The sequence below is a fragment of the Rhodococcus artemisiae genome, from assembly GCF_036327795.1.
Taxonomy (GTDB): Bacteria; Actinomycetota; Actinomycetes; order Mycobacteriales; family Mycobacteriaceae; genus Rhodococcus; species Rhodococcus artemisiae.
Map to the genome: position 1 here is coordinate 170,756 of NZ_JAUTXY010000014.1, position 42,395 is coordinate 213,150.

The 42,395-nt window shown below is 66.9% G+C and carries 36 protein-coding genes and 1 riboswitch (1 of these 37 cut by a window edge); of the genes, 13 read left to right on the forward strand and 23 right to left on the reverse strand.

Features of this window, described 5'->3' with window-relative positions; translation table 11 throughout:
- Both Q7514_RS25200 and Q7514_RS25205 read right to left on the reverse strand, forming a co-directional pair.
- Nucleotides 1-618: the beginning of a sulfite reductase subunit alpha gene (locus Q7514_RS25200; protein WP_330135993.1), read on the reverse strand. The gene continues 1,140 nt to the left of window position 1, outside the view; the window shows 618 of its 1,758 coding nt (coding positions 1-618); its start codon is at nt 616-618; the stop codon falls past the left edge of the window.
- Complete coding sequence (locus tag Q7514_RS25205) at nt 615-6,104, reverse strand: glutamate synthase-related protein (protein ID WP_330135994.1); 5,490 nt, start codon at nt 6,102-6,104, stop codon at nt 615-617. The genes Q7514_RS25200 and Q7514_RS25205 overlap by 4 nt, the downstream gene beginning before the upstream one ends.
- A 341-nt stretch (nt 6,105-6,445) precedes the next feature.
- Here Q7514_RS25205 and Q7514_RS25210 point away from each other — a divergent pair, with 341 nt between their 5' ends.
- A complete protein-coding gene (locus Q7514_RS25210) occupies nt 6,446-7,870 on the forward strand; it encodes an aldehyde dehydrogenase family protein (RefSeq protein WP_330135995.1) in 1,425 nt (474 codons plus the stop codon).
- A 131-nt stretch (nt 7,871-8,001) separates the two neighbouring features.
- Complete coding sequence (locus tag Q7514_RS25215; protein ID WP_330135996.1) at nt 8,002-8,490, forward strand: hypothetical protein; 489 nt, start codon at nt 8,002-8,004, stop codon at nt 8,488-8,490.
- A gap of 88 nt (nt 8,491-8,578) precedes the next feature.
- Here Q7514_RS25215 and Q7514_RS25220 read toward each other — a convergent pair whose 3' ends face one another.
- Complete coding sequence (locus Q7514_RS25220; RefSeq protein ID WP_330135997.1) at nt 8,579-8,878, reverse strand: chorismate mutase; 300 nt, start codon at nt 8,876-8,878, stop codon at nt 8,579-8,581.
- A gap of 314 nt (nt 8,879-9,192) precedes the next feature.
- Here Q7514_RS25220 and Q7514_RS25225 point away from each other — a divergent pair, with 314 nt between their 5' ends.
- A complete protein-coding gene (locus tag Q7514_RS25225) occupies nt 9,193-10,071 on the forward strand; it encodes a hypothetical protein (RefSeq protein WP_330135998.1) in 879 nt (292 codons plus the stop codon).
- A 170-nt stretch (nt 10,072-10,241) separates the two neighbouring features.
- Nucleotides 10,242-11,426 carry a thiolase family protein gene (locus Q7514_RS25230; RefSeq protein ID WP_330135999.1) on the forward strand — a complete coding sequence of 395 codons (1,185 nt, stop codon included), beginning with the start codon at nt 10,242-10,244 and terminating at the stop codon, nt 11,424-11,426.
- A 55-nt stretch (nt 11,427-11,481) separates the two neighbouring features.
- Here the strand turns inward: Q7514_RS25230 and Q7514_RS25235 are convergent, their stop codons facing one another.
- From Q7514_RS25235 to Q7514_RS25255, 5 genes are read right to left on the reverse strand one after another with little or no spacing between them, the layout of a single operon-like run.
- Nucleotides 11,482-13,041 carry a long-chain-fatty-acid--CoA ligase gene (locus tag Q7514_RS25235; protein ID WP_330136000.1) on the reverse strand — a complete coding sequence of 520 codons (1,560 nt, stop codon included), beginning with the start codon at nt 13,039-13,041 and terminating at the stop codon, nt 11,482-11,484.
- Nucleotides 13,042-13,090: 49 nt separating this feature from the next.
- On the reverse strand, nt 13,091-13,585 hold the full coding sequence (locus Q7514_RS25240; protein ID WP_330136001.1) for an NUDIX domain-containing protein: 495 nt from the start codon (nt 13,583-13,585) through the stop codon (nt 13,091-13,093).
- A 29-nt stretch (nt 13,586-13,614) separates the two neighbouring features.
- Nucleotides 13,615-17,796: a TIGR02680 family protein gene (locus Q7514_RS25245; RefSeq protein ID WP_330136002.1), complete on the reverse strand. Its 4,182-nt coding sequence runs from the start codon at nt 17,794-17,796 to the stop codon at nt 13,615-13,617.
- A complete protein-coding gene (locus tag Q7514_RS25250; RefSeq protein WP_330136003.1) occupies nt 17,796-18,926 on the reverse strand; it encodes a TIGR02678 family protein in 1,131 nt (376 codons plus the stop codon). Before Q7514_RS25250 ends, Q7514_RS25245 begins: the two co-directional genes overlap by 1 nt.
- A complete protein-coding gene (locus tag Q7514_RS25255) occupies nt 18,923-20,401 on the reverse strand; it encodes a DUF2397 domain-containing protein (protein WP_330136004.1) in 1,479 nt (492 codons plus the stop codon). The genes Q7514_RS25250 and Q7514_RS25255 overlap by 4 nt, the downstream gene beginning before the upstream one ends.
- Nucleotides 20,402-20,502: 101 nt before the next feature.
- On the opposite strand from Q7514_RS25255, the gene Q7514_RS25260 reads away from it, so the two are divergent.
- Genes Q7514_RS25260 through Q7514_RS25270 form a run of 3 tightly spaced genes read left to right on the forward strand, consistent with a single transcriptional unit; the run spans nt 20,503 to nt 23,431 of the window.
- Nucleotides 20,503-21,090 carry a DinB family protein gene (locus tag Q7514_RS25260; protein ID WP_330136005.1) on the forward strand — a complete coding sequence of 196 codons (588 nt, stop codon included), beginning with the start codon at nt 20,503-20,505 and terminating at the stop codon, nt 21,088-21,090.
- 60 nt (nt 21,091-21,150) lie between these two features.
- Entirely contained in the window at nt 21,151-21,642 is a 492-nt protein-coding gene (locus Q7514_RS25265; protein WP_330136006.1) for a MarR family winged helix-turn-helix transcriptional regulator, read from the forward strand.
- Complete coding sequence (locus tag Q7514_RS25270; protein WP_330136007.1) at nt 21,635-23,431, forward strand: AMP-dependent synthetase/ligase; 1,797 nt, start codon at nt 21,635-21,637, stop codon at nt 23,429-23,431. The genes Q7514_RS25265 and Q7514_RS25270 overlap by 8 nt, the downstream gene beginning before the upstream one ends.
- Here Q7514_RS25270 and malQ read toward each other — a convergent pair.
- Nucleotides 23,416-25,554: a 4-alpha-glucanotransferase gene (gene malQ / locus Q7514_RS25275; protein ID WP_330136008.1), complete on the reverse strand. Its 2,139-nt coding sequence runs from the start codon at nt 25,552-25,554 to the stop codon at nt 23,416-23,418. The genes Q7514_RS25270 and malQ overlap by 16 nt on opposite strands.
- A gap of 76 nt (nt 25,555-25,630) precedes the next feature.
- Here malQ and Q7514_RS25280 point away from each other — a divergent pair, with 76 nt between their 5' ends.
- Nucleotides 25,631-26,146, forward strand: coding sequence for an O-acetyl-ADP-ribose deacetylase (locus tag Q7514_RS25280; RefSeq protein WP_330136009.1), 516 nt, complete (start codon nt 25,631-25,633; stop codon nt 26,144-26,146).
- On the opposite strand, the gene Q7514_RS25285 is transcribed toward Q7514_RS25280, so the two are convergent.
- The gene (locus tag Q7514_RS25285) at nt 26,143-27,555 is read right to left on the reverse strand and encodes a T3SS (YopN, CesT) and YbjN peptide-binding chaperone 1 (protein ID WP_330136010.1); all 1,413 of its coding nucleotides are present in this window, start codon (nt 27,553-27,555) and stop codon (nt 26,143-26,145) included. The genes Q7514_RS25280 and Q7514_RS25285 overlap by 4 nt on opposite strands.
- A 120-nt stretch (nt 27,556-27,675) precedes the next feature.
- Between Q7514_RS25285 and Q7514_RS25290 the strand changes: the two genes are divergently transcribed.
- Nucleotides 27,676-28,242 (forward strand): potassium channel family protein, encoded by a 567-nt coding sequence (locus tag Q7514_RS25290; protein ID WP_330136011.1) that lies wholly within the window; start codon nt 27,676-27,678, stop codon nt 28,240-28,242.
- Between the two features lie 106 nt (nt 28,243-28,348).
- Here the strand turns inward: Q7514_RS25290 and Q7514_RS25295 are convergent, their stop codons facing one another.
- The 6 genes from Q7514_RS25295 to Q7514_RS25320 form a co-directional block, all read right to left on the reverse strand.
- Entirely contained in the window at nt 28,349-28,918 is a 570-nt protein-coding gene (locus Q7514_RS25295) for a LysM peptidoglycan-binding domain-containing protein (protein ID WP_330136012.1), read from the reverse strand.
- A gap of 124 nt (nt 28,919-29,042) precedes the next feature.
- On the reverse strand, nt 29,043-30,035 hold the full coding sequence (locus Q7514_RS25300) for an alpha/beta hydrolase (protein WP_330136013.1): 993 nt from the start codon (nt 30,033-30,035) through the stop codon (nt 29,043-29,045).
- Between the two features lie 188 nt (nt 30,036-30,223).
- Nucleotides 30,224-30,973, reverse strand: coding sequence for an ABC transporter ATP-binding protein (locus Q7514_RS25305; protein WP_330136014.1), 750 nt, complete (start codon nt 30,971-30,973; stop codon nt 30,224-30,226).
- Nucleotides 30,970-31,755 carry an ABC transporter permease gene (locus Q7514_RS25310; protein WP_408016181.1) on the reverse strand — a complete coding sequence of 262 codons (786 nt, stop codon included), beginning with the start codon at nt 31,753-31,755 and terminating at the stop codon, nt 30,970-30,972. The genes Q7514_RS25305 and Q7514_RS25310 overlap by 4 nt, the downstream gene beginning before the upstream one ends.
- 58 nt (nt 31,756-31,813) lie before the next feature.
- On the reverse strand, nt 31,814-32,836 hold the full coding sequence (locus tag Q7514_RS25315; RefSeq protein WP_408016182.1) for an ABC transporter substrate-binding protein: 1,023 nt from the start codon (nt 32,834-32,836) through the stop codon (nt 31,814-31,816).
- On the reverse strand, nt 32,821-33,531 hold the full coding sequence (locus tag Q7514_RS25320) for a TenA family protein (protein ID WP_330136015.1): 711 nt from the start codon (nt 33,529-33,531) through the stop codon (nt 32,821-32,823). The genes Q7514_RS25315 and Q7514_RS25320 overlap by 16 nt, the downstream gene beginning before the upstream one ends.
- Nucleotides 33,524-33,620: riboswitch (TPP riboswitch) on the reverse strand. Its footprint overlaps the gene before it by 8 nt.
- A gap of 86 nt (nt 33,621-33,706) precedes the next feature.
- Here Q7514_RS25320 and Q7514_RS25325 point away from each other — a divergent pair.
- The 4 genes from Q7514_RS25325 to Q7514_RS25340 are packed head-to-tail and all read left to right on the forward strand — an operon-like array spanning nt 33,707 to nt 38,540.
- Nucleotides 33,707-35,248, forward strand: coding sequence for a carboxylesterase/lipase family protein (locus Q7514_RS25325; protein WP_330136016.1), 1,542 nt, complete (start codon nt 33,707-33,709; stop codon nt 35,246-35,248).
- Nucleotides 35,249-35,302: 54 nt separating this feature from the next.
- The gene (locus Q7514_RS25330) at nt 35,303-35,956 is read left to right on the forward strand and encodes a TetR/AcrR family transcriptional regulator (RefSeq protein WP_330136017.1); all 654 of its coding nucleotides are present in this window, start codon (nt 35,303-35,305) and stop codon (nt 35,954-35,956) included.
- A 20-nt stretch (nt 35,957-35,976) separates the two neighbouring features.
- On the forward strand, nt 35,977-36,903 hold the full coding sequence (locus Q7514_RS25335; RefSeq protein WP_330136018.1) for an ABC transporter ATP-binding protein: 927 nt from the start codon (nt 35,977-35,979) through the stop codon (nt 36,901-36,903).
- Nucleotides 36,900-38,540, forward strand: a complete 1,641-nt coding sequence (locus Q7514_RS25340; protein ID WP_330136019.1) for an ABC transporter permease — start codon at nt 36,900-36,902, stop codon at nt 38,538-38,540. Before Q7514_RS25335 ends, Q7514_RS25340 begins: the two co-directional genes overlap by 4 nt.
- A gap of 10 nt (nt 38,541-38,550) precedes the next feature.
- Here Q7514_RS25340 and Q7514_RS25345 read toward each other — a convergent pair whose 3' ends face one another.
- Genes Q7514_RS25345 through Q7514_RS25375 form a run of 7 tightly spaced genes read right to left on the reverse strand, consistent with a single transcriptional unit; the run spans nt 38,551 to nt 42,050 of the window.
- A complete protein-coding gene (locus Q7514_RS25345; protein ID WP_330136020.1) occupies nt 38,551-38,838 on the reverse strand; it encodes a GNAT family N-acetyltransferase in 288 nt (95 codons plus the stop codon).
- 10 nt (nt 38,839-38,848) lie between these two features.
- The gene (locus Q7514_RS25350; RefSeq protein ID WP_330136021.1) at nt 38,849-39,487 is read right to left on the reverse strand and encodes a Type 1 glutamine amidotransferase-like domain-containing protein; all 639 of its coding nucleotides are present in this window, start codon (nt 39,485-39,487) and stop codon (nt 38,849-38,851) included.
- Nucleotides 39,488-39,490: 3 nt separating this feature from the next.
- Nucleotides 39,491-40,294 (reverse strand): maleylpyruvate isomerase family mycothiol-dependent enzyme, encoded by an 804-nt coding sequence (locus tag Q7514_RS25355; RefSeq protein WP_330136041.1) that lies wholly within the window; start codon nt 40,292-40,294, stop codon nt 39,491-39,493.
- Between the two features lie 38 nt (nt 40,295-40,332).
- On the reverse strand, nt 40,333-40,773 hold the full coding sequence (locus Q7514_RS25360) for an HIT family protein (RefSeq protein ID WP_330136022.1): 441 nt from the start codon (nt 40,771-40,773) through the stop codon (nt 40,333-40,335).
- Between the two features lie 4 nt (nt 40,774-40,777).
- Complete coding sequence (locus tag Q7514_RS25365; protein ID WP_330136023.1) at nt 40,778-41,521, reverse strand: SIR2 family NAD-dependent protein deacylase; 744 nt, start codon at nt 41,519-41,521, stop codon at nt 40,778-40,780.
- 22 nt (nt 41,522-41,543) lie between these two features.
- The gene (locus Q7514_RS25370; RefSeq protein ID WP_330136024.1) at nt 41,544-41,678 is read right to left on the reverse strand and encodes a hypothetical protein; all 135 of its coding nucleotides are present in this window, start codon (nt 41,676-41,678) and stop codon (nt 41,544-41,546) included.
- Between the two features lie 9 nt (nt 41,679-41,687).
- Complete coding sequence (locus tag Q7514_RS25375) at nt 41,688-42,050, reverse strand: DUF488 domain-containing protein (RefSeq protein WP_330136025.1); 363 nt, start codon at nt 42,048-42,050, stop codon at nt 41,688-41,690.
- Nucleotides 42,051-42,395: the final 345 nt, after the last annotated feature.

Genomic DNA, 42,395 nt, shown 5'->3' on the forward strand with positions numbered 1-42,395 from the left:
TGAGGGAGGGGCAGCGACACCCTCGCCGTTGATGCCTTCGACGGCTGCGACCAGGGGCAGGGTCTCGGCGATCCATGCTGTGGCAACGTCCTCGAATTCGACGTCGCAGTCGACCCGCGGCACGATGCGCGTGGCTCCGAGTTGTTCGAGGCGCATGTCGATCAGCTTGCCGGCCTGGCAGAACCCGTCGTAGCCGGTGTCCCCGAGAGCGAGCACCGCGAAGTCCATTCCGTCGAGACGCGGTGCGGATTCGGCCGACAGCGCATCCCAGAACAATTCGGCGTTGTCGGGCATCTCGCCCTCACCGTAGGTGGACGTGACGATCAGGACCCGGCCGAGTGACGCGAAGGCCGCGGAATCGATGTCGTCGAGTGCAGAGACCGCAGGAGCGAACCCGTGCGTGCGTGCCGCTGCGGCGGCATCCTCGGCGACCGATTCGGCATTACCCGTCTGCGATCCGTACAGGATGTGCAGCGCTGGGGCCGAGCCGGTGGTCCCGACAGCGCTGGCGGGACCACCGGAGAACAGGCGGGTCTGCATGCCCGCGAGGAAGCCGGCCAGCCACGAGCGCTGGTCGGTGGTGAAGGGTGCGTCGGCGGGAATGAATGGCGCGGTCATGCGGGAACTCCCAGGGTCGGGGCGACGAGGCCGGGCACCGCGTGGCGGGCGAACAGTTCCTCGTAGCCGGGCAGATCACCGGCGATGTCGAGATTCTTGCGGCTCTGCCACAGGATCCACCCGTAGGTGCCGGGCGCATCCACCGAGCGAACGTTGCGTAGTGCGAGCGCCTGCTTGTAGTCGGTGAGCCGCTTGTCGGCGACGAGCGCCGCCAGCTGGGCGTCGGTATGGCCCGAGATCGCCTCGAGCGCATAGCGTTCGAGCTTGTTGATGAGGAAGAAGTCTTCGGTGAGCAGCAGGTTGCGCGCTGCCTTCTGGACCGCGGGGTCCTCTGTTCCGGTCGAGCCCGGCACCTTCTGCAACGCCATCTCCTGCGCGGCGGCGAGCACCGTGTAGTTGTTGAGCAGCGCGTACATCGCCTCGGTGTCGGTGCCGTTCGGAGTGACGCCGCCGGCGACTGGCGTCCCCGATCGGTAGTTCGCCTTGAACTTGCGCACTTGATGGGCGACAAGTGCTGCTGCGACCTCGCTCGCGAGTTCCTTGCGGGTCGAGGCGGCGAGGATCTCATCGAAGTCCTGGTACTGCAGCAGCGCGCGCGGCATGCCGTACGCGAAGTGATGCTGCTCGACCTGCCAGTGGTCGATCAGGAACCTGGCCCTCTCGGATCCGGTGGCCTCGACGTGCAGGTGCAGCAGCCGCAGCACGGTCGCGTTGTGGATCGTGGCCTGCAGGTCGTCGCCGGTGATCGAGCCGAGCACGATCGAATCGGCACTGGCCTTGTCATCGAGCAGGCCTTCGGGGTCGTACTGGTAGACGAACCCGCCCGACATGCCATTGCCGACGCCCTTGCCGAACCCGCCGATGTTGAGCACCGCGCCATTCGTCATGTACTCGCACGCGAAGTCGCCGACACCTTCGACGACGGCAGTCGCACCGGAGTTGCGGACGGCGAACCGGTCGCCTGCCTCGCCATGAACGAACAGGCGGCCGCCGGTGGCTCCGAACAGTGCGAAATTGCCGATCAGCACGTTGCCGCCGCGGCCGTTCGCGCCGCCGCCGGGGGAGGTGACGACGATCTGCCCGCCGCATTGGCCCTTGCCGACACCGTCGTTGGCAGTGCCGGTGTGGCGGAGCACCATGCCGTCGTTGCAGAACGCCCCGAACGACAGACCGGCCGAGCCGGTGGTGGTGATGGTGACGGTGCCGTCGCGCAGCCAGCGGCGTCCACGCTCGTCGGTGAGCGCGGACGGTATGTGGCCGAGCTGCTCGTGGTTGAGCATGCGCTCGATGTCGACAGCGAGCTGCGCGCCGACGCTCTTGTTGTTGTTCGTCAGGCGCACGCCCTCGCCGAGGAGAACGGCGAGCTCGTTCTTGTTGTCGAGGGCGCCGCGGAGCCGGCTGATCCACTCGTCGTCGAGGGAGTAGTCCTTCTCCAAGTACACCGGATCGTCGATGTGGACCTCGGGGACCACCGCGAGCATCGCCCTCAGATCCAGTTCACCGACGCTCGACGGATGGTCGAGCAGGTGCAGCAGGTCGGACCGGCCACGCGCGTCGCGGAGCGACTGCAAGCCCAAGCGCGCAAGCAACTCGCGGGTCTCGTGCGCGATATTGAGCAGGTACTGCGCCATCGCCCGCGGATCGCCGTTGAACATCTCGGGGTTGGTTGTCAGGCCGGCGGGGCACTTGACGTTGCAGTTCTTCGCCATGACACAGCCGAGCATCATCAGCGCGGTCGTTCCGAACTCGAAGCTGTCGCCGCCGAGCAATGCGGAGACGATGACATCGGATGCCGTCTGATGGGCACCGGAGCACCGCAGGATCACCTTGTCGCGCAATCCGTTCGCGCACAGTGCCTGGTGGACCTCGGCGACACCGATCTCCGCGGACCGGCCGGCGTACTTGAGCGAGGTGACCGACGCTGCGCCCGTGCCGCCGGTGTTACCTGCGACGTTGATGACGTCGGCGCCGGCTTTCGCGACGCCGACGGCGATCGTGCCGATGCCCTCCGACGAGACGAGCTTGACGATCACCCGCACGCGGGCTGCCTTCGCGTCGTGGATGAGCTGCGCGAGATCCTCGATCGAGTACGTGTCGTGGTGCGGGGGCGGGGAGACGAGCTCGACACCGGGAGTCGCGCCGCGTGCAGCGGCGATCTCGACCGTGACCTTCTTCGCGGGGAGCTGGCCGCCCTCGCCGGGCTTGGCGCCCTGTGCGATCTTGATCTCGATCTCCTCGAGCATCGGATCGGCCAGGTACCCCGCCCACACCCCGAAGCGACCCGACGCGAACTGCTTGATCCGCGAGCCGCGGATGGTGCCGTAGCGGGAGATGTGCTCGCCGCCCTCACCACAGTTCGACATGCCGCCGACCATGTTGGTGCCGTGCGCGACGGCCTCGTGGGCGTTGGAGTTGAGCGCGCCGTGACTCATCGCACCCGACGCGAGGGTGCGGGTGATCTCGTGGGCCGGCTGGATCCGGTCGAGACGCAGGCTCTGCGGCGCCTGCCGGATCTGTCCGAGGTAGTCGGCAGCCTGCCCCAGTGCCTGCACGGTGAGGGTGTCGCCGTAGCAGCGGTAGTCGACGATCGAGTCGCCGAACCGTGCAACGAGTGACTGCGCGAGCGCCTCGGGACGGGTGTGATCGTCGGCCAGCGGACCGGTCAGACGCAGCACGTACTCGTTGTCGCCGACGCGGGACGCGGAAAGCCCACGCACCAGCATGGAGTTGTTCCCGTACCGGGCGAACCGTCCCATTTCGCGCTGGAAGTCGTCAGCAGCCGTGATGTAAGTGATGTCGGCGGGCAACGCGAGTACGTCGCGCAGGGCGGCCGGGCGGTGCGTGCGCTCGTCGGCGATCGTGCGCACGAAGGCGCGGTAGCCGGGGGTGATGTCGAACGCGTCGATTTCATCCGGGGTGAGCGCGCGGAACCCGCCGTAGCGGTAGGCGGCGTCGTCGAGGCCGTGCGCATCGGACAGACGGTGCAGCGGAAGCAGGCGCAGCGCGTCGGTCAGATCGGCCTCGCCTGCCTGCTCGACCGGCAGCGTGACCGCTTCCTCGGTCATGTCGACGAACCCGCGCACTGCGGTGGTGCCGAACGAGTGGCCGGCACCGTCGGCGCGTTCCTTGAACAGGCCGAGCAACGGTACGTCGGTCTCGCCCCGCACGCTCAGGGCGTGCTTGTGCCAGTCGGCGACTGCCTGCGCGATGGTGGCGAATCCGACACCGCCGACCGGGGTGTCGACGTTCGGGAACCAGCGGCTCAGCACCTCGTCGTCGGTGTCGAGATAGCTCGGTTCGAAGAACTCGCCGCCGATGTAGGACTCGACGGTGCACAGACCCACGCGACCCATCGTCTTCATGAGCGACTTCTCGGCGGCCTTGCGGAACTTCAGGAACGCTGCGTCGGCGTCGTCACTGAACTTCTCCTCGGCGCGCATCTGCACCGTCAGGGGGTAGACGGAGGCGGCACCGAAGCCGAGGGTCGCGGCGATGTGGTGCGACGAGAACAGCTGACCGGATTCGACGATCACGGACACCCGAAGACGCACACCGTCGTCGATGAGTCGCTGGTTCACGGCCGCGACCGTGAGGATCATCGGCAGCGGCGCACGGTCGGCCGACACGTGACGGTCGGTCAGGACCGCGATACCGCCTGTGGTGCGCGCGAACTCGGTGATTCGGTCGGCGACACCGTCGATGGCGGCGGCGAGTGCTGCAGAATTGGCCTCGGTGTCGTCGAACACGGGGGAGTACAGCATCTCGAAACGCTGCACCGGCGTCTCGGACTGCTCGCGGATCCGGAGCATATCGAGGTGGGTGAGGATCGGGGTGGGCACCACGAGCTGGGCAGCAGACGGCGCACCGCTACCGGGACGTGCGCCGAGCGCGACCCGCAGCGTCATGCCGTCCGCTTCGCGAATGGAGTCGAGCGACGGGTTGGTGACCTGGGCGAATCGCTGGGAGAAGTACTTGGCGACACCACCCTCCTGATCGGAGAGCGCATTGATCGCGTTTCCGTAGCCCATCGCCGAGATCCGCTCCTGACCGGACGCGAGCATAGGGTCGAGCATGAACCGGAACGATTCCTGGTTGAGCGAGTACGACACGTAGCGTTGGTGGCGCTCGAGGTTGCCGTTGTAGCGCAGCGGCGAACCGGCCTTCTCGGCCGGGACCGGGGGCAGCGCATCGAGGTTACGGCGGGCCTCGTCGACCAGCGTCGCGTAATCATGCTGGGCCGCAAGGATCTCGACTGCCTCGTCGGTTCCGTACGACCTGCCGGTGCGGTGGTCGAAGTACAGCATTCCGCCGGCTTCGATGCGACCGCGGCGGATCACTGCTTCGGGTGCGAAGTCGAACTGGCCGGCCTCGGAGGTGACGGCGAGATACTCGTCGGTCTCCACGGTCCGCAAGGGACGCAGGCCGAGTCGGTCGAGGCGTGCGCCCACCACGGTCCCGTTGCCGAAGATCAGGGCTGCGGGGCCATCGTTCTTCTCCTCGTAGAGCGAGAAGTACTCGAGCATTGCGCGTACCTGCGGCGACACGGTCGTATCGTTCTCCCACGCGGGCGGCACCATCTGCACGACAGCGGTGACAAGATCCAGGTCGCCGGATGCGATGCGTGCCGCAAGCGTCTGGTCGAAGCGGCAACTGTCGGACTGCCCGGGCGGGCGGATGATGTCGCGTCCGGCGGCTCGCGCCTGGGCACCCTCGAACAGGCGGTTCTTCCGGTCGGTGTTGAGCTCACCGTTGTGGGCCATCAGCCGGAACGGCTGAGCCATCGTCGGATGCGGGTCGGTGTTGGTGGAGAAGCGGGTGTGGAAGAACAGGGTGTGCACCTCGTGCCGCGGGTCGACGAGGTCGCGGAAGTAGGGGATGACCTCGTGAGAGTTCAAGCGACCCTTGAGAACCTGGGTGCGTGCACTGAGCGACAGAGGGTAGAGCCCGGCGAGGGCGGGTTCGGTGTAAGCGCGGGCCTCCACCGTGAGTAGCACGTCGTGCAGGAGCCGGTCGAATTCGTCTGCTGACGTGCAGTTCTCGGGACGGCCGAAGATCCACTGACGGATCGGAAGCTGACGCGCCACGGCGGCCGGGCGGAGCACTGAGTCGTCGACGGGGACCTCACGGATGCCGACCACCTCGATTCCGGCCCCGGCAAGTGCGTCGGTGACCAGAGCCTCCGCGTTGTCGTGTGAGGACCCATCGATAGGCATGAAGAAGTTTCCGACACCGAATTCCTGTGCACGCAAGGCTTTTCCGGTGAGCGCGGAGAAGAAGCTGACGGACAGGTCGACGTTGACGCCGGCGCCGTCGCCCACACCCTCGGCAGACATGCCGCCGCGGTGAGGAACCACGCACAGGGCTTCGTGCCCGCGGGTGAGGACCTCGTGCGTCTGCACACCGTCCTTGCGGGTGATGAACCCGACTCCGCAGCTGCTCTTGTCGAGCGAGCTGTCGTGCAACCCGGTGTCGGCGTGATGCGTCAACGGACAATCCTCCTCGGCGATTCGAAGTCGACCGACGGTGGCAGCGGGCGCTTGTGTGCAGAGGTGTTGCACAGAGGGCGCGGAAGAGAGACCGGTGCCGACGACGGTGATCAAAGATAAGAAACAGACGTCTTTGTCCGAATGCGCCGAGCGTTGCGACGGTGGAGCGCGCGAGCAGCGTTGTCGATTGTAGCGCACAGGTTACGGCTGTGGGTCCGCGTCGTACGTCACAGGCAGGGTGGCCGACTCGCGAGTGCCGCAGGTCACAGCAGGGTCGGATACGCTGCGATCGTCGGCCGATCCGTACGTACAGGTAGCGAAGAAGAGCAGGGGTGTTGCAGATGAGTGAAGTTCTCGACCGCACCAGGATCTACATCGGTGGGCAGTGGGTCGATTCCGACGGCGACGGCAGCATCGAGGTCGTCGATCCCGCCACCGAACAGGTCATCGCGACTGTTGCGGAGGGTGTCGTCTCCGACGTCGATCGTGCGGTGGCCGCGGCCCGCGAGGCCTTCCCGGCGTGGTCGGCCCTGAGTGGTGCGGAACGCGCCGCTTATCTGGGGAAGATCTCGTCGCTCGCCAACTCGCGTGTCGACGAACTCACCGCGACCGTCTCGCAGGACATGGGTATGCCGCTGAGCCTGGCGAAGCCGGTACAGATAGGTATGCCGCTGAAGAACATCGCCGCATACGCGGCACTGGCCGGCACCTACGATTTCGACGACCAGGAGATCGGCAACGCCCTCGTGGTGCGCGAGCCGATCGGTGTCGTGGGGGCGATCACCCCGTGGAACTACCCGCTGCATCAGGTGGTCCTCAAGGTGTTCGCGGCACTTGCGGCCGGATGCACGGTGGTCCTCAAGCCCACCGAAGTGGCGCCGCTGATCACCTACGCGCTCGTCGACATCGTCGACGAAGCGGGTCTGCCGCCGGGAGTTCTCAACGTCGTCAGCGGCTACGGCCCCATCGTGGGTGAGGCCATCGCCGCGCATCCCGACGTCGACATGGTGTCGTTCACCGGGTCGACACGTGCGGGCAAGCGTGTCGCCGTGGTTGCCGCGGAGACGGTGAAGAAGGTGGCGCTCGAACTCGGCGGTAAGTCGGCGAACCTCATTCTCGACGACGCCGATCTCGCTGCTGCCGTCACCGAGGGCGTCGGCAAGTGCTTCCTCAACTCCGGCCAGACCTGCACGGCACTGACCCGCATGCTCGTGCCCGCGGAACGACTTCCCGAGGCCGCCTCCATCGCTGCCGAGGTGGCGAAGGCCTACACAGTCGGGCTCCCGTCCGAGCCGGGTTCGAAGCTCGGTCCGCTAGTGAGCGGAACGCAACAGAAGCGGGTGGTCTCCTATATCGAGAAGGGTGTCGCCGAAGGCGCCGAACTGACGCTCGACGGACGCGAGCACGGTTTCACCACGGGATACTTCGTCGGCCCCACAGTGTTCAGCAATGTCACCGAGGACATGACGATTGCCCGGGAAGAGATCTTCGGACCCGTCCTGTCGATCATCGGCTACCAGGACGAGGACGACGCCGTGCGCATCGCCAACAACAGCGAGTACGGCCTGTCGGGTGGCGTGTGGTCGGGAGACCCCGCGCGCGCGGAGGCAGTCGCGCGCCGCATCCGCACCGGGCAGGTGTTCGTCAACGGCGGTGCATTCAACACCGACGCACCGTTCGGTGGTTACAAGCAGTCGGGTATCGGGCGTGAGGCCGGTGTGTTCGGACTCGAGGAATTCCTGGAGATCAAGACGATCCTGCGCTGAGTTGGCACTGCGTGCCGTGCGCCGCGACACGCCACTTCGACGGTGTGTGACGTCCGACACTTTTCGGACGATAGTCGAAGTAGGCGATGAATCGCGGCCCACGGCACAACGGCACAGGAAGAAGCGCGGCTATGTATTGGTCGGCGAATGCGGGTGACGGTGGCCCCGGCGGGGTCGGACTCGGTGGTGGTCCGGGCGGGGGGCCACCACCCGGTGGTCGCGCCGAGCACTTGCGCAGCATCCTCGAAGCCAAGCTTCCGGATCTCGCCCCCTGCGCGAGACTTCTGGCCGGCAGGCATGACGTGGATACCGCACTGCTGGATCGTGCGGTCGCTCGCGCCGCGGCGACCTGGCGTGAGCCTGTAGGGCCGGAGCTGGGCGCCTATGTTCTGTACTGGTTCGGGTATCTGCTGCAGATGCAGCGGCCTCGGCTCGGCCCTCCGCATCCGGATCTCGGCGTCGACGACACCGTGCTCTTCGGGGCTCTGTCGCCGCTCGAACAGGTCACGATCGTGCTGAGTGCGTACGACGGCCTGCCCTCGTCCCGGGTCGCGGCATTGGCCGGACGGGCGCTGGCCGAGTTCGAACTGGACGAGTCGGCTCGCGCCGTCGTCGGATAGGAGCGCCTCCGGTTCGTAGCGATGGACCTCGTAGCGACGGACGAAGCCCCCGCACCGATGGTGCGGGGGCTTCGTCGAAGCGGGGCGGTCAGGACCGGCGCGTACGTCCCAGACGCAGCAGGGTCATGGCCAGGGTCTTACCGTCGTTACCGAGTTCGGCGAACCGGTCGAGCACGCCCATCTCGTTGGCCTGTGCTTCGCGGGTCTCACCCGATTCTCTCGCTGCGGCGCCGATCTGCTGGGACAATTCGGAGCGCCGCTTGACCGCCTCGAGGATATGAGCATCGAGGTCGCGGATCTGGTCGAAGAGGCTACCCAGGTCCGTGTCGTTGGCCGACGATGCTGCTTCGGCGCGCTCGATGCCAGGCGAATCAAGCTGGATGGTCATGCAGATTCCTCCGGTCTCGTCTGAATCGTCACAGATTGTGTCGCGTTCACCGGCGAGGGTGTTACTCATCCGTACACGAAAATTCTCGGACGCTGCAGCCATGACCGATCCGACCCCCCATAAACCCGGTGTGAACAGGATATATACCCCACCTGACCGGTGAGTATGGTAATCGTCACACTGGCGTGTGCCAAGGCTTTGTGCTGGGCGTCCGATGGGGCGCTCGGTGGTGGGGGTCGGGTGCGGTAGCGTCGGGCCGCAACCGGCATTCACCGGAGGCGTCGGGGCCTCCGGTGCTCCGGAAGGGAGTACCTATGCAACGGCCGATTCTTCGGAAGGGGCAGGGCCCGGAAGAACGTCAGGGGCATGCGGATGGCCTGGTGCGTCCGGTGGAGTGGGGACGTCCGAGATGGAATATGAGAGCCGCGCTCTCGATCGTCCTGGCCGCCGTGGTCAGTGTCGTCGCGTTCGTCGGCGGATTCTCGTCCGACGACCCCGGCTTCGGGCCGGAATCCCGCTTCTTCTTGATCCTCTCCGTGCTGATGTTGCTCACTGCGGCGTTCGGATGTGTGTTCTGGTGGCCGCGTCGCGGTAGGCCGGGTGTGCGGACCCTTCGTCGGGGTGGTCTCGGCGCGGCCACCGAGGTCCGTTCACGGCTGTCGGTCTTCGTTGCTCTCGTCGCGATGGTGGGCTGCGCGGCAGCGCTCGCGGTGGGGGCCGCCGTCGAGGTGTTCCTGTTCAACAACGGCATCCCTTGGGTGAGCCTCGTTCTGGCGCTGCTGGGTGTGCCGTGTGTGGCGTTCGTCGTCGAAGTCGCGCTCGGTCGCCTGGCGGTGGGGGCGCTCGTGCTCAGTCCCGACGGAATCCGGCAGCGAGGATGGTCGTTCGAGTCGTACCTGCCGTGGATGTCGGTCGCCGGGGTTCGGGCCCTGGATTACGGCTACCCGGAGACGTGGGTCGAGGGGACGACGACTGCGGCCTGGGCGCGTCGCCGCACGAGTACGGTGTTCCGGCTGGATCGGTTCCCGGAGGCGCCGCGGATAGAGATCGACTCGCGGCGTTACGCGCTCGACCCGGTGCTGCTGCACAGGATCCTCGAGTTCTATACCTGCAACCCTTCGGCGCGGAGCGAACTCGGCACTCCGCGTGCGGTCGAGAGGTTCCGGCGAGCGGACCTCGGCGTTGCGGGCTGACCCGGTCGCTCGGAAGTTGGATTCTCTGATTGTGAGAGTGGCACTTCCCTAACGTTCCGGGTGAGAGTAGATTGTTTTCTGGAATCTGCGGCACTGAGTGCCGTAGCCTGCGTCTGGGTGCACAGCACACGGCCCGACACAATAGTGTTCGACCAGATTGGATTGCAGATATGACCACTCCGGACCCGATCGTCATCGTCGACGGCGCGCGTACCCCCGTGGGAAGCTTCGGCGGCGCGTTCAAGGATGTACCCGCCCACGAGCTCGGAGCGGTTGCCGTACGCGCAGCACTCGAGCGGTCCGGTGTCGCCGGCGACGACATCGACGAGGTGGTCATGGGTTGCATCGGTCAGGTCGGTGGCGACGCATACAACGCGCGCCGTGTCGCCCTCGCCGCGGACCTGCCGATCTCGACCCCCGCGTTCACCGTCAACCGCCTGTGTGGTTCCGGGCTGCAGGCCATCTGGTCGGCGGCTCAGGAGATGCGGTGGGGTGGCGCCGACATCACTGTCGCCGGTGGCGACGAGAACATGTCGCGGATGCCGTTCTACGATTTCGGTGCCCGCAGCGGCTACAAGCTCGGCAACCGCGAGCTCGTCGACGGCACCACCGGAATGCTCACCGACCCGTTCAGCGGCAAGCACATGGGCGTCACGGCCGAGAACGTCGCTCGTGAATACAACGTGACCCGCGAGCAGCAGGACGAGTTCGCCCTGGAGTCGCAGCGGCGTGCCGACACCGCAGCAGCCAAGGCCGCTTTCGCCGAAGAGATCACCCCCGTCGAGGTCGGTGGCCGCAAGCCGTTCACCGTCACCACCGACGAACATCCCAAGCCCGAGACCACCCTCGAAGGGCTCGGCAAGCTGCGGTCGGCATTCATCAAGGACGGCACTGTCACTGCCGGTAACGCATCGGGCATCAATGACGGTGCCGGCGCGGTCGTGCTGGCCAAGCAGTCCGTCGCACGCGAGCGGGGCCTTGCGGGCTCCGTGGTGATCGACTCCGTCGCCGTCGCTGCGATGGACCCGTCCCTGATGGGATACGCCCCCACGCATGCGCTCGCGAAGCTGTTCGAACAGACCGGCACGACGCCGTCCGACATCGACACGATCGAACTGAACGAGGCCTTCGCCTCGCAGGCGATCGCCGTGATCCGCGACGCGAAGCTCGATCCCGACAAGACCAACCCGTACGGCGGCGCGATCGCGCTCGGTCACCCCGTCGGCGCCACCGGCGCGATCCTGACCGTCCGTGTCGCCAAGGACCTGGTGCGCCGCGACCTCGAGCTGGGCATCGTCACGATGTGCATCGGCGGTGGCCAGGCCCTGGCTGCGCTGCTGCGCCGGGTGCGCTGACAGAATCGGAATGACAAGGTGGGGGCCGGATGACCGGCCCCCACCTTGTCATGCCTCAGATGCTTCGTTCGCGTCCGTCCCAGTAGGGTTCGCGCAGCGAGCGCTTGAGGATCTTCCCCGTGGGATTGCGGGGCAGGTCACCGACGATATCGATGCTGTTCGGGCATTTGAACTTCGCGAGGCGCGTCCGGGTGTAGTCGATCAGTTCGTCTTCGTCGGCCTTCTCGTCGGCGGCGAGCACCACGACGGCCTTGACCGTCTCCCCCCACTTCTCGTCGGGCACCCCGATGACAGCGACCTCCGCAACCGCGGGATGCTCGACGAGCACGCGCTCGACCTCCGGGCAATAGACGTTCTCGCCGCCGGTGATGATCATGTCCTTGAGCCGGTCCTCGATGAACACGAATCCGCCTTCGTCGGCGCGTCCCATGTCGCCGCTGCGGAGCCAGCCACCTTCGACGATGGTCTCGGCGGTCGCGTCGGGCCGACCCAGATACCCGGGTGTCGTCTGGGCTGACCGCCACCACAACTCGCCGACGGATCCCACCGGAACATCGGTGTTGCCGACCGGATCGACGATGCGCATCTCGACCCCAGGTATGGGAGTGCCCGCCGACGCCATCCGATGTTCCTGCGACGGGTCGCGGTGCACATCGGGCATCAGCGCGGTGATCACCCCGGCGAGTTCGGTCATGCCGTACACCTGTACGAATTCGGAGTCCGGCCACGCGGCGAGCGCTGCACGTAACAGCGGCAGCGGCATCGGCGCGGCGCCGTAGGTGATGCGCTTCAGCCGGGACAATGCGGCGATCGCCTTGTCGCCCGCGGCGAGGACGCCCGAGATCACGGGCGGCACGAGGAACGCGACGTTCGCGCCGGCTGTGATCCCACCGAACAGTGACGGCGCGTCCGCTTCACGAGTGAAGATGCACCGTCGGCCGTCATGGATTCCGATGATCGCGTAGCAGGTACCGCCGACGTGGAACAGCGGCATCGCAACCAACAGGCAGTCCTGATCGCGAAAGGGAAGAATCGACAGCATCGCCTCGGCGTGCGCCGACAGATTGCGGTGGGTCAGCTGTACGCCCTTCGGGCGCCCCGTGGTCCCGGAGCTGTACAGCAGGAGCGCGGTCGTATCGGGTGAGACGTCCGGCAGAGGATGCCTCGGGTCGCCGGAGGCGAGGAACGCTTCGAACTCGTCGTTGTCGCCCCCGACGACGATCACCTTCGTCACCGTTCCGAGGTGTTCACGGATCGATGCGATCACGTCGGTGAATTCAGCGCCGACGAACAGGATCTTCGCGTTCGAGTCGCGGAGGATGAAGGCCAGTTCGTCTCCCGCCAACCGGAAGTTGGGGATCGCATCGGCGGCACCCAGCGCGGACGCGGCGTATGTCACCTCGACGCACGCGAGGTTGTTCTTGTCGATGAACGCAACGGTGTCGCCTGCGCCGATCCCGGCCGAGGCAAGCGCCCCCGCGAGACGCCGGACCCGATCGTGCCATTCACTCCAGGTGTGCGCCCGATCCAGATACTGGACGGCGGGGGAGTCTGGGACGGTCTTCGCCCAGTGTTCGAGGCGGCTGACGAGCGTGGGCGAGTGCGGCGCGGACATTCGAACTCCTCTGTGTGGTGTGTGTCACAGAGGATAGCGGTCGTGTGGCCTAGCGAGGCGGGGACAGATCGACGGGGCGCTCGGGGACGGGGCCATCGAGCAGTCGCGGGAAATCGATGGCGAGCGAACGCGGACCCAGTAGGTCGGGACCCTTGTAGGAGACGAGTTCCGGCAGTGACCACCAACGGAACGAAGAGAGGTTTTCCAATGCGAGTTCGGCGGCGGTCAGTGTGGGGCGCGGGACGAACGGGGTGGTGCGGATCAGGTAGTAGTCGTTGACGGTCCCGTCGAAGCCCGGCACGTGATGGGGCGAGACGATCGTCGAGTGCCAGACGTGCGGAGGCTCGGTGTCGAGCCGGAAACCGACCTCCTCCATGAGTTCACGCGTCAACGCCTCGAACTGCGTCTCTCCGACCTCGATGCCGCCGCCGGGGGTGATCCACACGGTGAAACCGTCTGGTGTGCGCGCGCGGCACAACAGGAGCCGGTTGTCTGGGTCGACGAGAAGGGCGCGGACCGAGTGGCGGAGATTCGGGAATGTCACGGCAGTGAGAGTAGGCGGTATCCGACGAATCAGGAGCCGGTGCGTATGTGCCGGCTGCGTCCGTCCCAGTGGACGCGGGTCGTGACTGCGGAACTGTCGCCCAGACGCCGGACCTCGTAGATGTCGAGGGCCGGTACCTGCGGAACACACCCCCACAGTGCGTGCCCGGTCATGACGAAATCGATGTCCTGGCGCACCAGCAGGCCCATGAGCTCACCGATCGTGGGCTCGTCGATCTTGGCGAACGCGTCGTCGAGCAGCACCATCCGCAGCGCGAGGTCGGTGTCGGGCAACCCCGACAGATATCCGTCCGCCGCCGCGAACAGTGCGACGTACGACACGAACCGTGTCTCTCCCTGGGAGATCTTGGCCCGCTTCGAGATGCGACGCTCCTGATCGGGCTCCGGGCCGATGATGGTGACGTCGACCGTGTGCCATGTCCGGTAGTCCAGAGCCCGCGACAGGTGCGCCGCGTATCCGGCCGACGGGTCACCGTCGTGCGAGACCTCGACGCGGTGACGAAGCAGTTCGATCAGGTCGTCGCTGTCGCCGATCGACCGGGCGCTATCGGTGAGGAGCTCGATGATGCGTGCCGCGTCGGCATCCTCGCGGACCGGGTGCCACCCGATCCGGACCCCGATACCGTGGCTGGTCCTGCTGTCGGCGAGGCTCTCGTTCATCGCCGCGATCAGGTTCTCGGCCTGCGTGATCCGCCTGCGGAGTTCATCTGCGACGCCTCCGAGTACGAAACCGGTGAACACATCGTGTTCACGCTGGGACAGCGCGGCCCGGCCCTCTTCTGCACGGACCGTGAGATGGGCGAGCACCCCCGTCGGGGTGGTGTCGGCACCCGCGCCGGACAGGCGTACCACATGGGCGCCCGAGTCCACTGTGTGCTCGATGTCGAGCTGATCGGAGATCTCTCGGTCGAATCGCTGCAGCGCTGCAAGGACCCGGTTCTCACCGGTGTCCGTCGCCCGGGGCAGTGCCGTCAGCACGTTCTCGGCGGCCTCGCGTACATGCTGCGCGTCGTCGACGTGCGCGATCGGGCCGCACTCGACATCGGCAGCCGCCGACAGAGCGGGTACAGCCAGCTGCGCCTGCAGCGCGCCCGCCGCTGTCTCGAGCTCCTCGCGGTGGCGGGTGAGGCGTTCCTGCGCCGCTGAAGCCTGTTGCATCGCCGCTGCCACCGCCTTGCCGAGCTGCTCGCGGTGAGCAAGTGTGCGCCGGCACTTCTCGTCGGTGCGGGCTCGCTCCGTCTCCGACTTCTGCAATTCCTCCGCGAGGTCGGCAACCTCGATGTCGACAGCCTGAGTCTGTGCGGCCACCACCGCTGCCCGGTCGTGCCACTCGTGCCAGCGGGACTCGGCCTCTTCCTCGGCACGTATACGGCGCTCGACCGCCTGGGCGACCGCACGTGCAGACCTGCCGAACCGGTCGTATTCGGCGAGGACATCGCGGATATCGCGGGCAAGGCCCGTGCACGCGGCGTCGGCTTCGGCGCACGCCACGACGGTCGCGTCGAGTTCGGCGACACCCGTCGGCAACCCGAAATGGGCGCAGGCGGTCCGGTGGGACCCGAGGTCGGCAGCCCATTGGGAACGCAGCGCGCCGGCCCGCTCGCGAGCCTGGGCGGCGGTTTCTGTGCGTCGGGTCGCGTGTTCGGCGAGCGCCTGGGACCGGGCGTATGCCCGGTGCAGAGTGTGCGCGGTGGGCGCGGTCGCCAGATGTGTGGTGCGCGTGGTCGCGATGTGCGCGTCGAGTTCGTCGCTTCCGAGCGGCGCGGCGCGGCGTTCGACAGCGTGGTGCTGCTCGGCGAGGTCCAACCGGGCCAGTTCACCGGTGATCTCGTCGAGCCGGGATCGACGCGCGGCCTCGGTTCTGCTGCGGGCGGCCTCACCGATGAAGCCGGGTGCCTCCGCGGTGTGCCGCCCACGTAGGACGCCGTTGTGCCAGCGACCGTCGCGGGACACGGAGGCGAATGCCGAGGCATCCTCGAACCCGACCGAGGAGAGCACCGAGGCGACGGCCTCGACCGGCACGTCGGATGTCGGATCGGGCTGTAGAACCGTGGAAAGCGGCTGACGCGGAGGTTCGCCGCGTGGCGAGACGAGGATCTGTCCCGAAGAAGCACGCAGCCGACCTTCCCCGTCTACGGTCGCGGTGAGGAAACCCGCTGCCAGCAGGGCGGATTCGATACCGGCCCGGTCGTCGTCGCCGAGGGTGTCGACGAAATCGACGGCCCGCCACAGCGGAACACCGCTCTGCGGGCTGCGCCACGGTGCCATCGCCGGGCCGGCTTCCTCGGCTTCGAGGCGACGTTGTTCCTCGAGCAGAGCCGACCTCAACGCGGTGTGGGTCGTGCTGGGGGGCTCGTCTGTGCCGGTCTCGGCTGCGCGGCCGAGGTTGCCGGGTGCTGCGCTTCGGGTGAGAGCGACCAGTTCGTCGAGGACCGTGTCCGTCGCCGCAGGGTCGGGGTCTTCGCCGGAGAGCGCCTCCACGGCGTCCATCAGGCGTTGCATCAATGCCGCGCCGTGCTGGGTGATGTGGGGCAGCAACGTGGTGGTGCGCTCCGAGGTGAGCCACGCACGCCATCGATGCCCGAGGTCGAGGGCCGCGTCGTCGAGTGCACGGGCGGCGGCATCGCGTTCGAGGGCCTCGCGTTCGGCGTCGTATGCGGCGCGCTCGGCCTCGGCTTCGGCTTCGTGCACTCCGCGCTCGGCGAGTTCGAGACGCTGGGCCTCGGCGAGTCGCCTGGACGCCTGATCCCGCCTGCGTCGTGCGGCCGTGGCCGCGTGGTCGGCAGCAACGCGCGCATCGTCGCAGGCCTCCGGAAATAGCCGCACTTGTGCGACGGCGGACCTGGTGATCGCCTCGGGGACCGATTCGCTCCGCGTGCGGACCGGTTCCGAATGCTCCTGGGGTCGCGCGATGTCGAGACGGATTCGCTCCGGGAGGATATCGGCCGCTACGGCCGCGGTGGCGAGCCGAAGTCTCGCGGCTGCGAGCATCTCGGATGCCCCGGTGACCGTGTCGTTCAGGGCGGTCAGGTGTGCATCGGCGCGGTCGGCTTCGAGGGACTCGTGTTCTCTCGCCTGGGCGGCGTGATGCAGGGCCTGGTCCGCGGCGCGGCCGAGGGCGTCGACGGCGAGGGTGCGCTGAGCCAGATCGTCCGCGTGACGGAACAGTGCGTGCGACTCGAGGCCTCGGATCGCGCGATCGAGCTCGGCGAGCTGGTCGCGTCGTTCGCCGAGGCGGGTGTCGGCCGCGGCTGTTTGAGCGTCGAGGTCTGCGACCTCGGCTTCGGCCTCGTCGACTTCCGCCCGCGTTCGGGCTACCCGGTCGGCGGCCTGTATCGCGGCATCCGCGCTCGCGCGCAGCAGGTCGGCCGCGTAACGCCGATAGACGGCGTGGAACTGACGGACCCGAGTGAGCGAGGATTCCAGGCGGGTCTGGGCCGCGCGGCTCTCCCCGAGCAGATCGAGGCGATCACCCGCAGTGGCGAGCATGTTCTCGTTGAGCGGGGGCAGTGCGTCGGACAGGATCTGAGGCAGACGGCCTTCGTCGATTCGGTTACCGACGTCGGGTGACCGCAAGGTGTGCAGCAGCTGCAGCAGCCCTGTGTACCGGTCGCGCCCGGACTCGCCGTGCAGGCCGAACACCAGCGCGCGGACGGTGTCCCGGTGTTCCTCGGGGCTGCGCGTGATCCTGTCGGTGCCGATGCGGGCGGCGAGGTCGTCGCGCGAGAGCGGCACCCGATGTTCGTCGACCAGCGGGAGGTCGGTGCCCACGCGGGCGTCAGCGGTGAAGAAATACACCTCGCTGCGATGCGCGGTCGCACTGTAGCGGACCTGCGCGCCGATTGTGAGAAGACCTTGGGGGCGCGACAATTCGAGCCACAGGTAGCCGACCCGGTTGTTCTGCCCACCCGCACCCACGCGCATCAGTTCGTCGAGGTCGACCTTGCCGGCACCGGTTGCGTCCATGCGTTTGCGGTCTGCGTCGAGCAGGAACGGCAGCAGCATCTCGAGGGCACGTGACTTTCCGGAGCCGTTGGTGCCGCGCAGGATCATGCGCCCGTCGCTGAGCGTGAACTCGGTATCGAGGTAGTGCCAGACGTTGACGATGCCCGCGCGGGAGAGTTTCCATCGCTGCGGGTGTGGTGACGCGGTGGAGGTATCGAGAGCGGGTGCGTCGGACGAATAGGTCATTACTGTGGGCCTTCGGAGATGGTCGGGCGATACCGGGCGGCGGGAGCAGTGAGAAGGAGTCCGTCGTCCCGGGCGTGGGCGAGTCCGAGGCGGACCAACAGTGCCGTGACGTCCCGGCACAGCGCGGTGACATCGCGGACGTACTCGCCGCGCCAATTCCGGGCATGGGTGGCGACGAGGCCGGCCAGAGTGTTCTCCAAGGTGGTCGCGTCGACGTGCACCGTGCTGCCGGGTACGGGTTCGACGATGTCGACCAGTTCGGAGATCAGGAGGAGCGCAGCCTGATTCACCGTTCCGGATCCGGGGAAGAGGAGGTCGGTGAGGTTGCCGTCCGGGTCGTACGCGAGCGCGCCCTCGGTGCGTACCTCGAGGACGAGGCCGAAGTCCTCGTCCAAGAGGCGTGCGATCTCGGCTCGCTCACGGATCAGCACGTCGAGGGCCTCAGGATCCAGATCGTCACGCGCCGTGAACGGATCCTCGACGAGCCTGCGGTACAACCGGCGGCGCGGCGTCTCGGGTCTCGCGGTGATCGCTGCCGACGGGCCGGGAAGGTCGTGTAGGGCGAATGCGGTGAGATGCCGAAGCAGCGGCCGGCAGACGGTGAGCACCACTTCGTCCCCGTCTCGAGTGTCGCGGTCCTGATCGTCACCGAGGTCGGTCTCACCGACCACACCCCACTCCATCAACGCCTGCAGCGCGGCCACGAGATGTCGCCGCTCCGCCAGTCCGTCGGCGATCTCGATGTCTCGGGCTGCGGCGTCGGCGCGGACCTGTTCGACGAGTACCGCCATCGGAATACGGTCGCCTTGACCGGGCGCGAGCAGCGCAGCGGCGGTCAACGCGAGGTAGGTGTATCCGATCGCGCCGAACGCCCCTCCGGTCGCGCGGTGCAGCGGCCGCAGAGGTGCCGCGGCGTCGAGCGGTGTCTTCACCAGCCGAGCGAACTCCGTCTCCACGATCAACGTGTAGCCGAGGCGATCGGCGAACATCGCGCGAAGTGCCGTGGAGTGACGACGGACCAGATCGAGACTGTCGGGGTCGTGGAGTGCGGTGAGGATCGGCCGCTGCAGCATGGCCCGGGCTGCATCGCGCCTGCCGGCGGCATCCTGGACCGCGGTACCGGTGCTCACCACACCCCTGTCGTCGGTGCGGCATCGGTGGGCGTGAGGAGCGGCGACGAGGTGCGAAGGATCAACCCGTGCACGGTGAGGTCGCCGTCGGGGCAGTGCACTGTGGTGTCGCGACCGGGTTCGGCGGTCAGGGTGAGACCGAGGTCGTGGTCGTCGATGCGGTACACGCCGTCGAGCTCCTGGTGTCGTGCGAGAAGGACAGCGAGCCGGTCGAGCAGCACGTCGCGCGCGGGCGTCGAGATCTGTGCGCCGTGCAGGTCGTTCGCAGCGCGCAGTTCCGCGACGGCATCGGCGAGTTCGTCCGACTCCTGCTCGGCCATCGCCACGATGAGGGATCGGTCGGCCGTCGGGTCTGGAATCCGTGCGTTCCGGCCGCGCGGCGAGCGGTCGCCGCGTTCGCGAAGCGAGATGGGCACGGACACCGGATCGGCGTTCCACCAGGATGTTCCGGCACCGATCCGTGGATCCGGCTCGTCGGGGCCGAGTAACAGGTGTCGGCTCGGATAGGCACCGAATGTGGCGGCGTGGAGCCGGTGGGCCTGCTCGTCCGAGGACTCCGAGAACCAGGAGGCCAGGCGCAGGAGATCGGCTCGGTGGGAAAAACCGGGAGCGTCGGAGGTGCGGTTCCGGGTGTGGGTGAGCAGCCGGTTCAGTGCCGTCGCTGCGGCGTCTCGCAGTTGCCGGGGGCCGGCGTCCTCGTCGTACCAGGAGGCAAGCTGTTCCCATTCGTCGCGTGTGCGCCCGGGGGAGCGGGTGACGGTGCCGCTGGGCAGACCCGCATCGGGGAGTGCCGTGAGCAGGTCGTCGATATGGGGAAGCAGGCGCTGCACTGCTACGCAGATCCGGGTCGCGTAGCGGCTGAGGTCGGAGGTGATGACGTCGATGTAGTCGAGCAGCAGGAGCTTGAACTCGGTGTAGTCCTCACCGGAGAGGTCCGGTTGCCCTGAAGTCTCCGCGAGGTAGGTGTAGAAGTCGGCAATGCTGTCGGTGAACGTGTTGTGGTGCACGAACACCCCGGTGACGTGCCCGGCAAGGGTGTTGGGATCGACAGCGAATCCGGTGTCGGCCGCCGCGTCGATGTGCGTGAGTGCGTCGTAGATCCGGGCGAGGGATTCTCGGGTGACCTCGCTGGGGCCGTCGTGTGAGGACAACAGTGCGGTGGCCTCGCGGTGCACGCGGCCGCCGAGGACCGTCGGACGATATCGGGCGGTGGCGCGGACGTAGTCGCCGATCGATCCGACGCGGGTGTCACGCCCTGCCTCGCCGAGATTGCCCCACGCGACGAGTTGCCGGCATCGGTTCTCTGCGACGTCGCGGTCGATGCGGTGCCCACCGGCGGTGAGGGTGGCGGCGATGTCGGCGGCCGTCGCGTCGGCGAGCAGGACATCGATGAAGTAGTCCATGACCGCGACGTAGTCGTCGGATTCGTCGGCGACCAGGTAGCGGAACAGGCCGCGGGACCCCCCATCACCCATCGGTTGCCCCTCCTCTGCGCTATCACCACGGTACGCACAGGTTAGTCGTTCGGATTCGTCGAGCCTCGGGGTGAGGTGAGGTGCGCGCCTACGATGGGTCCATGACAGGTACCGACGGGTTTGCGACCGACCTCGTCGAGCAGCTGCAGGTCTCGCGTGACCTGATCCTGTGGAAGCTCGACGGCGTGTCCGAGTATGACGCGCGACGTCCGATGACGCCGACCGGCACCAATCTCCTCGGGCTTGTCAAGCACCTCGCGACCTGCGAATTCGGCTATTTCGGTGAGGCATTCGGCCGGCCCTCTCCGGTTGCGCTGCCCTGGGCGGATCCGGAGGGTGCTGACGGCGCGAACATCGACATGTGGGCTACTGCGGACCAGACGCGCGAGTACCTCGTGGGTCTGTATCGCCGCTCGTGGCAGCATGCTGCGGAGACTTTCGCTGCCACCGAGCTCGACGACGTGACGCACGTGGAGTTGTGGGGACAGGGCCGCGCGACGCTGCACCGAGTCCTCGTGCACATGAACAGTGAGACCGCTCGTCATGCCGGGCATGCCGACATCGTGCGGGAGATGATCGACGGTTCGGTCGGGTGGCGGCGGGATTTCGACAATCTCCCGTATCGCGAGGTTGACCGGATGCGCGCTCACCATGCCCGTGTGCAGGCCGAAGCCGACCACTTTCGCTGATCAGCGGGGTGATATCGCCCTGGCTCGAGGCGTGGAGCACACCGGGATTATAGTTGCTTTATGCAACAGAATCGGCGGTCCGGTGTACCGGATCGGACCGGAGTGATCGAGGTCTACGACGAATTCGTTCACCTCGTGCGCTTCCTGACTGCAGGGGAGCGGTCCGACGACAGTTCCCTGTCGCTCGCGCAGCATTCGCTGCTCGGGTTCATCGCCCGCAATCCGGGTTGCCGCGCCACTGATATCTCGGAGGCTTTCGGCGTCAATCGGTCGACCGTCTCGAGGCAAGTACGCCACTGCATCGACGAGGGTTGGCTCTCTGCGGACTCCGGACCGACCAGGTTGGGACACCCGCTCAGGCTGACGGACCAGGGGCACGCGGTGCTCGCCGTCACAGTGACTCGCCGATACGGCGAAGTCACCGCAGGACTTGCGGGATGGGGCCAGGATGAGATCGACACGTTCATCCACTTGCTGCGCCGCTTCCGCTCCGGTGTGGACCCGTCCACCCCGCCTTCGACCGACCAGAACGATGGAGATTTCAGTGCGTGAGTACTCGACCCCCGCCCAGTTCACCGTTGCGGACAACGATTCCGTCGTCCACACGGTATTCACCCAGGCGGAGAAGACCCCGCACCGCGTGATGTACTCGCGCCCGCTGGGTGACGAGTGGGTCGCGGTCACCGCATCGCAGTTCGCGGAGCAGGTCGCCGGTGTCGCCAAGGGCTTGATCGCCAGAGGCGTGCAGCCCGGCGATCGTGTCGCATTGCTCTCGGCCACTCGGTACGAGTGGTCGCTGTTCGACTACGCGATCTGGGCGGCAGGTGCGGCATCGGTGCCGATCTACGATTCGTCGTCCACCGAGCAGATCCGCTGGATCCTCGAGGACTCCGGCGCCTGCCTCGCCATCGTCGAGACCGCCGCCCACGAGGCGCTCTTCGTCGGTATGCCCGACACCCTCGGCGAAATCCACCGGATCGACGGTGGGGCAGTGGACGCCCTCATCGATGCAGGCGCCGGCATCGACGACGTCGAGCTCACCGCTCGTCGCGAAGGCATCCGCGCCGACGCGCTCGCCTCCCTCGTCTATACCTCCGGCACTACCGGCCGGCCCAAGGGCTGCATGCTCACTCACCGGAACTTCCTCTCGGAGGTTCGCGGAATCCTGACGGCGTCGATCGGTCAGGCGGTCGCCAAGCCCGGTAACCGGATCCTGACGTTCTTGCCACTGGCGCACGTGTTGGCTCGGGCGGTCTCGCTCGCGGTCTTCGAAGGCGGCGCAGCGCAGGCGCACTGGGCCGAGTTCGGTACCGTATCGGGCCAGTTCACCCGCTACTCGCCGCACATGATCCTCGGTGTGCCCCGCGTGTTCGAGAAGGTCCGCGACGCCGCGGCAGGCAAGGCGGCCGCAGGCGGAAAGCTCAATGCGGCCATCTTCCAGTTCGCCGAGGAAACTGCCATCGGGTACAGCGAGTCACTCGATCACGGTGGTCCGAGCCTGTTCCTGAAGGCCAAGCGGACCATGGCCGACAGGCTCGTCTACGGCAAGCTGCGCGAGGCCATGGGTGGCGAGTGCCAGATGGCGATCTCCGGTGGTGGTGCGCTCAGCACCAAGCTCGGGCACTTCTTCCGCGGAGTCGGCGTGCCGATCTACGAGGGGTACGGCCTGACCGAATCGACCGCGGCGCACACCGTCAACATGCCCGGATCGCAGAAGATCGGCACCGTGGGACTGCCCCTGGGCGGCAACAGTGTTCGTATCGCCGAGGACGGTGAGATCGAACTGCGCGGCGGGGTCATCTTCAACGGTTACTGGCGCAACGAGAAGGCAACTGCCGACGCATTCCACGACGGTTGGTTCCGCACAGGCGACCTCGGTTCGCTCGACGCCGACGGATACACCGCCATCACCGGACGCAAGAAGGACCTCATCGTCACCGCGGGCGGCAAGAACGTCTCTCCGGGCCCTCTCGAAGACCGGATGCGTTCGCACACCCTCGTGTCGCAGGCTGTCGTCCTCGGCGACGGACGCACATTCATCTCGGCGCTGCTGACCGTCGACCCCGAGGTGTTCGACAACTGGAAGGCAGAGAACGGCAAGCCTGCCGGCGCCACCATTGCGGAACTGCGCAACGACCCTTCACTGCGCGACGCGATGCAGACGATCGTCGACGACGCCAACAGCACCGTCTCGCATACCGAGGCCATCAAGAAGTTCGTGATCCTCGATCGCGACCTCACTGAGGAGACAGGCGAACTGACTCCGACGCTGAAGATCAAGCGCAATGTCATCGCCGAGAAGTTCGCCGCAGACATCGAGAGCATCTACGTGAGGCGGTGACTCTTGTTCGAATCCGGCCGGGACAACGCCTCGGCCAGGCGCGCGAAGCGCTCGTGACCGGCGAGGTCGTCGATGAGGACGGCCTCGCCGTCGGCGTCTGCGAGCGGCACACGCCAGTTCGGATATTCGTCGATGGTGCCCGGCTGGTTCTGGCTCCGACGCTCACCCACCGCATCGGCCAGCGACAACGCCAGCAAGGCGGACGGGCTCGCAGCGATGAGCCGATGCAGCGCCTCGACGCGACGCTCGGTGGTGAGCGCGCCGTCTTCTGTGTCATAGAGAAACCCGCGGTCGCGGGCGAGTCCGAGCACCGCATCGCGTTCGGATGCGGCTCCGGCGAGCTCGGTCTCCAGATCTCCCTCTAGTAGGCCGAGCTTCGATCGGATCGAAACATGCTCCCCGGCAAGGTAACCGGACGTCGGCGGTAAATCGTGCGTGGTGACCGACGTCAGGCACAACTGCCGGTAGGTCTCGGGCGCGCGTGGGACGTCGCGGTCCTTCTCGAACCACAGGATCGACGTCCCCGCGACCCCGCGCTCGGCGAGGTAGTCCTGGACCCACCCTTCGAACACCCCCAGGTCCTCGCCGATGACGACCGCATCCGCACGGTGCGCCTCGAGTATCAGGATGCCGATCATCGCCTCGTGGTCGTACCGAACGTACGCGCCCTCGATCGGCGACGACCCTTCCGGCACCCACCAGGTGCGGAACAGGCCCAGGACGTGGTCGATCCGCACACCACCGGCATGTCGCAGTGCCGAGCGGAGCATCTCGCGATACGGGCGATAACCGAGCTCGCAGAGGCGATCGGGCCGCCATGGAGGCTGGTTCCAGTTCTGGCCGTTCCGATTGAAGTCGTCGGGCGGAGCACCCACCGTGACCTCCGACGCCAGTGCATCGCCGAGAGTCCACGCATCGGCGCCGTCACGTTGCACACCCACCGCCAGGTCGTGCACGACCCCGATGTCCATCCCCGCAGCACGGGCGGCGATCTGCGCGGCTGCGAGCTGCTCGTCGCACAACCACTGCAACCAGCGGTGGAAGTCGATGCGTTCGGCCAGCACGACGCGTTGGCGTTCCACCCACGGATCGTCCGGGGCTGTCGCCCGCTCGTCCCAGCGACGCGGTCCGGCCTTCTCGGCGAGTGCGCACCACAGTGCGAAGTCGTCGAGTGCCTGACCGCCTTCAGCGCAGAACGCCGCGTAACGAGCCTGGCGGGCCGGTCCCCTGGGAACACGGTGGATTCGTTCGAGCACCTTCAGCTTGGCTCGGAACGCCGGATCGCGCTTGAGGCGTGCGGCTTTGCGGTTCGCTTTCGCACAGGCCTGTGCGCTCTCGTCGAGTAGTCTGCGCTGTTTACGCGGAAGATAGGCCACCTCGGGAATGTCCTCGACCCGCAGATACAGGGGATCGACGAATCGACGCGACGACGGCAGATACGGCGACGGCTCGTGCGGGGGCCGAGGCTCCGCCGCGTGGACCGGGTTGATCAACACGAAGTCGCCGCCGTGGCCCGCGGTCACCGCTGTCAGATCGGCGAGGTCGGCGAAATCACCGATGCCCCACGACCGGCGTGACCGCACCGAATACAGCTGCGCCGCCAGGCCCCACCGCCGGGAGCGCAGCACCCGGTCGGCCGTGGACAGCCGAGCCGGTGTCACCACGAGAGTCCCGGTCGCCTCGATGTCGTTGCTGCGCGCGTGGATCGTGTGCCAGCCCAGCGGTAGATCCGGCACCGTGAACGTCGCCCTGCCGACGAGCCGCCCGTCCACCGTGCGCGGATCGACCCACACGTCGAGCTGGTCGGCGTCGACCTCGGCGCCGTCCTCTGTCACCACCCACACCGACACGGGATCGCCGTGCGGCACGTGCACGGCGAACGAACGCCTTTCGCCTTCGACGACGACCAGCGACAACGGCAGCATCTGCCGCCACGGCACGTTCGGGATGTCCGCGAGTGAATCCTGGATCTCGGCGTCCGAATCGGCAGGCACGTCGAGAGCCGCCAGGATCGTGCGCAGAGTCCGGTCGGAAACGTGATGTTCGAGGGTGTCCCACCCACGGTAGGTGCAGGACACTCCGAGGTGTCCGGCGAGTTCGCGAAGCTTGTCCGACGACGTCACGCTCTGGAATCATGCCAGCAAACGCCCGCGGTGGCAGTACCCACGAGCAGCGGAACACCCACGAACAGGGGAACGCATGACGGTCATCGACGTCGTCGAGGGAGACATCACCACGATCGCGGTCGACGCGATCGTCAACGCCGCCAACTCGTCGCTGCTCGGTGGAGGCGGAGTCGACGGCGCGATCCACCGCGCGGGCGGGCCGGAGATCCTCGCCGAGTGCCGCGCCCTACGTGCCACGACGCTGCCCGACGGGCTCCCCGCAGGCGAGGCGGTGGCCACCACTGCGGGCCGACTGCCCGCACGGTGGGTGATCCACACCGTCGGTCCTGTGTACGCGGCCGGCAACGACCGGTCGCCGATCCTCCGCTCTGCCTATCGTCGATCGCTGATGGTCGCAGACGAGCTCGGTGCGGCGACCGTCGCGTTTCCGCTCATCTCCGCCGGAATCTACCGATGGCCTGTCGAGGATGCTGCCGCACAGGCAGTCTCGGTGATTCGTGCCACGGCGACGTCGGTTGCGACGGTCACCCTCGTCGGGTACTCCACCGCGACTGCAGACGTGTTGCGGCGTGCCGTGGCGGGACGCTAGTCGCCGAAACCGTCGAAGAGTGTCGGTTCGTCCGGATTGTCGAACAGCGGCGGCTCGTCGGTGTTCGGTTTCGTCGGATTGCGCCTGCGGGTCGGCCTGTCGGCGGGTTGTTCGAGGTAGCTCAGAGCCGCGGCCAGAGACCAGCTCGTCAGTTTCCACTCGAGCGCTTTCGCGTCGGCGGCAGCGACGCCGGCGTCGTCGCCCACGAAAGCCCGGTTGAGGGATTCGCTGGTCCAGCCCACGTGCTGCTCGGTGCTGAGTTCGAGGAACTGCTGCAGGCGCGAGGCCTCCTGGTCTCCGATCGCCGCGACCGTCTCGACCGGGACGTCGGAGCGCCCGTGGATGTGGTGATCACGCAGCTCGAGCAGCGCGGAGGGAAGATCGTCTTCGAGGCGAGGCTCCCACATGTCCTCCTCGAACGGATCATGGTCGTCGGAGGCCTCGAAATCCGGGGACTCGAAATAATCGTCGAGGCCGTGACCGTGCATCGGCAGTCCGCCGACATGCGCGGCGAAGTCGTGGTCGACGCCCTCGAGGAACCCGGACATGCGATCGAGGGCGGACACCAGGTGCTCGGGCACGAACGGCGACGCAGGAAGGTGGTTGACGACGGCGACGCGATCGTCGATGAGCACGAACTTCAACTGCGGCCACTGCCGATTGAGATCGGAGACCACCTCCATCGCGCGGGTGCGACCACTGATCGAATGCACGATCGGGGCGAGCAGGTCCACCGTCGCGGCGCCCGCACCGACTCCGACGAACACGAGGACATCGGCGATGCGCAGCACGAGGTCGCCGTCTTCGTCCCACGTCGGGGTGTCGCCGACGCGATCGCCCACGGTGTCTTCGATGAGCTCTCGCAGGTGTTCCTCACCGAGCGGATGTACAGGCCCGCTCACCGGCATCTTCGGGGCGGCCTCGGCGACCGGTGCCGGTGTTTCGAACTCGTGTGTGCTGGCAGTCCCGAAGGATTCCGCACGGAGGAACAACGGGTGCGGAACCCCCCACACCTCACGTAGAACACGCACCGCGACCTCAGCGAGCCGATCGGCCCACGACGACGGAAGATCCATCCAGAACGCGGGCGAGCCGCCGTCCTCCGGTGCATCGGGATCCCGCGAGGGTGCCTGCCAGCCCAATTGCAGCAGCAATGCCTCGTCCTGCGGCAACAGATGCCGATCCTCGGACAGATGGAGATTCGACGGCACCTCGCAGCGCACCTGCTGATCGCCCCACGCGTAGAACTGCACGCACGGCCCGGCCGGCCCACCGGATTCCTCTGCCAGCGGCTCGAGCACGAGTCCGCCTCCGTCGCGCATGGCGGCGACGTGGTCGGCGAGGTCCCCCCGGAACTCGCGCCAGGCCCGGTCGACGTCGCGGTCGAATCCGCTCTCCGGTTCGCCCATGAACCTGCCCCCTTTCCCTTCCCGACATTGACCCGTGTTTCGTGAACACTAGTCGGACCCACCGACAGGATGCCTGTCGGAGAGCGTGCGGATCGGGCGGGAGAGCGCATACTTGCACCTGTGCCGAACCGCGCGCGGTCATCCGATGCCGACAGGTCAGCGCAGCTGCGCGGACTCACGTGGCGGGCGTTGCTTCGCACCGTGACGACGCTCGTCGTGGTGGGTACCGCCTACTTCACGCTGTCGTTCACCGAACTCGACGACCTCTCCACACTCTTCCTCCTGGTGTGCGGATCGGCGGTGGTGTGCGCTGTCTGCGGCTGGCAGGTGAGGTGGGTCCTGCGGTCTCCGCATCCTGTGGCCCAGGCGATGGAGGGGATCGCTGCGACCGCCACCGTCTACATCTTCGGCTTCGCGTCGCTGTACGCGGTGATCTCGCAGGTCGAACCGCAGGGGTTCACCGAGGTCTTGACCCGGATGGGTGCCCTGTACTTCAGCCTGACGGTATTCGCGACCGTCGGCTTCGGGGACATCGCCGCGGTCACCGATGGGACGAGGGCGGTGGTCTCGGCGCAGATCGTGTGTAATTTGCTCTTCCTCGCCCTGGTCGTGCGGTTGTTCATGCTCACGGCGAAGCATCGCCGGCAGCAGGTGGGGGACGAGCCCATATCCGGCGAGAGTCCTTGAACGGCTGGTGCCCTGAACAGCTGGGCCTTCGAACGACCGGTCCGTGAATGACGACGTCCCCCACCGGGTCCGGTGATGGGACGTCGACACTACGCGCGTGCAGGCATCACGGGATGGTGAGTACCTGGCCGGGCCGGATCAGATCGGGGTCGGGAATTCCGCTCGCGTCGGCGATGCGCCGGTACTGGTTGCCGTCGCCGTAGAAACGCTCGGCGATCGCCCAGAGGGTGTCGCCGGACGCGACGGTGTGGACACGCGGTGCCGGATCAGGATCAGCGGCAGGCGCGGGATCGGCTGTCGGGGCGGGTGCAGCGGGGGCCGGCTTCGAAGAGGTCTCAGCCTTCGGAGCAACACTGTTGCTCGCCCACACGGGCTTCGAACCTGCATACAGCACGACGTTGCGGTCGTCCTGCACCGTCAGCCGCACGCCCGAACTGCCGCTGGTCTCCGACGCCCACACCGGGGAGTTGTCGGCCTTGTACAGGACGAAGTTGCCGTCCTCCTGGACGTTCGCGCGCACGGCGCCGGAGCCGTTGGTGCCCGCAGCCCACACGGCCTTGCCGGCCTCGGACAGGACCAGGTTGCCGTCCTGCTGGAGCGTGAGAGTGTACTTACCGTTGTCGGACTTCAGTTCCTGGCCTACACCGAGGCTCTGGCCGGCATTGAGAGAGCTCACGCTGTCCCTTTCGATCGATACGTTGTGATTCGGGCAACCAGCTCGAACCGGACGCCGTCACGCACAGTACCGTCGTCCCGACGGTTCCCCGTGGAGGTCGATGCGGGTCTCGTTGTTCGCAGGATCACACGGTGTCGAGCGAACGTACGAACCTCCCGATCCGGGCAACTGCACGGCTGCCCTCGGGAACCAGCGACGCGGCTGCCTGGAACACGTGCACCTGCTTCTCCCACACCTGCAGTTCCGTGGGAACACCGGCCGCGGCGAGGCGGTATGCGATGGTCTCGGCGTCGACGAACGTCATTTCCTCGGATCCTGTCTGGATCAGTGCCGGCGGCATGCCGGTGAGGTCGAGATCGACAGGAGAAGACACCGGTTCGTACCGGTCGTCGATCCGCTCGGCACGCTCGATCAGTGTGGACAGCACCGGAACCGCGCGTCGGGGGAACAGCGCACACTTCTGAGCATTCGGGTGTTCGAGCTTGTGGCGGGGGTCGAGATCGGTCAGGGGCGAGATCGCGATGGTGCCCGCCGCTCGACCGACCCCCAGACCCAGTGCTTCGTGAGCCACGGAGAAGCTGAGGAACCCGCCTGCGGAGTCGCCGGCGATGACGGTTCGTTCGATCGGGTAGCCGTGGGCGGCCAACCATCGCAACCCGGACAGGCCGTCGTCGACCGCGCGTCGGATCGGGTGACGCGGGAGCATCCGATAGGCCACCGACAGCACCGGCGCGCCTGCTGCCGCCGAGATGCGCGACACCAACTGACGATGGGTTGTCAGACCGCAGCACAGAAACGCGCCGCCGTGCAGGTAGAGCACCGCGGTGCTGCCGTCGGCGCCGGGCGCGCGCACGAACTCGGCGGGACACGCGTCCAACGCGACGCGGTGATGCTCGGTCCCGGGCACCGGCAGAAGCGGGAACGCGGCCCGGTCGACCAGGCCGGTCGGCCACGGAAGTGTCGGGGTGAGCGCCCAGGCATCGAGGAACGGCCGCACAGTGTGGCGCACGGACGCGCTCAGTGCACGGGACGCGATGCTGACGCCGTCGAACTCCCTGACAAACGGGGTACGCACAGGTGTCGGCCACACGAAGGGGTCGGACAACGCACCGCTCATGTCGTCGCCTCCTCGTGCTCGTCGCCACTGCCGGACAGGTGTTCGAACTACGGATTCCCCAAGGTACGCCCCACGTACGGTGCAGGTGAGCGCTGTGATCCGATAGATACGGGGCGAAATGTCCGATGCAGGTGGGGTGGCGTCCTGTTACCGATTCGATACTCCGGTACGCCGAATCACGTGAGCGCTCAATGTATGTCGGACCGCGCGTGCAGCACCGACACGAGCTCACGTTCCAATGCCACGAACTCCGGATCGGTCAGCGATTCCAACGATCGTGGTCGCGGCAGCGGAACCCGGACTTCGTGCATGATCCTCGCGGGTCGAGGCGAGAGGACGAGGACCCGGTCGGACAGCAGGACGGCCTCGCGTACGTCGTGGGTGATCATCAGGACGGTCCAGCGGTCGCGCTGCCACACGTCCTGCAGCCACAGCTGCATGTCGGTGCGGGTGAGCGAGTCGAGAGCGCCGAACGGCTCGTCGAGCAACAGGATCTCGCGTTGCTGAATCACGGTCCGCGCCAACGCCGCGCGCTGACGCATCCCGCCGGACAGCTGGGACGGGCGAGCATCCTCGAATCCGGTGAGTCCGAACGCGGGGAACAGGGCCTGCGCCCGCTCGCGTGCCTCCCCACGTGGCACACCCTGCACCTCGAGTGCGAGCGCGCAGTTGTCGAGGACGGTGCGCCACGGGAAGAGGAGATCCTTCTGGGGCATCAGTGCGGCGCGCCCCGGTGCCGCGGGTGCTCCCCCGACCACGACCGCGCCCACATCGGGCGTGTCGAGCCCTGCCACCAGCCCGAACAGGGTGGACTTCCCCGACCCGCTGGGGCCGATGACCGAGACGAATTCGCCTGGGGACACGTCGAACCCGATGTCGTCGAGCACGTGGTTGCCGTCGAACGACCGGTGGACGCCCGAGACGGTGACGGCGCTCATGCGCGACTCCCTGTGGGTCGATTCTCGGGGGCTCGATTCTCTGTGGTGAGGGCCCACGGCGCGATCATGCGTTCGGCCACATAGGTGAGCAGGTACAGCACCAGTGACACGATCGCGGTGACGAGGACCGCGGCGAGCACCAGATCGGTGCGGAACGAATTCTTCTGGGTCGCCATATAGATGCCGAGCCCGGACGTGGCGCCGACGTACTCCGCGAACACCGCACCCACCACGGCATACGTGATGCCGATGCGCAGCGACGTGAAGAACCGCGGCAGTGCCGACGGGAGCCGCACGTACCGGAACACCTGCCACCGCGTGGCACCCATGCTGCGAAGAAGCGCGCCCGCCTCCCGGTCTGTCGCTGCGAATCCCTCGATCAATCCGATCGCCATCGGAAAGAACGTGGCCAGCGCGATCACCAGGATCTTCGGTAGCAGACCGAAGCCGAACCAGATGATCATGAGCGGGGCGATCGCGATGATCGGCAACGTCTGCGACGCCACGAACAGCGGCACGAATGCCCGCCGCAGCCACGGCGAGAAATCGACGGCGATCGCCAGCACCCACGCCAATGTCAACGAGACCGCGAATCCGACGATCGTGACCTGCAGTGTCGCGGCGGCGTGCCCGGCGATGTCGGTGCGATGTGCCCACCCCTGCTGCAGTACGCGCGAGGGAGACGGCAATACCTGTGGGCGGATTCCGCTGATCATCACGTAGAACTGCCACACCGCGACGAGCGTGATCGCGACGACGATCGCCGGCAGCGCACGATTCACGCGGCGGCGGACAATGCTGCTCCGGTCTGTCGTGGCCCCGGTGTCGGAGCTTCCGGGGTCAAGGCGCTTGATAGTCATCGGTGAGGTAGGTCGACCAGTCGGGTTCGGCGGACAACGACGCGCCGTCGGGACCGGTGAGCAGTCCCTGCTCGTACAGGAAGCGGGCGTAACCGGCCCATTTCTCCGCGTCGAGTGTGCCGACGCGGCCCTGCTCGTCGCGCATGTAGTCGGCAGCGAGCATCCGCTGGCTCTCGAAGACGAGTTCTTCGTCGGGGAACGCCCCCGGGTTGGCGTCGAGCAGCGCGCGGGCGCCCCGATCGGGTTCGTCGGCGGCGATCTCGTACCCCCGCTGGAGCGCCTGCACGAAAGCGCGGGCTCGATCCGGATTCTCGTCGAGCCAATCCTCGTTGCCGTTCACGACAATGGAATAGGCGTCGGGGAAACCGTATTCGGTGTAGGAGAGATAGTGCATGGGCAGGCCGCGGTGCTCGGCTTCGAGCCCCTCCCATGCGAGGAAAGAGACGGTGAAGTCCGCAGTGTCCGAATACACCGCTTCGTACGCTGACGTTCCGAGCACTACCTCCTCGAATTCCCCGCGACCTCCGTCGTTGCGAATCACCTGTGCGAGGGTCGCCGAGGAGCCGGGATCGCCGAATCCTGCGTAGGTGCGGCCGTCCAGGTCGGCAGGCCGGGCAAGGTCACTACGGTCGGCTTTGACGGCGATGGCGGTGGCCCAGTGCTGCAGCGGTGCAAGCACCGCGACCGTGTGTGCTCCGGCGGCACGGGCAAACGTGGACCCCCCGTGCGAGGAGATGCCGAACTCCGCGTTGCCGGAGTCGACGAGTGTGTCGGGCGATGCATCGTTGTAGGGCAGGATCTCGACGTCGAGCCCGGCGTCGTCGAACAGTCCTTCCTGCAGCGCCACGTACAGACCGGTGTGGTTGGTGTTGGGAGTCCAATCGAGTGCAAACCGGATCGTGTCGTCGGAACCGCCACCGGCGCAAGCGCTGACTGCGCACAGCGTGAAGGTGGCGATGGCGAGCGAGGCGATCCGGTGCCGCAGCGTCACGATGCGGGCCACGGCTGCGTGTTCAGGGCGGTGTCCCAGAACAGCAACTCGTAGCGGGTCGCAAGCGTGAACGCGTCGATCATCGCGTCACGTTCGGGCTCGGTGGCCGTGGCCCCGGCGGCGTCGACGAGGATGCGTGCGGTGGCGACGGAATCCTGGAACCCTTGGTCGTCATAGGTGGCGACCCATCGCGCGTAGGGGTGGGCCGGATCGGCAGCGAGCACAGCAGCTGCGCTGGAGGCCAGGTCGCGGCACACTTCGGCGTAGATCCAGAAGCACGGCAACACCGCGGCGGCACCCACCGGATACGGCTCGGTCGCGACGGTGGCCGTCAGATACGACACGTAGCCGAGGCACGCGGGGGAATGCGCGACGGGATCGTCGTTCGCGGGCAGTACACCCCCGGTGAGGAGTTGCCGATGCAGCGCCGATTCTTCGGTTGCAGCGGTCGCGGAACTCGTGGCCCAGAATGCGCCGGTGACCGGATCCGGCGCCTTGGCGGAGAGCAATGCAAGCGCTTTGGCGTATCCGGCCAGGTAGAGCGCATCCTGCTCGATGTAGAAGCGGAACGACTCGAGCGGCAATGTGCCGTCGCCGAGGCGGCGAAGGAACTCGAGGTCGTCGATGGAATCGCGCAGAACCTTGGTGCGGTCCCACAGGACATCGGTGAAACGGTCGGTCGGTGAATCGTGCGCAGGCACAGTCATCCCGAAACATCCCTTCGTCAGCATTACCTGATCAGGTTCGACGGGTGTGATCTCAGCCCCGCTGTTGCGGAGCACCCCGTGTCGGTCGGAGGCGACGATAGCACCTTCGCCGAGCGGCTGTCGGCTCGGTGTCCGGTGGGTACGTTGGGATGCGAGTAGCTCACCGGGAGGTCACGTGGACGCCGAGACGCTCGTTGTCGGATGTAAGTACGGCGAAGCCCGTGGATACCGCGACGGCGCGGTGTACTCGTGGAAAGGGATTCCGTTTGCCGCCGGGGCGGGTGGCGACATGAGGTTCCGGTCGCCGGAAGTGCCGCAGCCGTGGTCCGGTGTGCTGGACTGTGAGAGATACGGGCCGATCGCTCCACAGAGCCGGAACAGCCCGATCGGGATCTCGTCCGACATGACCATCGGCGAGGATTGCCTCTCGCTCAACATCTGGGCTCCCGAGCCGGACGGACACAAACGCCCGGTGATGGTGTGGATCCACGGCGGCGCTTATGTGATCGGCTATTCGGGTCAGAAGATCTACGACGGACGTGTGCTCAGCGAGACGGGCAACGTCGTGGTGGTCACGCTCAATTACCGTCTCGGGGCGCTGGGGTTCCTGGACCTGTCGTCGTTCTCCACCGCTGTCGATGCCTTCGAGTCGAACCTCGGTCTGCGGGACCAGATTGCGGCGCTCGAATGGGTCCGCGACTGCATTGCGGACTTCGGGGGTGACCCCGGCGAGGTCACCCTGTTCGGCGAATCCTCCGGTGGGGGATCGGTCACGACGCTGATGACCGTGCCGCGGGCCGAGGGGCTCTTCCACCGGGCGATCGCGCAGTCACCGCCGGCGACGTCGGTATACGGCCGTGAGCGGGCCGCGATGGTGGCGGAACGATTCCTCGACATCCTCGACATATCGTCGTCCGGGGTGGGGAAGTTGCGGCAGATGCCCTACGAGCGGCTTGTCGAGGCGGCCGAAACGGTGGTCGGGGAGATCCCCACGAAGGTTCCGGGAACACTGGCGATGACACCGGTGGTCGACCGCGACCTGGTGCCCAAGTATCCGGTCGCGGCGTTCCAGAAGGGTCTGTCGCACCGGGTGCCACTCATCATCGGTTCGAACAAGGACGAGCCGTCGATCTTCCGCTTCATGAAGTCGCCGCTCATGCCCGTCGACGATTCGGCGGTGCGCGCCATGCTGGAAGCGCTCGCGAAGGACCGTCCCGATCTCGAGCCGGAACGGCTCGCCGAGATCGCCGCGGCGTATCCCGACCTGCCGAAGCCGAGTGGTGCGATGGCCTTGTCGCGCGACGCGGGGTTCCGGATGCCGGTGTTGTGGGTCGCGGAAGCGCATGCCGTGCATTCCCCGACGTGGGTATACCGGTTCGACCACGCGACGCCGATGCTCAAGGCGGCGCGGATCGGTGCCGGGCATGCAACCGAATTACCGTATGTGTTCGGAAATTTCGGGACACTCGGTCGTGACCCGAGTTTCTGGCTCGGTGGTCGCAAGGGTGCGATCGAGGTGTCGGGGCGGATCCGGCGTCGATGGCTGGCATTTGCCGAGCACGGGGTGCCCGCGGCGCTCGATGCGTCGAAGCACTGGCCGCAGTACGAGCCCGGCGAGCGGGCGACCCTGCTCATCGATGCGCGCGACACGGTTGTCTCGGATCCGGAAGGGGCGATGCGCGAGGTGTGGGGTGACCAGGTGATGGGATTCTCCTGAACCGGCTCGACAAGCACTGTTGACGTCGTTGAACACGTGTGCAACCCTTGGAACATGCGTTCAGTCGAGGGCATCTCCGACCTCACTACCCGTGCTCGCATCCGCGACGCGGCAATCCGTTGTGTTGCCCGTGACGGGGTGAACGTCTCGCTGCGGACCATCGCCTCGGAGTGCGGAGTGAGCGCCTCGCTCATCGTGCACCACTTCGGTTCTCGCGCCGGGCTGCGTGAGCACTGCGACGCGTACGTTCTCGACAGCATCCGTGAGCTCAAGTCCTCGGTCCTCGAACCGGGCAGTGGTGTCGCGGCGATGCTCGCTCAGATCGAGGACGTCGGGCACTATGCCCCGCTCGTCGGCTACCTGATCCGGAGCCTCCAGGCTCGAGGTCCGGCGTCTCGGGCGTTTCTCGATCACCTGGTGGCCACTACCGCGGGCTACCTCGCGAAAGGGACCGAGTCCGGTGTCGTGAGCCCCAGTCGGGATCCCGAGGCCCGAGCCCGAGCGCTCGTCGAGTTCAGCACCGGCGCGCTGCTACTGCATGTTCCCGGACCGAACGAGCCCCTCGACCTCGACGCATTGCCCACGTGGCTGCGCTCGTACACCGACCGTCTGATGCCCCCAGTGCTCGAGCTCTACACCGAACCGTTGCTCACCGACTCGACCATGCTCGCCGCATATCTGGCCGCCCGCGAGGCGGCTCCCTCGTAACCGACCACGGAGGTTGCACCATGGACACACCCGCCATCGAAACCATCGACCTTGTCAAGACATTCGGCACCACCCGGGCGCTCGACGGGTTCTCGCTCGAAGTCGGAACCGGGACGGTGGCAGGGTTTCTCGGCCCAAACGGCGCCGGAAAGTCCACGGCGATCCGCGTGCTTCTCGGTATGCTCCGTGCCGATTCCGGCTCGGCCCGTGTCCTCGGACTCGATCCGTGGACCGATGCGGTGTCGATCCACCGCCGCATTGCGTACGTCCCGGGCGACACCAACCTGTGGCCTTCCCTCACCGGCGGCGAGATCATCGATCTGCTCACCCGCATCCGTGGCGGCGACAACCCCTCCCGCCGAGCCGAACTCCTCGAACGGTTCGAACTGGACCCCACCAAGAAGGCGCGCACCTACTCCAAAGGTAACCGGCAGAAGGTCGCGCTCGTCGCGGCGCTCGCATCGGACGTCGAACTGTATATGTTCGACGAACCCACGTCCGGACTCGATCCGCTCATGGAGGCTGTGTTCACCGACGAAGTGCGTGCGCTGCGCGATGCCGGGCGTACCGTGCTGCTGTCGAGTCACATCCTCGCGGAAGTCGAAAAACTCTGCGACACAGTCACTATCATCCGTTCCGGGAAGGATGTGGAGACGGGAACACTCGCGCAGCTTCGGCACCTGACACGATCCGCGGTGCGGGCCACCGTGCCCACCCTCCCGAGTGGGTTCGCGTCGATCCCCGGTGTCCACGATCTGACCTACGACGACGGACACCTCGCCTTCGACGTCGACAATGCCTCCGTCACCTCGGTGCTACGAGAGCTCACCGAACTCGACATCGCGAACCTGACGATCACCCCTCCGTCACTCGAAGAACTGTTCCTGCGCCACTACGGAGACACACCCACCGACGTATCCGACAGCGCGGAGGTGCCGTCCCGATGACCACCTCTGTTGCCCCCAGCGCCGATCAAGAGGTCCGAAGTGCACATCGGTTCAATGGAATCGGCGACCTCCTGCGCTTGTATCTCCGGCTCGATCGCGTCCGAATCACAGTGTGGACGCTCGCGCTTGCGCTCACCGTGTACGCGACCGTCGAAAGTCTCATCGCCGCTTATCCGGACGAGGCAGCGAGGCAGGCTCGCGCGGCACTGCTCGAGAACCCCGCCGCGGTACTGATGACCGGTCCGGCATACGGTGCCGACAACTACACTCTCGGCGCGATGACCGCGAACGAACTGAGCCTGACATTGTTCGTCGCCGTCGCGATCATGAACATTCTGCTCGTCGTGCGGCACACGCGCGCCCAGGAGGAGGCCGGCCGACTCGAACTGTTGCGCGCGCTCCCGGTGGGCCCGTTCGCGCCGCCCGCGGCCGCACTGCTGTCCGTCGCCGTGGCCGATCTGATCGTCGGTGGCGGGGTGGTCCTCGCGCTGCTGGCCGGAGGGCTCGACTTCACGGGATCGTTGCTGTTCGGCGTGGCCACCGCCGTCACGGGGCTGCTGTTCGGTGCTGTGGCCGCTGTGACGGCGCAGTTCAGTGAGCATTCACGTGCGGCGTCAGGTTCTGCGCTCGCCATCCTCGCTGTGGCGTTTCTCGTGAGGGGGTTCGGCGACATCATCGACGCCACCGGTTCGTGGGTGTCGTGGCTGTCGCCGATCGCGTGGGCACAACAGACCCGCCTCTATGTCGACGAACGGTGGTGGCCGCTGCTGCTCTCGGTGGTGACGATCGGAGTGCTGCTCGCCGTCGCGGTCGCACTGTCGCGGCGTCGCGACATCGGCGCGGGCCTGCGCGCGCCCACACCGGGGCCGGCGTCGTCCTCTGCGGCGCTGCTCACGCCGCCCGGTCCGGTATGGCGGTTGCTGCGCGGGACCTTCGTCGCCTGGACTGCGGCTCTCGCGATCATCGGACTCGCGATGGGTACGCTCGCGAACTCGATCGAGGACATGGTCGACAGCGTTCCCGACATCGTCGAGTTCCTGGGGGCCGACGCGCAATCGCTCACCGCGTCGTTCGGCGCGACGATGCTGATGTTCCTTGTCGTCGGGATCGCGGCGTTTGCCGTTTCGGCGGTCATGCGTGTCCGTGGGGACGAGGAGGCGGGCCGATTGGGCCTGCTGATCGTCACCGGAACACCGCGCAACCGGTTGTTCCTGTGGGTCATCGCAGTGATCGTGGTGCAGATCGTCGTTGCACTGGTCATCACGGGTGCCGCCACCGGCCTGGGTATGGCCGCCGCGACCGGCGAGGTGGACTGGGTCATCCGGATGTGCGGTGCCGCACTGGCATACGCGCCCGCCGTGTTGTTCGTCTTCGCGGTGGCTCTCACGCTGGTAGGTCTCATCCCGCGTCTCGCCGGTCTTGCGTGGATTGTGGTCGTCTACGCGGTGTTCGTGGCGTGGTTCGGCGAACTACTGAACCTGTCGCAGTGGCTGCGCGATCTCTCGCCGTTCTCGCACATACCGCTGGTCCCCTACGAAAGTGCCAGTGCTGTGCCGATGCTCGTGCTCGGCATTGCTGCTGTGGTCCTGGCCGCGGCGGCGGTCGTGGGCTTCCGCCGCCGCGATGTGATGGTGTGACGGGAGCGCGTCAGTGTCGGTATTCGGGGTGCTCGGAGACGAACTTCTCGACGTACGAGCAGGACGTGCCGATCTTCAGACCCTGCTCGCGGGTCTCGTCGAGCGCGTGCCGCACGACCAGCCCGGCGAGCCCGCGACCACGGAAGTCCGCTTCGGTGACGGTGTGGTCGAAGTCGCGGAGTCCGTCGACTTCGCTGTAGTCGGCATATGCCGCGAGATCGTCGCCGACGAACAGTGCGAACCGCGACTGCTCGGGCAGGTGTTCGATGCGGGTGGCGGTCTCCGTGTTGTTCGACATGCTCACGACTTTACATACGGGCCGGACCCTCGGTTCCGATCACCAGTGCGTCGTCGTCGCTGAGCGCCACGAACGGGATGGACTCGAGGCGAAGATATTCCAGTGTGCGGTCGACTCCGTCGTCACCCAGCGCCGAGGCGCCGGCATGGGGGACGATCGCGAGGTCGACCCAGCCGAGTCCGTCCCATACCACCGGGCCTGCCCCGATCTCGAGGACTTCGGCGGGATCGTCCGAGAACTCGAGTCCCCTCAGGGTCGGTGTCGCGATGCACGCCCCGGCGCTGTATCCCGCGTAGGCGAGGGCACCGGTGCTCACCAGGTCGGTGAGCACCGTGTCGCCGCCGCTACGGGCGAGCTGGGCGCGCAGGACGAAGGTATTGCCCCCGCGTACCCACACCGAAGAGAAGGCGGCCAGCCGTGTCCGGAGGCCACCGGGATCGCCGAGGTGATCGCGGAGATCCACCTCTTCGGGTTCGTATCCGAGACCGCGTAGAGGCCCGAATTCGCTGGTCACGCTGGATTCGCGCGCGCGCGACGGCCACGCGTCGCCGGCATTGGCGATCACGGCGACCCGCCCGGGCCCGCGCGTCACCTCCAGCAGACGCGCGGGATCGGACCCGAAACGGTACGAAGACAGGAACAGGCGCATCGGTCAGATCGTGAACGCGAGATTCTCGACGATACGGCGCCCCACCACGGTGTCCCCGCCGAGAGCGACCTCGCCGAGCTTGTCGACGCCGCTGACCCGGCCACCGGCGAGCCGCACGAACAGCGTCGAGTCCATCGTGATCGTGCTCGTCGCGGGCGCCGACAGCGACGGAACCACACTCGCGCGACCCGCCACCTCGAGATTGATCGTGCGGGCGAGTGGTCCGGTGAGCTCGATCGTGATCCGCGCACCCTCGGGTGCCTTCCCGCGTTTGCCCACGACGAACGGCACCGCACCGAAGATCTCGGCGGATCCGAGTTCCGCACGCGGTCCGCCCTCGCTCCCGGTCGTGCCCAGCGCGTCGTGGATATCCAGTTCGTGGAGCCAGCAGTCGAAGACCCGTATGCGCATGAAACGGCCGTAGGTGGCCGGGCCGACCGGGGTGTCGGCCGGTGCGTCGAAGTCGGCCTGTGTCATCGAGCCCAGACTCTCGCGCCGTTGCGCCACGATGTCGCGGTAGCGCGCCGATACCTCGGGTCCGGGGACGCGGCGAAGATGCTCGACCCAGTGCTCGTTGAATGCGGCGATCTCGTTGCGGACGTGGCCCAGCGTGTGCACGTCGATGTCGACGTGCGGTGTAGCGACACCGGCGAGCAGAGATTCGGTCCCGATCAGGTGCGCGGCGATGTCCTTGACCGTCCACCCGGGAAGGTTTGTGGGGGTGAACCACGCATCTCCCTCGATCCCGGCCAACAGTGCGTCGAGGGTCTCGAATTGTTCGAGGAGCAACGGCCGGATGACGTCGATGGGAAATTCGCTGGTTCCGGCTTTGCCGGACGGGGTTGTCACTGATTCTCCTCTGTTGAGAGACGGTCGAGACCCGCGCGGATGGCCGCCGCGGTGGATTCGGGGGCGCGGTGCTTGCGGCGCAGGACTCCGAGGCCCAGACGGAATCGGTCGCCGTTCCATCGGGGAATGATGTGCAGGTGCGTGTGGAAGACGGTCTGGAATGCGGCACGACCGTCGTTGACCACCAGATTGGCTCCGTCGGTGGCCAGATCGGATCGGGCGAGTGCACGGGTCAAACGCTGGCCGGCCTTGAACATCGATGCCCCGTGGGCAGGATGGAGATCCTCGAGTCGTTCCGAGTGGGTCCGAGGAACCACCAGAAGATGGCCGCGCGCCAGCGGCCGGATGTCGAGGAACGCGACCACGTGGTTGTCCTCGTAGACGAGAGCGGCCGGCGCCGCGCCCCCGGCTATGGCGCAGAACACACAGGAGTCCACCGAATTACTGTAGCGCCGACACCAGCTTCGGCAGCCCGATCGCGGCCGTCGTGCGCCACGCCTCGTCGACCTGATCGGACAGATCCGTGTCCTCGGGATCGATCTCCACCACCGGAACTCCGTGATTCCGTGCAAGTGACGGCAGACCGGCGGCGGGATACACCACGCCCGATGTCCCGACGACGAGCAGTAGATCGGCATTGCGTAGGGACGCCGTCGCCGCGTCCCATGGTTGCTCGGGCAGCATCTCGCCGAACCACACGACGCCGGGGCGAACGACCCCGCTGCAGCTCCGGCACGCGGGCGGATCGAGTCGTTCGACAGGTTCGTCCGGTGGCTCGGGAACGTCTGCAACGTGTCCGCAGTCGGTGCAGCGCGGTTCGAACAGACTGCCGTGCAGGTGGGCGAGCACCGCACTGCCGGCGCGCTCGTGCAGATCGTCGACGTTCTGCGTCGTGATACGGAGATCTGCTCGCCGCCCCCATTCGGACAGCGCGAAATGACCTGCGTTCGGTTTCACTCGCCGTACCAGCCCGACACGCCACTGGTACCAGGCCCACACCAGCGGAGGGTCTTCATTCCATGCTTCCGGAGTTGCGAGAGATGCGGCGTCGAAGTTCTCCCACAATCCGGTCTGTGCGTCGCGGAAAGTAGGTACACCGCTCTCGGCGGACATGCCGGCGCCGGTGAGGACAGCGATGCGCCGCGCGGGGCGCGCGAGGTCGAGGATCGCAGACGGGACGGCCATGGTGTCAGATCAGGGGACCCGATCAGGTTGCGGGGGAGCTGTTCCACTCGTGCCCGCAACGCGGACACGGTGCATCACGGTCGTCGAGGAACAATCCGCATTCCGGACAGACGCGGTCGAGCCAGCACACCGGGTCGCCGCCGAGATCGTCGGTCATCGCTTCGTATTACTCCCCGCGCAGATGCTCGGCAAGCACCTCTGCTCCGCTGTGCTCGACATCGCGGGTCGCGGTGAGAAGGACGAGAGGGCGTCCGTCGGCAAGCGTGTCGAGGCGCTCGATCGCGGCGCGACCGCCGGGGGATGTCAACTCCTCGACGTACCGATCGCGGAATTCGGAGAACAACGCGGTGTCGTGCGAGTACCACTTCCGCAAGTCCGTCGAGGGTGCAAGTTCCTTCGCCCAGTCGTCGTAGTGGAAAGCGTCCTTGCGAAGTCCTCGGGGCCACAACCGGTCCACGAGGACACGCACGGATTGCTCGGCGCCGGGGTGGTCGTAGACCCGCTCGACACTGACTTCACGTCGCGACATATCTACCTCCCGATGTCGTCTTCTCACAGATGCGAAGGTACAACTGTGAAGTGAGGTGCCTCACATTCTTGCATTTTCTTACTGTTCGGACTCGATTCAGACAGACCGGGCCAGTTGCGGCTCGCGAGTGGGCGCGGTAGGTCTGGCAAGGCTTACAACACACGTGTGGGGCCGTCACATGGCCGAAGACACGCACATTCGCCGCCGATCGCGGCGCCGCGCGCGGCAATTTCATTCGACGCAGGAGTTAGAGAATATTGAGTAGCGAAGGATCGAACACGGAGAGCGGGGACCGTCGCCGCCCGGCCGTCGGTGTCGTTCGTGAGACGAACGACGGCGAGCGGC

What these genes read in the sequence shown, in the direction of transcription:
- Q7514_RS25305 (WP_330136014.1), bottom strand. Translation starts at nt 30,973, where the DNA reads ATGAGCGCCGTCACCGTCTCGGGCGTCCACCGGTCGTTCGACGGCAAC.
- Q7514_RS25320 (WP_330136015.1), bottom strand. Translation starts at nt 33,531, where the DNA reads ATGACTGTGCCTGCGCACGATTCACCGACCGACCGTTTCACCGATGTC.
- Q7514_RS25285 (WP_330136010.1), bottom strand. Translation starts at nt 27,555, where the DNA reads ATGGGCGAACCGGAGAGCGGATTCGACCGCGACGTCGACCGGGCCTGG.
- Q7514_RS25340 (WP_330136019.1), top strand. Translation starts at nt 36,900, where the DNA reads ATGACCACCTCTGTTGCCCCCAGCGCCGATCAAGAGGTCCGAAGTGCA.
- Q7514_RS25255 (WP_330136004.1), bottom strand. Translation starts at nt 20,401, where the DNA reads ATGGGTGATGGGGGGTCCCGCGGCCTGTTCCGCTACCTGGTCGCCGAC.
- Q7514_RS25280 (WP_330136009.1), top strand. Translation starts at nt 25,631, where the DNA reads ATGACGGTCATCGACGTCGTCGAGGGAGACATCACCACGATCGCGGTC.
- Q7514_RS25230 (WP_330135999.1), top strand. Translation starts at nt 10,242, where the DNA reads ATGACCACTCCGGACCCGATCGTCATCGTCGACGGCGCGCGTACCCCC.
- Q7514_RS25335 (WP_330136018.1), top strand. Translation starts at nt 35,977, where the DNA reads ATGGACACACCCGCCATCGAAACCATCGACCTTGTCAAGACATTCGGC.
- Q7514_RS25260 (WP_330136005.1), top strand. Translation starts at nt 20,503, where the DNA reads ATGACAGGTACCGACGGGTTTGCGACCGACCTCGTCGAGCAGCTGCAG.
- Q7514_RS25215 (WP_330135996.1), top strand. Translation starts at nt 8,002, where the DNA reads ATGTATTGGTCGGCGAATGCGGGTGACGGTGGCCCCGGCGGGGTCGGA.
- Q7514_RS25365 (WP_330136023.1), bottom strand. Translation starts at nt 41,521, where the DNA reads ATGGCCGTCCCGTCTGCGATCCTCGACCTCGCGCGCCCCGCGCGGCGC.
- Q7514_RS25225 (WP_330135998.1), top strand. Translation starts at nt 9,193, where the DNA reads ATGCAACGGCCGATTCTTCGGAAGGGGCAGGGCCCGGAAGAACGTCAG.
- Q7514_RS25330 (WP_330136017.1), top strand. Translation starts at nt 35,303, where the DNA reads ATGCGTTCAGTCGAGGGCATCTCCGACCTCACTACCCGTGCTCGCATC.
- Q7514_RS25370 (WP_330136024.1), bottom strand. Translation starts at nt 41,678, where the DNA reads ATGACCGACGATCTCGGCGGCGACCCGGTGTGCTGGCTCGACCGCGTC.
- Q7514_RS25350 (WP_330136021.1), bottom strand. Translation starts at nt 39,487, where the DNA reads ATGCGCCTGTTCCTGTCTTCGTACCGTTTCGGGTCCGATCCCGCGCGT.
- Q7514_RS25300 (WP_330136013.1), bottom strand. Translation starts at nt 30,035, where the DNA reads ATGAGCGGTGCGTTGTCCGACCCCTTCGTGTGGCCGACACCTGTGCGT.
- Q7514_RS25235 (WP_330136000.1), bottom strand. Translation starts at nt 13,041, where the DNA reads ATGTCCGCGCCGCACTCGCCCACGCTCGTCAGCCGCCTCGAACACTGG.
- Q7514_RS25245 (WP_330136002.1), bottom strand. Translation starts at nt 17,796, where the DNA reads ATGACCTATTCGTCCGACGCACCCGCTCTCGATACCTCCACCGCGTCA.
- Q7514_RS25345 (WP_330136020.1), bottom strand. Translation starts at nt 38,838, where the DNA reads ATGTCGAACAACACGGAGACCGCCACCCGCATCGAACACCTGCCCGAG.
- Q7514_RS25265 (WP_330136006.1), top strand. Translation starts at nt 21,151, where the DNA reads ATGCAACAGAATCGGCGGTCCGGTGTACCGGATCGGACCGGAGTGATC.
- Q7514_RS25210 (WP_330135995.1), top strand. Translation starts at nt 6,446, where the DNA reads ATGAGTGAAGTTCTCGACCGCACCAGGATCTACATCGGTGGGCAGTGG.
- Q7514_RS25375 (WP_330136025.1), bottom strand. Translation starts at nt 42,050, where the DNA reads ATGTCGCGACGTGAAGTCAGTGTCGAGCGGGTCTACGACCACCCCGGC.
- Q7514_RS25220 (WP_330135997.1), bottom strand. Translation starts at nt 8,878, where the DNA reads ATGACCATCCAGCTTGATTCGCCTGGCATCGAGCGCGCCGAAGCAGCA.